A 41,288-nucleotide genomic window follows, 5' to 3' on the forward strand; every position below is an offset into this window, starting at 1 on the left:
GGCCTTCGGGGCCGGGCCAGCCAAGGTGGCTGATGGGAAAGCCGCGCTCGCCCAGGCGGAGGTGGCGCTGCTGGTAGGCGGGCTCGAAGTCCAGGGCCTGAAAGAGGGGCAGCAGCCAGCGCCGGCGCAGCTCGCCGTTTTCGAGCCGGCCCTGTTTGAGCTCGTTCGCCACGCTCCGGTAACGCGCGCGCAGCCCGTCGAAGATACCGGCCACGCGGGCGAGGAAGGCGTCTTCGCTTTTGTGGCCAAAGGTTTCGTAACCGTAGGGCTTGTCGCGCCGGGAGGGTCCGGCCAGCTCTTGCAGGAACTCGTCGGTCAGCAGGCCACCCTGGACACGAAAGAAGTTGAGGCTCACGACCTACCTCCCACGAAGACGGTCAAGGCCAGCCACTCGGGACTGCCCAGAGGTTCGAGCATGGTCAGCTCCTGCACGAAGGCGACCCCCGGTCCGTAGACCCGACTCAGTTTTTCGGTTAGCTTGCTGCGCTCGGCGAGCAGCCTGTCCAGGGCGCGCCTGCGTCCCGCCTCTCCGCTCGGCGCCAGCTGAACGGCCTGGTGAAGGAGATGTTCGTGATTCCCGTCCGGCTGTACGAGTTCGCCGGCCAGGAGGGCGGCGAGCAGCTGCTCGGTCCGCCCACCATCCAGCTCTTCGCCGGCGGGCGTACGAGCCTCGTAGTAGAGGGTCTCGGCCAATTCGTGAGGCCCGCGGAAGCGGGCGCGGAAGAGGTAGAGGAAGACGGGCCCGGCCACGTCGGCCAGGAAAAGCCCGGTGCGGGCGGGGGCCCGATCGGACCAGGCCCGGGCCCGCAGGCGCTCCATCAGTTCCTCGACGGCCGGATGGGCCAGGTCGAGCTTGAGCAGGTCGCTCTCGGGAAGCCAGGGGTCGAAACTGACGGCCTGACCCACCGGGGGGTCGAAACCGGCCAGCGGCCTGCCGCGCTGAACAACGGTTAGTTTGGCGCCCGCGGATTTGAAGCCCCAACCCCACTGTGCGGCGGCGCGGGCGAAGAAGCCGTTGAGGCGTTCGGGCGTGGTCAGGTGTCCGTAGGTTTGGTGCAGGGCCCGTTCCACGTCGGGCAACTGAAACTCGTTGTGTCCGTAAAAGCCTTCCTGCCGGGCGCGGCGGGCAAGCTCGGCGTCGTCGGCCTCTTCCTGCTCGAACAGGCCCGCTTGCTGGCTGTGCGGCAGGAAACCTTCCTTCTGGAAGATGCTCTGGACCACGCCCTTGACGTATTCTTCATCACCGAAGTAGTTGGGCACGACGCCAAACTGATCCTTGATGCGCAGGGCCTTGTCGATCAAGCGGCGAAAGATGAGGGCGTCGAGCGAACGTTCGTAAAAAAGCATCCGCACGCGCACTACGGGCTCGGGCTGGCCGAAGCGGTCCACGCGGCCGTTGCGCTGTTCGAGGCGGTTGGGGTTCCAGGGCAGTTCGTAGTGCACCACCTGAGAGGCGTGGTACTGGAGGTTAAGGCCCTCGCTGATGACGTCGGTGGCCACCAGCACCCCCCGCTCGGCGCGGGCGAAGCTGTCGAGCACGTCGTCGCGCTCGGCCTCGGTGTGGCCACCGTGGAGGGTGAAGACCGGAAGGCCTTCCAGACGCCTTGGGAGCAGGCTGCCGAGGTATTCGAGGGTGTCGCGGTAGCGGGTGAAAACGATGGTCTTCTTGCCAGCCAGCTCATCGTTCAGCAGCTCGGCGAGGCGCTTGAACTTGCTGTCGGGGCGCCGTGCGCGAGCCCTCAGGGCTTCCTGCAACCCGGTTAGGTAGCCGAGCTCGGTCTTGATGCGAACCTGCTCGATCCAGGCTACGTCGTACGCGCGGTCGGCGCCTTCTTCGCCGCCGCGTTCGTCGGGGCGGTCGACGAGTGGCCCCAGGTCGGGCTCGGTCGCGTCGGACTCGGCAGGTTCTTGGCTGAGGGCGGTCAGTCGTTCGATGCGGTTCGAAAGGCTTTGGTAAAGGGCGAGGGGCGAAGACGCCGCCCGGCGCATGAAATGCATGGCCAGCCACTGGGCGGGGGCGTTGGGGTTGTTGCCCATGAGCAGGCCGGCGTACTCGGAGAGCAGCGCAAAGAGCTGAGCTTCGTTCTTGCTGGGCTCGACCGGAACAGGTTGGGGGTCGCGCTCGGGAAAGGGCGATCTCTTGCCTTCGGCGCCGTACCACTTGAGCACGTCGTCGCGGGTCCGCTGCACCACGTGCCGCCGGGCACGGGCGCGGTTAACGGCTTCGCCAGCCATCAGACCCAGCTGCCCGTCGGGGTCGAGGTGTCGGATCAGGCTGACGAACGACTCGGGATGGCCGCTGTGGGGGGTGGCGGTAACCAGCAGCAGGTGGCCCGTGCGCTCGGCCAGACCGCGAACGAGGCGGTGGCGTTCGTTGCGACCCTGCACGCGGCTGGCCAGGTGGGCCTCGTCGACGACGACCAGGTCCCAGGGCTGGGCCAGCACCTGGTCGCGGTGCTCGGGGCGTTTGGCAAGATCGATTCCGGCGATCAAGCGTTCGTGGATCTGCCAGGGGTTCTTGCCCGGTGGCAGTTCGCGGAGGAGCTGCGACCCGAAAACATTGAAGCGGAGGTGGAAGAAGCGGCTGAAGGCCTCGGCCCAGTCTTCTTTGAGGTGGGCAGGGGTGAGCACCAGCACGCGGTGGGCGAAGCCCCGCAGCAACAGCTCTTTGACGATCAGACCGGCCTCGATGGTCTTGCCCAGGCCCACGTCGTCGGCGATCAGCAGGCGGACCCGCGCCGGCGATTCCAGCGCCATCAGCAGGGGAACGAGTTGGTAACCGTGGGGCACCACCCGGGAGCGCTGGAGGGCGAGGAAGGGTGCGTCGGCCTGGAGGGTGCGGAGGTGTTCGACTTCGAGGTAGAGGCGGTGCTGCTCGGGGTCGCGTGGAAGAACCGGCCGGGGCTCGGGGGAGGATTCGTGACGAACGGCGCCGTGCTCGCGGGGCAGGTAAAGCAGGGTGTGGTGCGCGCCGTCGAGGCTTTCGACGCTGAGGAACGGGTCGTCGGGCTCCTCCAGCACGCGCCAGAGACGACCTCTGGCCCTGATGACCGCGCCCGGTTTGTACATCATGGCGGCCAAATCTTCTTGCATACGCTCATGTTATAAGTCGGTTGGCCGCTTTGAGGGTCGTTCCGTCGAGTGCGAGGGGAGGGGTTGACTGGTCATACTTTGAGGGTCTATCGACCGGACCGGCCATCCATCTCCGAGGCCAGCCTCTACACCCTGCGCGACACCCCGATGTTCACCTGCCGCAAGAAGCCGGTGCGCGAGCTGCTCGACGACCTGGCCTGAGACCCTAGAAGATCCAGGCCCCGCCGTTCACCTCGATGGCCTCGCCGGTGATGAAGTCGGCGTCGGGACCGGCCAGGAAGGCCACGACCCCGGCGACGTCTTCAGGTCGCTCGAGCCGGCCCAGCGGCGTCTGCCGGAGGTAGTCCTGGGTCACCTCCTCGGGGGTGATTCCCCTCAGCTCGGCTTCCCACTGGACCTCGCGTTCCTGCATCGAGGTCTTGACGAAGCCGGGGTTGACCGCGTTCACGGTGAGCTTATGGGGCGCGAGTTCCTTTGCCGCGGCCTGCACCAGGCCGAGGACGGCGAACTTCGAGGCCGAGTAATGGGCGAGGAGCGGGGCCGCCTGCCGCGCGGCCATGCTGGCGATCGCGATCAGCTTGCCCCGTAGCTCGCTCCCCGCCACCGGGGGCTGGTCCTTCATGCGGCGGGCGAAGGTCTGCAGGGTGTAGAAGGTGCCCTTGGCGTTGACGTGGAAGTTGAAGTCCCAGTCCTCGTCGGTGAGCTCGAGGAAGGGGCGCATCGTGCTCACCCCGGCGTTCGCCACCACGACGTCGGCCCGGCCGGCCTCGGCGTAGATCGCGTCGGCGAGGGCCTCGAGGTCGCCCCGCTGGGTGACGTCGGCGGCGAAGGCCGCCGCCTCGCCCCCCGCCGCGCGGATGGACTCGACGGCGGCCTCGGCGGCCTCGGGCCTCAGGTCGCTCACCCAGACCTTGGCGCCCTCGCGGGCCAGCCGCTTCGCGATGGCGCGGCCGATGCCGCTCCCCGCACCCGTGACCACGGCCACTTTTCCCTTAAGCATCGTGCACCTCCAACCTCGGGTAGAGGACTTTGAGCCGTTCGTAGGTCTCGCGGTAGACCCCGTAGAGGGCGTCGTAGACCCGGGCCCAGGCGGGATCGGGCTCGGTCGTGCCCGCTGGGGTGGCCAGCGCCTTAATACGTTCAAAAGACCAGAACCCGGCGTTCACCCCCGCGAGGAACGCGGTGCCGAAGGCGCTGCCCGCGTGGCCGCTGGCGAGGTGGACGACGGGACGGCCGAGGACGCTCGCGGTGATCTTGCGCCAGAGCGGGCTCCTGGCGCCCCCGTCCATGACGTAGAACCGCTCGATGGCGTGGCCGTGGGCCTCGAGCACCTCGACGTGGTGGCGGAAGGCGTAGGCGACGCCCTCGAGGATCGCCCGGTAGAGATGGGCGGGGCCGTGGGACAGCGTGAGCCCGAGGACCGTGCCCCGCGCCTTGGGGTCGTGGATCGGTGTCTTCTCCCCCAGGAAGTAGGGCAGGAGCACCACGCCCTCGCTCCCGGCGGGGACGCGCTCGGCCTCGGTGTCGAGCTCGGCGTAGGTTGTGCCGGGGGCGAAGCGGTCACGGAACCACTTGACGAGCGAGCCCGAGGTCGCCATGCAGCCGTTGATCACGTAGCGACCGGGGACGTCGTGGTGGTCGATGAAAAGTTCTTTTAAGGGGGCGAAGGCGCTCGAGACGTAGAGGAAGTCGCCGGCGCCGCCGAACTTGAGGACGGCTTCCCCCTCCGCGAGGAGCCCGGCGGCGAGCGCGGCGGCGATGTGGTCGGCGCTGCCGGCGGCGAGCGGCGTGCCCAGGGGCAGGGGGACCTCGGACGAGGCCACCTCGCCCACGACCTCACCCGGGAAGCGCACGGGGCGGAGCACGCCGGGGTCGAGCTCGAGCGCGTCGAGCAGCTCGACCAGCCAGCGCCGCTCCCGCTCGCTCCAAAGCCCGCTCTCCAGCGCCCAGTTGGCCTCGAGGTACTCCGGGCCGCCGAGCCGCCCGGTGACGTACTCGTAGGAGCCCGCGATCCGGCGGATGCGGGCGAAGGCCTCGGGTTCGTGGCGCTGGATCCAGAGCAGCTTCGGGGGAATGACCTGCTGGTTCCAGGTCGCGCCGGCGTGACCGAAGAGCCAATCCTCGGGGAAGCGTTCCCGGAACCAGGCGATCTCCTCGGTGTGGCGCGCGTCGTTTTGCTGGATCGAGGGCCGGAGCACCCGCCCCGCCTCGTCCAGCAGAACGAGCGCCGGGACCATCCCCGAGACCGCGGCCATCCCTACGTCGGCGAGCGGGGCCTGCCCGGCCAGGGCGCCGAGCGCGGCCTGGACGCCCTTCCACCAGTCTGCGGGGTCCTCCTCGGCCCAGCCCGGCCGCGGGCTCTTCAGGTCGTGGGGGTGGCTCGCCTCGGCGACGACCCGGGCCTCCTCGTCGAGGAGGAGGGCCTTGACCGCGGTGGTGCCGACGTCGATCCCGACTACGCTCACGAACCCCGCACCTCCCGCACCCGCGCCATGAAGGCTCCAGCCCGCTCGGGGTCGACGGGGTTGAAGGTCTGGCCGTCCTCTTTCAGCGCGGTGCCCACGATGCAGCCGTCGGCGATCCCGAGCACCTCGGCGACGTTCTCGTGGTTGACCCCGGTGTTCGCCAGGACCGGGACGTCGGGGAGCGCCGCCTTCACCGCCTCGAGGTGCTCGAGCGGCGCGGGCTCCCCGGTCATCGGGCCGGAGACGAGGACGGCGTCGGCGAGGCTTGAGAACACCGCGCTCCTCGCTCGGTCGGGCAGGCTGCGGGCGTCGAGCGGCGCGGCGAACTCGGCGGAGACGTTGTAGAGCAAGAAGAGGTCGTCGCGACCCAGCCGCCGGCGGTAGCGGAGCGCCTCGGCGGCGCGACCCTGCCAGAGCCCCATGTCCGAGCCGTAGAGCCCGGTGAAGATCTCCCGCGCGAACGCCGCCCCGGTCGCCGCCGCGACGGCCATCGTCCGCATCGGGTCCCAGAGGACGTCGACCCCGAAGGGGACGCGGAGCTCGTCCTTGAGCCGGCCGATCGCGTAGGCCATCGCCGCGGCCGAGGCGGGGTCGACCTCGAGCTCGTAGGGGCGGTCGTTCTCGTTGCCGAACATCACCGCGTCCACGCCCGCGGCCAGAAGGGCCGCGAGGTCCGCCCGCGCGGCTTCGACGACGGCTTCCATGCCGCCCCCGGCGTCGTAGAGCGGGGTGCCCGGGAGGGCCCGGAGGTGGACCATCGCGACGACCGGCTTCTGCGTCTTGAAAAGGGTTTCGTAGCGCTCCATCGAGGTCATGTTCTTCGCCCCTTCCTGCTTGGTCTGTCCGTATTGTAAGGAGGCGTTTCGCTGCGCTGAGGGCAAGGTTTCTTGACAAACCCCCCGGGGAGGCTCAAGATAAACTATGCGGCCAGGGAGGGTTGGCCGAGCGGTTGAAGGCGGCGGTCTTGAAAACCGCTGTGGGCTTCGGCCCACCGGGGGTTCGAATCCCTCACCCTCCGCCAAAACGCAGCGTGGAGAGGTGGCCGAGTGGTTGAAGGCGGCACCCTGCTAAGGTGTTGTACCCCTACCGGGGTACCGCGGGTTCGAATCCCGCCCTCTCCGCCAGACCGCCCCCGCGAATCGCGGGGGCTTTGCTTCGGTCCGGCGCGGCCGGGCTATTTTTCGGCGGTGAGCTCGACCTTGTAGTTGCCGCGGGTGGTGCGGCCGACGACGCGCACCAGCGTGACCTGCCCCAGCCCCTCGGCGATCAGGGTGTCGCCCTCGCGCACCTCGTCCCCGGCTCCGGCGACGCGGCCGCGCAGCCGTACCTTGCCCGCCTTGACCCCCTTGGCGAAGTAGCTGCGGCTGACGCCCAGCCCCTTCGCCCCCACCACGTCCACCCGCAGCGAGGGGACGACCAGGGTGCGGGTCTTGCGGCGCTCCCGGGGGCGGCGTTCTTCGGGCGGCTCCGCGGCGGCGAGGCCGGCCGCGGCCAGGCGCGCCTTCGCGGCGCGGGTGGTCGCGAAGAGGACGCCCTGGGGCGTCGGGCGCACGTCGCCCAGCTCGCCTGCGTCCAGCGTTCGGCGCAGCCGGGCGGCGGCCCGCTCGGGGTCCTCGGCGGCCAGCCAGCCCACCCAGGTGGGGTCGCTGACCTCGGGCACCTCCGGCGGGTGCAGCACCCCCAGCCGCCGCTCGGCGGCGGGCAGACCGCCGAACCAGGCGAGGCCGAGCCCCTCGTGCGCGGCCAGGGTGCGCAGCGCCTCCTGGGCCTCGGGGTCCAGAAAGCCGCTCGCCACCACCCGCCCGCCGCGGGCCTTCTTGACCAGGTCGTCGAGGTTCACGCCCCTAGCTTACCCGCCGGGCGGTCCAGACCATGATGGGCCGGCGGGCTTCGTAGGGCTCGCCCCGAAAGCCGCCCGTGAGGCGGCCGGAAAGGCCCGCGGCCGCGAGCCAGCGCTCGACTTCGTAGCGGGTGAAGTAGCGCTGATCGAGGGTGTGGTGGCGGCGGCGCAGGGCGCCGTCCGGCCCCGTCTCGTCCAGGACGTAGTGGGTCAGCAGGCGCTGGGCCTCCGGCCGGTGTTCCTGTCGGTAGTAGACCTCGGCGGCGCCGTAGCGCCCCTCGAGCCGCAGCGCCCCGTCGGCCCGGATCAAGAGGGGGTTGTAGAGGTCGAAGGCGAAGACCCCGCCCGCCTCCAGGTGGCGGGCCACGCCCGCCAGCGCGGCGTTCTGGTCGGCCAGGGTGTAGAGGTGCATAAGGGCATTGAAGGGGGCGATGACGAGCGGGAAGCGGCGGCCCAGTTCGAAGTCGCGCATGTCGCCCGCGATCCAGCGCATCGCCAGCCCCCGGGTGGCCGCTTCGCCGCGGGCGCGCATGGCGGCGCTGGGCTCGAGCGCCCAGACCTCGACCCCGCGCCGCGCCAGGTGGGCGGCCACCCGCCCCTGCCCCGCGCCCAGCTCGAGCACCGGCCCCCCGTGGCGCTCTGCGAGGCGGGCGTAGAAGTCCAGGTCGTCGGCGTAGTTTTCGTACTGGAGGGCGTAGAGGTCGGCCAATTCGTCGTAGCTCACCCGCCCAGCCTACCGCGCTATCCTGGAGGGGGAAAGGCCGGAAAGGAGGTGAGGCGCGTGATCGGTTCGCCCAAACCGGTGCTCGAGAGCATCCTCGCAGCGGCCGACCTGGCGCAGAAAATTCCCGAGGTCGAGGGGGTGCCCAGCGGCGTGGAGGGGCTCGACGAGCTCTTCTACACGGTGGTGCAGGAACGCGGCAAGCCGGTGGTGCGGCCGCTCGGGGGGCTGCCGCGGCTGGCGGCGGTGCACGTGACGGGCACCTCGGACACCGGCAAGAGCCTCTTCGCCGAGCAGTACGCCCTGGCCCAGGCGGCGCGCGGCGAGGGGGTGGTCTTCGTGACCGTGGAGACGCCCGCCCCCTTCGTGGACGCCGGGCTCGAGCAGCGGCGGCTGGCCATGGGGCTCGCGCGCGGCGTGCTCGAGGGGGTGACCCTGGTCGACGCCGCCAGCCACGGGGTGCTGCGCGAGGACCTGCCTACCCTCTTCGCCACCCTCGACGCCGCCTTCGAGGCCACCGGGGCGCGGCACCTGGTGGTGGACTCGCTCACCGGCCTCTACGAGGCGCGCGAGATGACGGCGCGGCTGATCGTGCGCAAGGTCTACCTCTACGCCAAGGAGAAGCAGGTGACCGCGGTCTTCACCTCGCAGAAGCGCTCGAGCCACGAGGAGCTCTCCGCCGAGGCCGCCGGCGGCTACGCGGTGAGCCACATCCTCGACGCCACCATCGTCCTCGCCAAGCGGCTGGTGATGACCCAGGCGCAGAGCCACCTCTGGGGCGTGCCGCTGGGCGAGGTCGTGCGCTTCCTGCGCATCGACGGCTGCCGCCTCAGCGGCCACGACACCAAGACCCACCACCTCGAGCTGCTGCCCGAGGGGCTGTTGCGGGTGGGCCCGCCGATCGGCGCCTCCTCATCCGGGGCCTGAGTAGAATGGCGCCGTGCGCTCCCGTCTCGCTTGGCTGATCGCCCTCGTTCCCGTCTTCCCGCCGCTCTACCTGGCCGCCTTCGCCGCGCTTCGATACTGGAGGGCGCTGGGTCCGCTGGCGCGCGGGGTGGCGCTCTTCTACCTGGGCACCCAGCTCGCGGCCGCCCTGCTCACGCCCGAACCCCTGGTCTCGGTGCCGCTGGCGCTTTTGCGGGGGTTGTTCGTGCTGGCGCTCGTGCTCGCGGGGGTGCGGCTCGCCGACCCGCGCTGGCTGCACTACCTGCTCGCGGGTCTCGCCGTCGTCTACCTGCTCGCCTTCTGGACGAGCTACGACGCCTTCGGCGCGCAGTTTCTGGCGCGCCGGCTCGTCCACCCCTACTACACCACGGTCTCGATCGGGCTGGCCGGGGCGCTGGGGGTGCTGCTGGCGCTCGACTGGCGCGGGCCGGCGGTCTGGCGCCTGGGGGTGGGGTTGCTGGCCCTGTTGGCCCTGGCGTTCTCGGGGAGCCGGGGGGCGATGGCCGTGCTGGTGGTGGGGGTCGTGATCGGCGCGGTGGTCAAGTCGGGTAGGTTTGCCTGGGGTGCGGCGACTGCTGGGGCGCTGGCGACTGCTGTGTATGTTATTGGCAGTCTAGGCCAACACGTTTCTTCTTTGGCAAGGTTGCTTTCGCTAAACCTTTCCGGACGGGACAGGGTTTGGGAAGGCGCGCTCGAAGCGATCCGTAGCTACCCCTGGGGAGGGGTGGGACCATATCAACTTGGCCCATGGCTCGGGTACCTGTACAAGCAGGGCTGCAACCTCTGGGTCGGGGCCCGCTACCTGGGCCTGGGCTGCCCCGGCTGGCTCGAGCCCTTCTACGGCGCCTGGCTGATCGCCCACAACCTGCTGCTGCACGCCCTGGGCGAGACCGGCGTGGTGGGCACGCTGGGCTTCCTGTCCCTTCTGGCGCTGCTGGGCTACGCCGCGGTGCGTTCGCGCGAGCCCCTCTTGGTGGCCATCTTCTTCGGCTACCTGGTGATGAGCCTGGTCGACAACCCCATGGCCGTGCCCAGCCTGCACCTGGCCGAGGTGTTCTGGGTCGCCGGAGGGATGGCGCTGGCGCGCTCGGGGTTAGCCGTAGCGCTCGAGCAGGGTGGCGCGGTCGATGTAGACGAGCGTCGGCCAGACCCGCTTTAGCGGCGTCCCCCCGTACAACCGGTGCAGGAAGTGCATATAGGCGCCGAGGAAGCGCCGCCGCGCCGGCGGCAGCTCGAGCGAACGAAAGCCGACGGGACCCAGCACCTCGTGGAAGAGCGAGACCCCCCAGAAGACCTCCACGTCGCTCAGGTGCGGCCGCTCGCGCAACGCGCGCGCCAGGTCGGGCACCGACTTCTTGAAAAAGCGAAAGGCGGTCAGCGAGCCGGCCTCGCCGGCGCGGGCCATGCGTTCCGAGTGCAGGTGCAGCTCGGCGGCGGGGGCGCCGGCCTCGATGCGCCCGCCGTCCGCGAGCTCGAGCGCCGGTCCGGGGAAGGGCCCCTTGGCCACCCGGAAGACGCTGTGGGCGCCGTAGTTCAGCTCCTCGACACGGTAGAGCCGGTCGAAGAAGCGGTCCACCGTCGCCGCCCAGGCCTGCCGCGGCAGGTCGCGCAGCCCCCCGCGGCGCAGCCCCCGCAGCGCCTCCAGTGGCCGCGGCTGGAAGCCCCGCGCCCGCAGCTGCGTCAGCAGCTCGGGCAGCGCCTCCGCCGCGGTGCGCCCCCCGGGGCCGGCGTCGTGCATCACCACGATGTCGCCGGGCAGCGCCCCCTCGGCCACGCGGTGAACCACCGCCCCGGCGTCGTGGCCGGGGTGCCAGTCGTGGGCCTCGAGCGTCCACTGCACCGGCGTAAGCCCCAGCCGCCGCACCGCGGCCATCTGCGCCCAGGTCCAGGCGCCGTGGGGCGGGCGGAAGAAGCGCGGCCGCCGTCCGGTCAGGCGCTCGAGCGTCCGCACCCCCCGCACCACGTCGGCGTAGGCCTCCCCGGGGGTGCGCAGCCAGCCGTGGCGGTGCCGCCAGCCGTGCAGGGCCAGCTCGTGCCCCTCGTCGAGCAGCCGCGCCACCAGCCCGGGGTGGGCCTCGGCCCGCTCGGCGAGCACGAAGAAGGTCGCCCGTACGCCGGCTTCGGCCAGGGCGTCGAGCACCCGGGGCGTCGTCCCGGGGTCGGGGCCGTCGTCGAAGGTGAGGCCCAGCTCGGCCCGGGCGCTGCCCAGCCCCCGCTGCACCACCCCCAGCCCCCAGCGTTGCCAGACCAGGTAAGGCAGCCCCCAGTAGAACCCGGCCGCGCCCAGGAGTCCGGTCCAGACGTTCACCGCTCCTCCGCCTGCAGCAGCGTGTGCGCGATCGCCCGGGCGGCGTCGGGCCGCCCCAAAGCGTGCGCCGCCGCGGCCATCTCACGGCGCCGCGCCTCGTCGGGGATGAGGCGCGCGAGCCGCGACCGCAGCTCGCGGCCCCGGCGGATCCAGACGGCGGCGCCCCGCTCCTCGAGGAACTGGGCGTTGCCCTCTTCCTGGCCGGGGATGGGGTCGAAGACGATCATCGGCACCCCCAGCGCCAGCGCCTCCGACGCGGTCAGGCCCCCCGCCTTGCCCACGACCCAGTCGGCGGCGCCCATCCACTCGGGAAAGTCGTCGCGCAGGCCGGTGCGGATCCAGCGCATCGACCCGCGCTCCTCCTCGCGGGTGCCGTTGTGGTGGGGGTTGAAGGTGACGAGCTGCATGGGCAGGTCGAGGCTCAGCAGGGTGCGCAGCACCCGCTCGTAGCTGCGGTAGGCGCCGGCGCCACCGCTGGTGAGCAGCACGACCGGCCGTTCGTCGAAGCCCAGCCGCTCGCGCAGGGCGGCGCGGCCGGGCAGTGCGGCGAAGGCGGGCAGGATGGGGATGCCCGTGACCCGCACACGCTCCGGGTCCACGCCGTGGCGCACCAGGTCCTCGGCGGTTTCGGGGAAGGCCGCGAAGATCAGGTCGGCCTCGGGCCGCGCCCAGTGGCGGTGGGCGCGAAAGTCGGTGACGACGAGGGTGTTCAGGAAGGCCTGCCCCGAGGTGCGGCGGGCGCGGTGCGCCACCGCGGCCACGGTGGCGTAGGAGGCCACCACGGCGTCGGGGCGGGTGCGTCCCAGGAAACGGATCACCCCGGCGAGGCCGGCCTTGCTGAAGGTCTCCGCGATCAGCTTGGGTTCGCTGGGGCGGTTGGACCAGTGGTAGAACCAGCGGTAGGCCGCGGGCCAGTAGCGCAGCCAGAAGGCGTAGGTAAGCGTCACCGGCTCGCGTTCCCAGGCGGGGATGAAGCGCAGGTAGTCGGCCTCGACGCAGTCGCAGCCCCCCGCGTCCTCGAGCGCCTGGCGCAGCGCCCGCGCCGCCTGGCGGTGGCCGCCCCCGAACGAGGCCGAGAGCAGCACCACCTTCACCGGCGGATCAACCTCCAGCCCACGAAGGCGAAGAGCAGGTTGGCCAGCCAGGCCGCGAGCGCCGGCGGCAGCATCCCCAACCCCCCCATCGAGCGGGCGAGCAGGAAGACCAGGTAGTAGCCCACCGCGATCATCACGCTCATTCCCATCGAGAGGCCGGGGCTGCGCCCGTAGTAGACGGCGAAGGGGAGCGAGATGAGCACGAGCACGACGTTGGCCAGCGGCAGCGCCAGCTTCGAGTGGAAGGCGAGCCCGGCGTCGGTGCGGTCCTTGGGGGCGAGGTCGGGGTCGGTGTAGCGCCGCCAGGCCTCGCTCAGGCTCAGGGTGTCGGCCGCGAGCGGGTCGGCGAAGTTGGCCAGCGCCTCGTCGCGGCTGAGGCCGACCTTGATCGTGGTGCTGGCCTCCTCGTTGCGCGGCACGCTGACGTTCTTGAAGACCTGCTGCAGCCGGGCGGGCAGCTGGGCGTCGTCGGCGCTTAGGAGGCCGTCGATGGCCGCGTAGTCCACGGTGTAGATGCGGTAGCCGGTGAGCTTCAGGTCGCGCCCCTGATAGACGCCGCGGTCGGCGAAGATCACCGTGACCTGGCGGCCCTTCCACAGCTGCAGGCGCACGTCCTTCATCGCCCGGTGGGCCCAGTCGTACCCGGAAAAGAAGAGCTCGACGCCGTTCCCCAGGGGCACGGTCTTGCCGCGCAGGCGGATCAGGCCGTGACCCGGGGTGGTGAGCTCGTCGTACCAGTAGCCGCGCACCCGGGCGTTGCTCTCGGGCACCACGCTCTCCGAGAGGTAGAGCGAGAAGCCCGCGAGCAGGAAGCCCACGAGCAGCACCGGCCGCAAAAGCCGCACCAGCGAGACCCCGCCCGCCTGGGTGGCCAGGACGGCCCCTTCGGTGGCCATGCGTCCGAAGGGGATGACCACGGCCGAGACGACGGCCATGGGCAGCACCTGCACGAGCACCCCGGGCACGTGGTAACCCAGCCAGGTCAGCACCTTGAGCAGCGGCGTGCCGTCGAGCCAGCGGCTGCCCACGTAGAAGAAGCCGAACAGGAAGACCGCCACGTAGAGCAGAGCCGAGACCAACAGGACCGGCACCACCTCCCGCAGGATGTAGCGGTCGAGGATCGTGAACATCTAGCGGCTCCGCACGACGAAGGTCAGCTTGGCGCGCGCCACCTCTTCGCCCGCGACCCGGGCGCTCACCTCCGACTTGCCGAGGCCGCGGCGGTAGCGCAGCGTGCCCTCGAGGATCAGGGTGTCCCCGGGGGTGACGGGCTTGAGGAAGCGCGCGTCGTCCACGCCGGCCAGGTAGGCGATCTGACCGGCCGCGAAGTCGGGGCGGGTGGCCAGGCTGGCCACGCTCGCCTGGGCCATGGCCTCGACGATGAGGACGCCGGGCATGACCGGGTGGTCGGGGAAGTGGCCGGGAAAGAAGGGTTCGTTGAAGGTGACGTTCTTGAGCACCTTGAAGCGCTCGGGGTCGGCCTCCAGGATGCGGTCGATGAGCAAGAAGGGGTAGCGGTGGGGCAGCAACTCGAGGATCTCGTGCACGGCGGCCTCCTAGCGGCGCAGGACCGAGTCGGAGGAGATCAGGGTGTCCTTGAGCACCGGGATCATCTCCAGCGCCTTGCCGGTGCCGTAGGCCACCGCGTCGAGGGCGTTCTCGGCGACGATCACGGGCACGTTGGTGGCCTCCTGGAGCATGTGGTCGAGGTTGCGCAAAAGCGCCCCGCCGCCCGAGAGGAGGATGCCGCGGTCGACGATGTCGGAGATCAGCTCGGGGGGCGTGGCCTCGAGCACCCGCCGCACGCCCATGACCAGCTTTTCCAGCGGCTCGGCCAGCGACTCGACGACCTCGTCGGTGGTGACCTCGACGGTCTTGGGCAGGCCGGTGACCACGTCGCGGCCGCGCACCTCGGCGACGAGGCGGTCCTCGTCGGAGAGCACCTTGGCGGCGCCGATCTTGATCTTGACCTCCTCGGCGGTGCGCTCGCCAATGAGCAGGTTGTGGGCGCGGCGCACGTAACGGATGATCGACTGGTCGAACTCGTTGCCGGCGATGCGCAGCGACTCGGACTGGACGATGCCGCCCAGGCTGATCACGGCGATGTCGGAGCTGCCGCCGCCGATGTCGACGACCATGCTGCCCGCGGGCGCGGCGATGTTGATGCCCGCGCCGATGGCCGCGGCCAGGGGCTCCTCGATGAGGAAGGCGCGCTTGGCCCCGGCGTCGACGACCGCGCGCACCACGGCCATCCGCTCCACCTCGGTGACGCCGCTGGGCACGCCGACCATGACCTGCGGCTTGAAGAAGCGCGCCATGGGCGAGAGCACCTTCTTGAGGAACATGGTGAGCATGCGCTCGGTCAGGGTGTAGTCGGCGATCACCCCGTCCTTCAGCGGGCGCACCGCGATGATGTTGCCCGGCGTGCGGCCCAGCATGCGGTACGCCTCGGCGCCGACGGCCTTGACGTCCTTGCTGTCGCGCACCATGGCGATGACGGAGGGCTCGCGCAGGACGATCCCTTTGCCGCGCACGTACACCAGCACGCTGGCGGTGCCCAAGTCGATTCCGATATCCTCGCCCCTAAACATATCGCCTCATTCTAAACGAAGCTGCAGTAGACGCCCATGAGGAGCTAGCCGAGCCAGTCTTGTACGAAGGGGTTGCCCTGCCGCTCGGCGGCCAGGGCGGTGGCCGGGCCGTGGCCGGGGAAGACGCGGGTGGCCCCGGGCAGCTCGAAGAGGCGGCGGATCGAGCGTTTCAGCTCGTCCAGGTCGGCGCCGGGCAGGTCCCAGCGGCCCACGCCCCCGGCGAAGAGCAGGTCGCCCGAAAAGACCGCGCCCGCCTCCGCCTGATAGAAGGCGACGTGCCCCGGACAGTGGCCGGGCAGGTGCAGCACCTCGAATCCGGGGCCCACGGCGAGCACGCCCTCGGCCAGGTCCACCAGCGGCTCGGCGGGCGGCGGATCGATGAACAGGCCCCAGCGCATCGCCGCCGCGGCCGCGCGCTCGTAGACCGGGCGCGCGGCGGGGTGCAGGAACACGGGCAGGTCGTGGGCCTCCACCACCGCCCGCACCGCGCCGACGTGGTCGAAGTGGGCGTGGGTCAGCAGCACGGCTTCGGGCCGTGCTTCGCTTTCCCGCAGCCAGGCGAGCAGCCGTTCGGGTTCGTCGCCGGGATCGACGAGCACCGCCCGTTCAGGGTCGCTCCAGACCAGGTAGGCGCTGGCCTGCAAAGGGCCGAAGGCCCGCGTCTCGATGCGCATCCCCCGCAGCCTAGCACGCCATACTTGACACAATAGGGCTCATATGATATGCTCCGAGATGGAGGAGATAATAGGAGGAGGTGATGGTATGGCTCTGGTGAAGCGCGAGATTCGCCCGACCGCTGAACTCACCCCCTTCCGCACCTGGGGTCCGATGAGCTTGTTCGACGAGTTCAACCGGCTCTTCGAGGAGACCTTGGGCGACCTCGGCCGCGTGACCGCGCCCGGCACCTACGTGGCGCCGGTGGACCTCTACGAGACCGACGACGCGCTGGTGCTGGAGATGGCGGTCCCCGGGCTGACCGCGGAAGAGATCGACATCAGCCTCGAGGGCAACAAGCTGACCATCCGCGGTGAGCACAAGCCGGTCGAGGATCAGGGCGTTCGTCGCTACTACCTGCAGGAGATCCCGCACGGCACCTTCGTCCGCAGCTTCACCCTGCCGGTGGAGATCAGCAGCGACGAGGTGAAGGCCGAATTCAAGAACGGCATGCTCAAGCTGACCATGCCCAAGGTCGAGACCGCGCGCGCCAAGCGGATCCCCATCTCGGTCGCTCAGTAAGCACGGGAGTCGGATCCGCTCGGGCGGCCGGCCCGGCAAAAGCCGGGCCGGTTCGTTTTATCGCGCCGTCCAGCCCAGGTCGATGGGGAGGCAGCTGCCCGTGATCGCCCCAGCATCGTCGGAGACGAGGAAGGCCACCAGCGCGGCCACCTCCTCGGGCTCGATCAGGCGTTTGATGGCGGCGGGCTCGAGCATCACCCGCTGCACCACCTCGCCCTCGTCCAGGCCCAGGTTGGCCGCCTGATCCGCGATCTGGCGTTCGACGAGCGGGGTGCGCACGTAGGCGGGGCAGACGGCGTTCACCGTCACCCCGGCCTCGCCGGCCTCGAGCGCCGCGGCGCGGGTGAGGCCCAGGAGCGCGTGCTTGGCCGTCACGTAGGCGGCCTTGTAGGGGCTCGCCACCAGCGCGTGGATCGAGCCCAGGTTGACGATCCGGCCCCAGCGCCGCTCCTTCATCCCGGGCAGGAACGAGCGGATCAGCTGGAAGGGGGCCGTCACCATCACCTGCTGCATCGCCTGCCAGACGTCCAGGGGAAAGCGCTCGAGCGGTGCGACGTGCTGGAAGCCGGCGTTGTTGACGAGGACGTCCACCCGGCCGTAGGCGCGGCGGGCCTCCACCGCCAGGCGCCAGACCTCTTGGGGATCGGCCAGGTCGGCGGGCACGAAGACGCCGCCGATCGACCCGGCCACCGCCTCACCGCCGGGGTCCCGGTCGCTCAGCACCACCCGCAGCCCCTCCGCGGCCAGCCGTTCGGCCACGGCGCGGCCGATGCCCCCGGCCGCTCCGGTCACCAGTGCGGTTCGCTCGCTTTTCGCCATGCTTCAGGATAGCGCGTGCCAGAATGGGGGCAGGAGGTCCCCGTGAACGAGCCCCGGCTGGCCGAGTTGGTCTCGCTGGACGGCAGGCGCGCGCTGGTGACGGGCGCTGCGGGCGGTATCGGCCGCGCGGTCGCCCTGCGCTTCGCCGAAGCGGGGGCGGAGCTCGTCCTCGTCGACCGCGACCGCGAGGGACTGGAACGCCTGCGCCGCGAGCTGGGCGGGAAGAACGAGGCCTATGCCCTCGACCTGGCCCAGAAGCCGGCGATCGACGCGCTGTGGCGCGACCTCGCAGGGCGGGCGCCCGACCTGCTCGTCAACAACGCCGGCGTCTACGCCTTCCGTGACCTGCTCGAGGTGGACGAGGCCTTCTACCGCCGGCAGATGGCCGTCAACCTCGACGCCGTCTACTGGATGACCCAGGGCTTCCTGGCCGCCCTGCGCGGGCGGCCGGGCGCGCTCGTCAACGTCGGCTCGATCGAGGCCTTCCTGCCCTTCGCCCCGGGGCTGGCCCACTACGACGCCGCCAAGCTGGGGGTCGTCGCCCTCACCCGCGCGGTGGCCCGCGAGTACGGCCCGCGCGTCCGCGCCAACGTGGTGGTCCCCGGCGGCATCGCCACCGAAGGGGTGCGCCGCCTGCGCAAGCAGGCCATCCTGGGCGCCGAGTTCGGGAAGGTCGGCGTGGCCTACAACTTCAACCAGCGGCTGCCCCTGCGCCGTTTCGGCCGGCCCGACGAGGTGGCCCGCGCCGTCCTCTTTCTCGCCTCCGATCTGGCGAGCTACGTGACCGGCGCGGTGCTGGCCGTGGACGGCGGCTTCCTCTCGACCTGAGGGCCGGCTGCGGCGGAGGCGCCGGGACCGCTGCTGCATGCATTTTTCTGCACGGTATGCCCCCGGTATTCATCGGCCGGGTGCTATACTACTGAACGACCGTAAGGTACGAAAGGAGCACATATGAAAAAACACTTGCTGAAGATTCTGGCTCTAGGTCTGGTCGGTTCCATGGCCTTCGCCGCCACCGGCCCCGACACGTACGTCCAGATGACGTTCGGTGAGGTCGACTCCCTCGACCCTGCTCAGGCGTACGACACCGCCTCGGGCGCGATCCTGGAGAACATTTACGAGACGCTCTACACCTACAAAGGCGAGAGCATCACCGAGTACGAGCCGGTGCTGGCCACCGATTACTCGATCAGCGACGACGGCAAGACCTACACCTTCAAGCTGCGCCGCGACGTGCTCTTCCACAGCGGCAACCGCATGACCTGCCGCGACGTGGAGTACTCGATCGAACGTCTCCTGGTCACCAACCCGGGCGACTCGGCGGGCTGGTTCTACGCCGAGAGCCTGATCGGCTACGACGGCGTCAACGCCAAGGACTACTTCGGCGACAACCCCTCCCAGGCCGACCTCGACAAGTACTGGGAAGCCATCGACAACTCGGTCCAGTGCGTGGACGACTACACCGTCCAGTTCCACCTGATCAAGAAGGACCCCTCCTTCTTCGTCAAGCTGATGTACACCGCCTCCTCGATCCTCGACAGCAAGTACGCGATCGAGAACGGCGAGTGGAGCGGCACCAAGAAGGACTGGTACGACTGGGCCGGCAAGGACCTGCGTGACGGCTTCCTGCACACCCACGACGCCGGGACCGGGGCCTACAAGCTGGTCAAGTGGGACGGCAAAGACGTCATCGCCGAGCGCTTCATCGGCTACTGGGACTACGCCAACAAGCCCCAGATGAAGACGGTCATCATCAAGGTCGTCGACGAAGAAGCCACCCGCATCCAGGCGCTCAAGGCCGGCGACGCCGACCGCATCACCGTCAACAACCGCGCCACCCTGGATACCCAGATCCGCGGCATGGCCAACGCCAAGGTGATCGAGTCCGACAAGTGGCTGGGCGCCGCCGCTTCGGCCGTCTTCTTCAACCAGAAGATCGCCGCGCAGGACAACCCGATGATCGGCTCCGGCCAGCTCGACGGCAACGGCATCCCCGCCGACTTCTTCAAGGACGTCAACGTCCGCAAGGCCTTCGCCTACAGCTTCGACCAGGACGCCATCATCAACGACCTCTACCTGGGTAAGGCCGTGCCCCTCACCATGGCGCTGCCGCCCTCCTTCCTCGGCTACGACCCCAACATCCCCATCTACAACCTGGACATGGACAAGGCCGAGGAGCACTTCAAGAAGGCCTACGGCGGCAAGCTCTGGGAGACCGGCTTCACGATGACCATCGCCTACAACTCGGGCAACACCACCCGCCAGACGGTGGCCGAGATCCTCAAGGCGAACATCGAAGCCCTGAACCCGAAGTTCAAGATCAACGTCAAGGCCATGCCCTGGCCGCAGTTCCTGGCCGCCTACAAGAACGGCCAGCTGCCGGCGCTGGTGCTGGGTTGGGGCGCCGACTACGCCGACCCCGACAACTTCATCTACGTCTTCTACCACTCGAACGGCTACTTCGCGAAGAAGGTCGGCTACGCCAACCCCGAGATGGATAAGCTGATCGAGGAAGCCCGCTCCATCACCGATCCTGCCAAGCGCGCCGAGCTCTACAGCAAGGTCGGCTACCTGGCTTACGAGGACGTCCCCGTGTTGCCGCTGCCGCGGCCGACCGGATGGATGGTGCTGGCCAAGAACGTCTACACCAAGGGCGCGCCCGCGGGCATGGACGTCTACAACAACCCCATGCGCTCGGGCTCCTTCCTCTGGAAGGACATCATCAAGAAGTAGCGTGAGCGTCTAGAACCTTTTCCGCGGTAGAGGGTGCCTTCGCACCCTCTACCGTCTGCTGTATAACAGGGAACGTGCGCGCTCGGCGCGCTTTTGAGTCCGGTCTTTTGGAGGCTTACGTTGACCACCTTCATCGTTCGCAGGTTGCTGCAGCTTCCGATCGTGCTGCTCGCGATCTCGCTGCTCATCTTTGGGATGATGCAGTTTTTGACCCCGGAACAGCGGGCGGCGACCTACGCTAAGTCGGAGCAGCAGGCCAAGAACCTCGACCTCATCATCCGCCAGTACAACCTCGATCAGGGTTTCCTGGTGCAGTACTCGACCTGGCTCAAGCAGGTTCTGCGGGGGAACCTGGGGTACTCCAAGCAGTCGCACGAGCCGGTCGTGACCACCATCCGCAAGCGGCTGCCGGTCTCGGCCGAGCTGGCGCTGTACATGTTCTTCCCCACGCTGCTCTTCGGCGTCTGGATGGGCACGATGGCGGCGATCCACCGGGACCGGTTCGTCGATCAGGCGGTACGCGTCTTCGCCATCATCGGCTGGTCGCTGCCCACCTTCGTGCTGGCGATCTGGATGCTGGCCGTCTTCTACGGCTACTTCAAGCTGTTCGGCATCGGGCGCGCCGACGACCGCATCATGGTGGAATTCGCCAAGGGCACCCTCAAGGCCTACACCGGGATGATCACCATTGATGGGATTCTCAACGGCCGCTGGGACGTCACCTTATCGGCGCTGAAGCGTCTGGTGATGCCGGTGGCGACCTACACCATCGTCGCCAGCGCCCAGATCATGCGCGTGCTGCGCTCGAGCATGCTCGACGTGCTCAACTCCGACTACGTGCGCACCGCGCGCGCCAAGGGGCTGCCCGAGCGCGTCGTCAACCTCAAGCACGCGCGCCGCAACGCGATCATCCCGGTGGTCACCATCGCCGGGCTGATGTTCGCCTTCATGCTCGAGGGCGTCTTCTTCATCGAGATCATCTTCAACATCCCCGGCCTGGGGCAGTGGGCCGTTCCCGCGGCGATCCAGCTTGACTTTCCCGCAGTGATCGGCATCGCCCTCCTCACCGGCCTCGTGGTCTCGATCGCCAACCTGGCCGTCGACATCCTCTACGGCATCATCGACCCCCGGATCAGCTTCCAATGAGGAGGACGTGGTGAACCCCCAAGAGATGAAACCTCAGCGCGAAGCCTGGTACCGCTCGAAGACCTTCAAGCGTTTCCGCCGCAACCCGCTGGCGATCGTGGGTTCGGTGCTCCTCCTCGGCTTCGTGATGATCGCCTTCTTCGCGCCCGCCATCACCGCGCCGCAGCTGGCCGAGCTCCGCACCGCCCGCCCCTGCCTGCGCGACCTGGGCATCAAGAAGGAAGAGGCCCTGACCGTGCTGCGCAATCCGCTGAACCCCGTCTTCTGGAAGGCTACGCTGGCCCCGCCCCCCAGCTGCTACGAGATCCCGCGCGCCGGCTACTCGCCCCTGCCCAAGCCGCCCTCGGAGAAGCACCCGCTGGGGGTCTCCGGCGGCAGCTACGACATCCTCTACGGCCTTGCCTGGGGAACGCGGACGGCCTTCTACGTGGGTTTCCTGGTCGTCGGCATCAGCCTGGCCATCGGCATCGTCGTCGGGGGGCTCTCCGGGTTCATCGGCGGGACGGTGGACAACCTGATCATGCGCATCACCGACGTGATGCTTTCCTTTCCCGGCCTGGTCTTCGTGATGATCGTTTCGGTTATCTTCGGCAGCGGCCTTACCACGGTGATGCTGGCGCTGGCGCTGATCCGCTGGGCCGGGTACGCCCGCTTCTTCCGCGGCGACATCCTGCGCACCAAGGCGCAGGAGTTCGTGGACGCCGCCCGCGCCATCGGGGCGAGTCCGCTGCGGGTCTTTCTCAAGCACGTCTTCCCCAACGCCATCGGCACGCTGCTGATCCTGGCCAGCATGGACGTGGGCTCGATCGTGCTCACCGCCGCAGGCTTCTCGTTCCTGGGCCTGGGCGCGCCCGTGGGCTACGCCGACTGGGGTCAGATGATCAGCTTCGCCCGCGGCTACATCCTCGGCACCGCCCAGGGCACCCCCTTCGACTTCTGGTACGTCTGGATCTACCCAAGCGTCATGCTGGTACTCTTCGGGCTCGCCTGGAACCTCCTCGGCGACGCGGTGCGCGACGCCCTGGACCCCAAGAGCTGACCCCGTCGACGCTCCCGCGGACCCGGCGGATCCGCCGGGTCCTTCTATACAACTTCGCGTCTACACGCTCAGGCAAGGACATTTCCAAGAGAACCAATGGATTCCTTGCCTATCGCACATTTTTAGGCCATGTTCTTGCATGAAAAGAAGATGAATGGTAGCATGGGCCCGTATAAATTACGAAAGGAGACGCATGAAAAAGCATCTGTTTGCCGCGATCGTGCTGGCCGCGCTGGGCGGGGCGTTCGCGGCCACCCCCCAGGACACCTACGTCTACATGCAGAACGCCGTCTTCGACTCGCTCGACCCGGTGCAGGCCTACGACGGGGCCTCGATCGGGGTGATCGAGAACATCTACGAGACGCTCTACAGCTTCAAGCGCGACGTTCCCGGCGAGTACGAGCCCACCCTGGCGACGAGCTACGAGGTGAAGAACGACGGCCTTACCTACGTCTACCACCTGCGCAAGGGCGTGAAGTTCCACTCGGGCAACCCGATGACCTGCCGCGACGTGGAGTACTCGATCGAGCGCATCCTGGTGACGATGCCGGGCGACTCCGGCGCCTGGTTCTACGGCGACGCCCTTACCGGCTACGGCAACGACGCGCTGACCGAGGCCAAGAAGGCCCTGGGCGAGAACGCCTCTCAGCAGGAGATCGACAAGTTCCTCGACGCCTACTGGCAGAAGATCGACGACAGCGTGGTCTGCGACGACCTCTACACCGTGCGCTTCAACCTCGCCGGTCCCGACGTGGCCTTCTTCGCCAAGATGCTCTTCACCGCCGCGGGCGTGGTCGACAGCAAGTGGGCCATCGAGCACGGCGCCTGGAGCGGCACCAAGGACGACTGGAAGGACTGGATCGGCGTGGACCTGCGCACCGGCTACCTGCACAACCACGCCTCGGGCACCGGTCCCTACATGCTGGTCAAGTGGGACGACAAGAACATCGTCGCCAAGGCTTTCGACGGTTACTGGGGCGAGGCGCCGGCGATCAAGAACGTGCTGGTGCAGGCGGTGGAGGAAGAGGCCACCCGGCTCGAGGCCCTGCGCCGCGGCGACGCCGACCGCGTGGACGTCAACGACTGGGCCACGGTCAACGCCAAGGTCAAGCAGATGACGGGCGTCAAGGTCTGGTCCGACCCGGCCTGGTCGCTGGCGGGAGCGCACGTCGTCTTCTTCAACTTCAACGTCCAGGGCGAGAACAACCCCTACATCGGCTCGGGCAAGCTCGACGGCAACGGCATCCCGCGCGACTTCTTCGCCGACGTCAACGTCCGCAAGGCCTTCGCCTACAGCCTGGACCAGGACGCGATCTACAACGACATCTACGAGGGCAACGCCGCCTGGTACACCATGGCGCTGCCGCCCACCTGGCCCGGGTACGACCCGGACATCCCGATCCGCAAGCTGGACCTCGACAAGGCCGAGGAGTACTTCAAGAAGGCCTGGGGCGGCAAGGTCTGGGAGAAGGGCTTCCGCCTCACGATCACCCACAACGCCGGGAACACCGTGCGCCAGGCGGTGGCCGAGATGTTGAAGGCCAACATCGAGAGCCTCAACCCCAAGTTCAAGATCGACGTGGTGCCGCTGCAGTGGTCCGACTACCTCAAGGCCGCGCGCGCCAAGTCGCTGCCCATCTGGCCGCTGGGCTGGGGCGCCGACTACGCCGACCCCGACAACTTCATCCATCCCTTCTACCACTCCGAGGGTTCGCTGGCGAAGCGGCAGAACTTCAAGGACCCCGAGTTCGACAAGCTCATCGAGTACGCGCGCACCCTGGTGCGGCCGGACCAGCAGGAGGAGCGCTTCGCCATCTACCGCAAGATCGGGCGCATGGCCTACGACGTGCTGCCCAACGTGCCCTATCCGCGGCAGTCGCCGTTCATCGTGACCCGCGACAACCTGCAGGGGGTCTACTACAACTCGATGATCAGCGGCGCCTTCTACTGGAAGGACCTCAGCAAGAAGTAGCCCCGAACGGATGCCGGGCCGCACGGCCCGGCATCCTCAAAAAAGAGACGCCATGTTCAACTACATCGCCCGTCGCCTGCTGCAGATTCCGGTCGTGCTCTTCGTGCTCTCGCTGATCATCATGGGGCTGATGCAGCTCCTCTCGCCGGAGCAGCGGGCGGCGGCTTTCGTAACCTCGGACAAACAGATCGAAAACCTGGACCTCATCATCGAAAAGTACCACCTGCGGGAGGGGTTCGTCGTCCAGTACAAGCTCTGGGCGGGGGAGGTGCTGCGGGGCAACCTGGGCTTCTCGCGCATCTCCAAGGAGCCGGTGCTGACCACCATCCGCAAGCGCTTTCCCGCCTCGATGGAGCTGGCGCTGGCCGCCTTCGTGCCCATCGTGCTCGTGGGCGTCTGGCTGGGCACCCAGGCAGCCACCCACCGCGACAGCCTGCTCGACCAGGCGCTCAGGGTGGTGGCCATCGTGGGCTGGTCGCTGCCCACCTTCGTGGTGGCCATCTGGCTGGTGGCCTGGATCTACGGGGGGCTGGGCTGGTTCGGTATCGGCCGCCTGCCCAGCTCGCTGCTGATCGAGCTGGCGGCGGGCGACTTTCGCCGCTACACCGGCCTCTTCACCGTCGACGGCCTGCTCAACGGCCGCCCGGACATCACCCTCGAAGCCCTGAAGCGGCTCGTCCTGCCCGCGACGGCGCTGGTCATCGTGGTCAGCGCCGGCATCATGCGGGTGATGCGCTCCTCGATGCTCGACGAGCTGGGCAAGGACTACGTGCGCACCGCGCGCGCCAAGGGGCTGGCGGAGAAGGCCGTGGTCTACAAACACGCGCGCCGTAACGCGCTGATTCCGGTGATCACCATGGCCGGCCCCATGCTGGGGCGGATGATCGGCGGCATCGTGGTGATCGAGCTGATCTTCAACTTCCCCGGTCTGGGCGAGTGGGCGGCCAAGGCGGCGCTGCAGCTCGACGTGACCACGCTGCTGGCCTTCGTGATGCTGATCGGCCTCATCATGGCCACGGCCAACCTGCTCGTGGACGTGGCCTACGTGATCGTCGATCCGAGGATCCGCTATGAGTAGCCCGGTCCCGCACCCACCCAAGCGGGAGCGCTGGTTCGAGGGCAAGCGCTTCCGCCGTTTCCGCCGCAACCCTCTGGCGCTGGCCGGCCTGGTGATCCTGCTCTTCTTCGCGGGCACGGCCATCCTGGCGCCGCTGCTTACCGCGGACCGGCTGCCCCGGGGGTGCATGCGCGAGCTGGGGCTGGGGCGCAGCGAGGCGCGGACGGTGCTGCGCAACCCCGCGCATCCCACCTTCTGGCGGGCCACCTTCGCCCCGCCGGAGAGCTGCTACAAGATCCCCCGCGTCAGCTACTCGCCGGTGCCCAAGCCGCCCAGCGCCAAGTACCCGCTCGGCATCGCCAGCGGCGGCTACGACATCTACTACGGCATCGTCTGGGGGGCACGCACCTCGTTCTACATCGGCGTGCTGGTCGTCGGCATCGTGCTCGTCATCGCCACCGTCGTCGGCGGGCTGGCGGGGCTGTTCGGGGGCTGGCTCGACAACCTGCTCATGCGGCTCGTCGACGTCGTCTACTCGATCCCCGGGCTGGTGCTGGCCATGGTCTTCGCCTCGATCTTCGGGCGCGGGCTGATCAAGACGATGATCGCCATCGCCCTGGTGGCCTGGCCGATCTACGCGCGCATGCTGCGCGGGAACATCCTCCAGGTCAAGGCCCAGGACTACATCTCCGCCGCCCACGCGGTGGGCGCGGGGTCCGGCCGCCTCTTCTTCAAGCACATCCTGCCCAACGCCATCGGGCCGATGATCATCCTGGCCAGCCTCGACATCGGCGCGATCGTGATCACCGCCTCCACGCTCGCCTTCCTGGGGCTGGGGGCCGACGTGGGCTACGCCGACTGGGGGCAGATGATCAGCTTCGCGCGCAGCTGGATCTCCAACCCCGGGGGCGAGCCGCTGAAGTACTGGTTCGTCTGGTTCTGGCCGAGCATGGCCATCGCGCTCTTCGTGCTGGGTTGGAACCTGCTCGGCGACGCGGTGCGCGACGCGCTGGATCCGCGCAGCTAGCCGGAAACGAAGCCGGCGGGGCGGAAGGTTCCGGCCCGCCGGGACCCGGGCGCTTCAGTCGGCCGCGGAGGCGCGACGGCCTGCGGCGGCCTCGGTGAGCAGCCCGAACAGCCCCCAGTGGTCGGGAAGCAGTTCGGGGTGCCACTGGATGAGCAGGAAGAAGGGGTGGTCGGGCAGGTCGGCGGCCTCGACGACGCCGTCGGCCGCGCGCGCCAGGACCCGGAAGGGTCCCGGGTCGCGGATGGCCTGGTGGTGGTAGCTGTTGGTGCGGAAGCGGCGGCCGAAGAGCGGGGCGAGCCAGCGGTCCTCCTCCAGTTCGACGGTGTGCCAGAGCGCCGGGGCGGGGGCCGTCTGGTCGTGGCCGATGCGGGTGAAGCCGGCGCTTTCCAGGTCCTGGTAGAGGCGGCCGCCGAGGGCGACCGCCCCCACCTGGGCCCCGCGGCAGACGCCCAGGGTGGGCAGGTCGTGCTCGGCGGCCCAGCGGGCGGCAAAGATCTCGAGCTCGTCGCGCGCGGGATCCACCGGGCCCAGCCTGGGGTGGGGGTCCTCGCCGAAGTGGCGCGGGTCGAGGTCGGCCCCGCCGGGCAGCAGCAGGCCGTCGAGGCGGGCGAGGACCGCCTCGAGCCGGGGCCCGGGCTGCGGCGGCAGCACCACCACGCTGGCGCCCTGGGCTTCGAGGGCGGCCCGGTAGGGCTCGCGGACGCCCCACAACGGCGTCACGTTCACCCGGCCGGTGCGGCCGGTCTGGCTGGTTACCCCGATGAGCGGCATGGGAACAGGATACAACGGCGGGGTATCGTAGGGCATGCCCTACGAGCCGCCCGAAGACTTCCTGCACGCCCTTCGCGGGTTGCTGGAGCGGGTACCCACCCCCTTCTACGCCTACGACCTGCGCCGCATCGAGGAGCGGACCCGCCGCTACCTGGAGGCCTTTCCCGCGGCCCGCGTCTTCTTTGCCCTCAAGGCCAACCCGCGGCTGCGTCTGCTCGCGCGCCTGCGCGCCGCGGGGCTGGGCGCGGAGGCGGTGAGCCTGGGCGAGGTGCTGCGCGCCTACGTGGCCGGCTACATGCCGGACGAGGTGGTGCTGAACGGCCCGGTCAAGCCGCCGGCGGTGCTCGGGGAGCTGGCGCGCTCGGGGGTGCCCACGCTGGTCGCCGACTCCCGGGCCGACCTGGAGCGGATCGCGCGGCGGCTGCCGGAGGCGCGGGTGTTGCTGCGGCTCAACCCCGACCTGCCGGTGGACACCCACCCCCACCTGGCCACCGGCCGCGGCGACAGCCAGTTCGGGGTGCTTCCCGCCGACTGGCCCGACGTCTTCGCCCGCGGGCGCGAACTCGGCCTGGAGATGCGCGGTCTGCACGTGCACCTGGGTTCGAACCTGAACAACCCCGCGGACTTCGCCGCCCGGCTCGAAGTGCTCCGGCGGCTGCGCGAGCGCGTGGGGCCGCTCGAGGTGCTCGACCTGGGAGGCGGCTTCGGTCTCGATCTGGACCCGCGGGAGCTGGCGCCGAGAATGTTCGCGCTGGCGCGCAGCTACGGTGCGGAGTTGTGGATCGAGCCCGGCCGCGCTCTGGTCGCCGACGCCGGCGTGCTGGTCGCGCGCGTCTGGGCCGAAAAGCAGACCCGCCGACGCTACCTCCTCCTGGACGCCGGGATGACCGCCTTCCTGCGGCCGCTGCTCTACGGCGCCCGCCACCCGGTGCGGGCGCTCTACGACGCGGAGGAGCGGGGCGTTTTCGACCTGGCCGGCCCGGCCTGCGAGTCGGGGGACGTGCTGGCGCGCGCGGTGGAGCTGCCGGTGCCCCGCGAGGGCGACGCCGTGGCCTTCCTGCAGGCGGGCGCCTACGGCGGGGCCATGGCCATGAACTACCTCGACCACCCGCGCCCGGGCGAGTACGCCTGGGACGGGCGGCGCTGGGAGGTGTGGCGCCGGCCCGAGGCCCTGCCGCGGCTCTGGGACGACGAGCCCGACCGTCCCGAGCCGATCTAGCCGTAAAGTTCAAACACGTGGTTCACGCCGCCCCGCCGTCACCGCCTCTCTCGTCACCCCGGCGAACGCCGGGGCCCGGGCCTTGTCCAAAGGCGGGGCCGGGGCGCCGCGACTGCTGCGGAAAGGCGAAAGCGCCCTCCCCTTTGGGGAGGGCCGGGGTGGGGGTTTTGAAAATGGGCTCGTGGGCTGTGGCCTGTAGCTCGTGGTTGGCCCCGTTGCGGGTAGCCCTGGCGTCGGCGTCGTTTGCGGCGTGGGCCCCGGGTCTCGGCCGGCAGGCCGGCCTCGATGCGGGGAAGCGGGGAAAAGCGGTGGGTAGCTTGTGGCCTGTGGCTTGTAGCTTGTGGTTTGTGGCTTGTGGCTTGTGGCCGGTACCCGCGGCCTGCGGAAACCCGCCTTGCGCCGTTCCCACCTCCCACACCCCACGACCTATCCGCCACCTACCACGCACCACGTACCACGTACTACGCACCGCTCCCAACCACCCCCCTCCGGCGGCTGCGCCGCCGCCTCCCCCAAGGGGGCGGCCGGGAGGAGTCCGCGGCTTGCGGTCTGTGGAACAGGGCACCGCGGCCGTCGGCTCTAGGATCCGCGTCTTGGGAGGTTGCATCTAGGGCTCGAGCACCAGGCGGTTCACCGGCTCGCCCGCCCCCATGGGCAGGTACTCGACGTTGGCCCACAGCGGCAGCAGGTCGGCGTAGTGGCGGCTGAGGACGTTGCCCGACTGGCCCATGGGGTGGATCCAGTAGCTACGGTCGGGCTCGCCCAGGGCCACGATCTGGCGGTAGCTGGGGCCGTGGTTCATCCGGAAGGTGGCGAAGTCGTAGGCCCCCATGTTGACGGTGAAGCGGTCGCCGCCGTGGGCGATCTGCCGGTCGAAGAAGCGGCGCAGCTGGGGCTGGTGGGTCATCACCCCGTGGTCGAAGACGGCGGGGTGCAGCTGGCCCCAGGGCACGATCCCGCCCAGCGCGTCCAGGCGCGCCAGCGCCCGCTCGAGCGCTTCGGAGGCGAACTCGCGGCAGCTCACGCCCCGGTCCGCGCAGGCCCGGTCGCCCTCCAGAAGGGCGCGCCGCAGGTAGCGGGGTTCGTTCCAGTAGGGCTCCCCCACCTCGGCCTCGGGCAGCCGCGCCAGCTCGGCGTACCAGGCCTGGAAGACGGTGGCCTCGGTGCTGGAGGCGGTCTCGTTCCCGTCCCAAGCGAGCAGCTTCTTCCGCCACTCGGCGGCGAGCTCGCTGCGGGGCTGGAGGCGCTCGAGCACCGGCCGGAAGCTGCGGGCCATCAGGCTGACCTCGTCGCCCTGGATGCGCGCGAAGTCCTCGGGGCTCAGCCGCGGCTTGGCGCGGATGAGCTCCTCGATGCGCGTCGCCCGGAAGCCTGCGGCCCAGTCGTAGGTGAAGGCGTAGGGCCACCCCTCGGGGGTCGAGCGGTTGTTGGCGGTGACGATGTAGCCTTCGGGCGGGTTGTAGGCCCGGGGCAGGGCGCCCTCAGGCACGAAGCCCACCCAGTCCCATTCCCCGGTGCCGGGCACCGGGTACTTGCCCGAGTGGCCGGGTTTACGCACCGGGATCTTGCCGGGGGCGAGGTAGCCGATGTTGCCGTCCACGTCGGCGTAGACGAAGTTCTGGCTCGGCGCCTTCAGGCGCAGCAGCGCGGCGGTGAACGCCTCCCAGTCCTCCGCCTTGCCGATGCCGTAGAAGGCGGCCATCGTCTCGTCGCTGGGCTCGAGGCTGACCCAGGCCAGCGCCAGCGCCTGCCCCTCGGGAGCGTTCACCACGTCCGAGATCACCGGGCCGTAGACGGTCTCGCGCACCCCGAGCACCACCGGATCGGCGTCCTTGACCGCGATGGTCTCGCGCCGGATGCGGTAGGGGCGCACCTCCCCCCGGTAGCGGTAGCCGCCTTCGGCCTCGTCGAGCACGTAGAGGTCCTGCACGTCGGCGGCGTGGTTGGTGACCCCCCAGGCGATGCGGTCGTTCCTGCCGATGACGACGGTGGGCAGCCCCGGGAAGGTGGCCCCGGTGGCGCGGTAGGTGGGGGCGTCGAGCTCCATCAGCATCCAGATCGAGGGGGCCGAGAGGCCCAGGTGGGGGTCGTTGGCCAGCATCGGCTTGCCGGTGGTGCTGCGCTGGGGCCCCACCACCCAGTTGTTCGAGGCCTCGAGGCTGCTGGGGAGGGTGCGCGCCAGCCCCAGCAGCTCGTCCACCCAGGCCCCGCCCTGGGGCGCGGGGGCCGGGGCCTCCTCGGGCGCCGCGGGCGGGGGGCGCAGCCGCTCGGGCACGCGGCGCACGATCGTGGGCGCGTCCTCGGGGTAGCCGGGGATCAGCGCCTCGACGCGCGCCTTGCTGAGCCCCCGCGCCAGCAGCCGGTAGCGCAGCAGCTCCTCCTCGTAGTTGCCGCTGAGGTCGTAGCTCATCATCTTCTGCCACACCAGCACGTCGGCCGGCGTCCAGGGTTCGGGTGTGAAGCCGAGCAGCTTGAACTCGAGCGGCAGCGGCGGGTTGGTGGCCAGGTAGGCGTTGACCCCGTCCACGTAGGCGTCGACGATGGCCTTCAGGTCGTCCGGTAGGTTCTGGTAGGCCTCGGCGGCGGCGCGGTAGACCCCGAGGGTGCGCAGGAACTTGTCGGTGGGGAGCGCCGCCTCCCCCAGCACCTCGGCGAGGCGTCCGGCGCCGATGCGCCGCTGGAACTCCATCTGCCACAGCCGGTCCTGGGCGTGGGCCACCGCCTGACCGAAGAAGAGGTCGTGTTCGTTGGCGGCCTTGACGCGGACGACGCCGTTCTTGTCGCGCAGGATCTCCACCGGCGCCGAGAGGCCGGGGGTGACGAACCGGCCGCTGGTCTGGGGCAGGGTGGTGTTCTTCAGGTAGTAGTAGCCGCCGAGGAGCAGCAGCAGGGCCAGCACCACGAGCCCCGCGGCCAAGCGTCCCAGGATGGTCAGAATGCGCATGCAGCCTCCTTTGCTTGGCGTTATTGTACCGGGTCATAAAAAAGGCGGGCCGCGGCCCGCCTGCGGCGCCGCCGGTGGCTAGAGCTTTTCCCAGCGGCTGATGGCCAGCCCCTGGAGCACCACGTGGGTGCCGTCTTCGGCGATGAGGTCGAAGTAGGTGTCGAGCATGCCGTGGTCGTAGTCATCGTAGATGCGGATGCCGTAGATCAGGTAGCCCTTGTGGGCCTGGGGGTCGAAGAGGCGGTCGCCGGGCCTGAGGTCCAAGACGGCGTCGCCGAGGGGTTGGGGTCGGGTCGTGCTCACGTGTTCTCCTTTGCCGCAGCGGGGAAGGCCCCGAGCGCAAGCTGCAGTTTACCCGCAGGCAGCCGGCCCTGTATGTGACCGCGGCCACCGCCCCTGGCGCCCAGGGGCTCGAGCCGCTCCTTCCACAGCGCTCGCAGCTCGGCCTCGCGGCTTTGGTGGGCCACCAGCAGCAGCCGCGCGTGTTCGCCTCCGGGCTCGAGCGCGGCCAGCAGCGCCAGCGCCCCCGGCCACTCGGCCACCCGCCGCCCCGTCTCCGCGAGCGCCGCCAGCGGCACCTGCCGCGCCGCCGGGAAGCCCGAGCGGGCCAGCTCGCGGGCGTAGCCTTCGGCCAGCTCCGCCGCCAGCGCCTGCGCCTCGCCGCGGGCGGCGTAGAGCTCCTCCTCCAGCTTTTTCACCCGCTCGGGTACGTCGAAGACCCCGGACGAGAAGCGCGCGGCCAGCGTCTTCAGGGTGCGGTGCTTGGCGGCGTAGTCCTCGAGCGCCTCCCAGCCGCTGCGGGCGTAGACCCGGATCGTCTTCTTCTTGCCCTTCTCGAAGCCCAGCAGCTTGATCGGGCCCGCCTCGGCGGTGCTGCGCAGGTGGGTGCCGCCGCAGGGGGCCAGGTCCCAGTCCTCGATCTCGACCACCCGCACCGTCCCCCGCACTTTGGGCATGCGCCTGAGCGGCAAGAGCGGCACCTGCGCCTCGGGCACCTCGCGCGCGCTCACCGCCAGGTTGGCGTAGACGGCCCAGTTCGCCAGCGCCTCGGCCTGCTCGAGCACCTCGCCCGCCGCCTCGGGGCCGGGCCAGACGTCGAAGTCGATGTGGATCTCCGGCCCCGCCAGGCTCACCGCGATGGTGTTCCACTGCGCCGCGCGCAGGAAGGCCTGGCTGAGGACGTGCTGGCCGGTGTGGCGCTGCATGTGGCGGTAGCGGCGGCTCCAGTCGATCTCTCCTTCTACCCGGGCCCCCTCCTCGAGCGGGGCCTCCAGCGCGTGGACGATGCGCGTGCCGTGCTTCTCCGGTTCGAAGACGTCCAGCACCCGCACCCCGCCCAGGGTGCCGGTGTCGTGGGGCTGGCCGCCCGAGGTGGGGTAGAAGAGGGTGCGGTCCAGCTCGACCAAAAAGCGGCCCTCCTCTTCCCAGGCGCGCGTGACCGTGGCCTCGAAGCGGGTGGCGTAGGGGTCCTGCCAGAAGAGTCGTTCGCTCACATATATAAGTCTAGTGCTTGGGATGTGGACTCGGGTTCTGGAACCGCCGGCTCGCAGTTCTCATCAATCAGGCTAGGCATATGGTATAAATAAAGTTGAAATCCAGCCCTCGCGAGTACGCCGTCCACGCTATACAGGACGTGCCGAAAGCGGGGGACCTTTTATGATATGTTTTCAATATGAAGACAGCCGTGCTCATCGATGGCGATTTCTATCTTAGACGCCATAGAAAGTTGCGGAAAAAGTACCATACCCCGGAACTTGCTGCTAAGGACGTATTAACGCTAGCTCTAGCCCACATGGACGACAAAGCGTGCAAGCGCGAAAGCGAACTGTACCGAATTCTCGTGTATGACGCGCCACCGTTAGACAAGCGTGCCCATCAACCCATTAGTAAGAAGTCTTTGAATTTTCAGGATACCGACACCTTCAAGTTTCGCTCAGAATTTCATAGATACCTTAAGCACACGCGCAAAGTGGCCCTCCGTTTGGGTAGATTACGCGATGGAGCACGATGGATCATCAAACCCGATGTCGTAAAGCGGCTACTCAGCGACAAAATGTCCCTAGATGATTTGACCGACAACGATTTCTACTATGAGATTCAGCAAAAGGGCGTAGACATTCGCTTGGGATTAGATGTGGCCTCGCTGGCTTATAAGCAGCTCGTTACCCGGATCATCCTGGTGACCGGCGACAGCGACTTTGTGCCCGCGGCGAAATTGGCCCGCCGCGAGGGTATCGAAATCGTGCTGGATCCTATGTGGGCCGACGTACACGAATACCTATACGAGCACATTGACGGCCTCAGGTCGGTAATAGATGAGAGCGGGAAGTTTATTTGTGAGTCACCCAAGAAATCGACCCGCCAGCGAAAGAAGAAAAAGGCGGGTCCGTAACAGCACATTTGCTAACTTTGCTAACGATATTGCTCCAGCACCCGCTTGGCGATCACCAGCTTGAGGATCTCGCTGGTGCCCTCGCCGATGCGCATCAGCCGCACGTCGCGCCAGTAGCGCTCCACCGGGTAGTCCTTGATGTAGCCGTAGCCGCCCAGGATCTGGATGGCCGCGTCGGCGGCGCGGGTGGCCACCTCGCTGGCGAAGAGCTTGGCCTGGGCCGCGGCCAGGGTGTAGTCGCGCCCGGCGTCCTTCAGCTCGGCCGCCTTCAGGTACAGCATCCGGGCGGCCTCGAGGTCGGTGCTCATCTGGGCGAGCTGGAAGCCCACGCCCTCGAAGCGGCCGATGGGACGGCCGAATTGGCGGCGCTCGCCGGCGTAGCGGGCGGCGAACTCGAGCGCCGCGCGGCCGAGGCCCACGCTCAGCGCCGCGATGCCCACGCGGCCGCCGTCGAGCACCCGCAGCACGGTGTAGAACCCCCGGCCCCGCTGGCCCACCAGGGCGTCCGCGGGCAGGCGCAGGTCCTCGAAGATCAGCTGTGCGGTGTCCGAGCTGCGCAGCCCCAGCTTGTCCTCCTTGCGGCCGATCGTGAGCCCCGGCGTGCCCGCGGGGAAGACGAAGGTGCTGATGCCGCGGTGGGGCTTGCCCTCGGGCGCGGGGTCGGTGCGGGCGTTGATCACGTAGACCCCGGCCACCGAACCCTGGGTGATGAACTGCTTGGTCCCGTTCAGCACCCAGCCGCCCTCCGCCTCCTCGGCGCGGGTCTTGAGCGCCGCGGCGTCGGAGCCGGCGCCGGGTTCGGTCAGCCCCCAGGCGCCCAGCCACTCGCCGCTCGCCATCTTCGGCAGGTACCGCTGCTTCTGCTCCTCGCTGGCGTCGAGGAGCAGGTGGCCGGTGGCCAGCGAGTTGTGGCTGGCCACCGTAAGTCCCAGGCTGCCGTCGGCCCAGCCGATCTCCTCGAGGATGCGGGCGGCGGTGCGGGTGGGCAGGCCCAGCCCGCCGTAGGCCTCGGGCACCTGCAGGCCGAAGACGCCCAGCTCGCCCAGCTCGCGGACGAGGTCGTGGGGAAAGGCGCCCGCGGCGTCGCGCTCGGTGGCGGTGGGCACCACGCGGTCGGTCAGGAAGCTTCCCAGCGCGCCCAGCAGCGCGCGTTCGTCGGGGGTTGGTTCGAACCACAACTCGGACACGGCGACCTCCGTACCGCCAATATATCACTTCAGAGACTGCCGCATAAAAAGCGTTATATAGAAAGGCTTGCCTGCCGGGGGCGATGTGCTATAGTGGCCCCATCGTGAGCGCGAAAAGCCTTGCCTTAGGTCCCTGCCGCCAGCGTGCGGGTCGCGCCCCATGGAGGAAGAACTGAATGAAGTACGAAGCAGGCAGCATCGTGGAAGGCCGCGTTACGCGGGTCATGGACTTCGGCGCCTTTGTGGAGCTTCCCGGAGGCGAATCGGGACTCGTGCACATCTCCGAGATCGCGCACGAGTTCGTCAAGAACGTGCGCGATTTCCTGAACGAGGGCGACATCGTCGAGGTCTTCGTCCTCGGACGCGACGACAAGGGGCGGCTCGACCTCTCCATCAAGGAGCTCATGGAGAAGCCCGTCGATCCCCCCAAGCCCCGGAGGCTGCCGCGGCAGGCCCCCGAGTTCGAGCACAAGCTCAAGAGTTTCATGCGCGGCTCCGACTCCGGGGGGGACGCCGGAGGCGGCAAGAAGCGAGGCCGCGGCCGCAAGAAGCGCTAACCGCACCCGCCGCTCCACGCCCCGCCGCAAGGCGGGGCGTTTGCCGGGGGCGCGGGCGCTAGAATGGGGGTGTTGCAACGTCGTGCAATACGGAGGTGACCGGTGAAGAAGCTCTTTGCGTTAGGTCTGCTCCTGGGGGCGGCGCTGGCGGCCGCGCCGCTGCGGCTCGCCACCACGACCAGCGTCAACGACTCGGGCCTGCTCGAGGCCATCCTCCCCGGCTTCACCCGCGAGACCGGGATTGCGGTGCAGGTGATCGCGGTGGGCACCGGCCAGGCGCTGGCCATCGCCGGCCGCGGCGACGCCGACGCCGTGCTGGTGCACGCCCCCGACCTGGAGGCCCGGTTCCTGCGCGAGGGCAAGGGCGTGGCCCACGCCTGCATCGCCTACAACAACTTCGTGATCGCGGGGCCGGCCGCCGACCCCGCGCGCGTCGGCGCGGCCGCGGACGCCCTGGACGCGATGCGGCGCATCTACGCGGCGGGGGCGACCTTCGTAAGCCGTGGCGACAACTCGGGTACCTACCACCGCGAACGGGCGCTTTGGCGGGCGGCGGGGCTGGACCCCACCGGCCGCCCCTGGTACCTGGAGTCGGGCAGCGGCATGGGGGCGACGCTCACCCTGGCCGCCGAAAAGCGCGCCTACACGCTCACCGACCTGGGCACCTTCCTCTTCATGCAGGACAAGGTGGACCTCGCCGCTCTGTTCGACCGCCCCGACCCGCGGATGCTCAACCAGTACGGCTACATGGTGGTGAACCCCGAGCGTTTTCCCGGGGCGAACCGCGAGGCGGCCTACCGGTTGCGGGCCTACCTGCTGCGGGAGGACGTGCAGCGGGCCATCGGCGCGTACCTCAAAGATCGCTTCGGACGCAGCCTCTTCACCCCCCTCTACGGCCGCTGCAAGGTGGAGGTGAGCCCTTAGGTGACCCTCGCCTGGGCCGAGGTCGGGGAGATCGCCGCCCGCAGCCTGGGGGTGGCGGGCGCCGCCACGCTGCTCGCCGCACTCTTCGGCCTTCCCCTGGGGGTGTGGCTGGGGTCGCGGCCGCGGCGCGGGCGCATGGGGGCCCAGGTCGTCCTCTACGCGGGGATGGGGCTGCCGCCGGTGGTGGTGGGGCTGCTCTTCTACTTCCTGCTCTCCCGCAGCGGCCCCCTGGGCGGGCTGGGGCTGCTCTTCACCCCGCTGGCCATGGTGCTGGCCGAGGCGGTGCTGGCCTTCCCCATGATCGCCGGCTTCACCCTGGCGGCGGTGCGGGTGCGCGCCGAGGGGGTGCGGCGGCTGGTGCGGGGCCTCGGCGGCAGCGAGCGGCAGGTGCTCGCCACTCTGCTCTGGGAGAGCCGCCGGCCCATCGTGGCCGCGCTCGCCGCCGGCTTCGGCGCGGCGATCAGCGAGGTGGGGGCGGCCACGATCGTCGGCGGGGACATCCGCTTTCACACCCGGGTGCTCACCACCGCGGTCGTGCTGGAGACGCGCAAGGGCGAACTGGAGAGTGCGCTGGCGCTGGGGGCGGTGCTGCTGGGGGTGACCCTGATCGTTACCGCGATCTTGGTCGTCTGGGGGGAGCGGCGGTGATCCGCAGCGAGGGGTTGCTGCGGCGCTATCCGGGCTTCGAGCTGGTAGTGGATGCGCTCGAGGTGCCCCCGGGGCGGTTCGTGACCGTGATCGGGCCCAGCGGCGCGGGGAAGAGTACGCTGCTGCGGCTGCTCGCGGGGCTCGAGCGCCCCGACCGCGGCCGCGTGGAGCTCGGGGGGCGGGCGGTCTTCCTCGATCAGGACCGGACGGTGCTCGAGCGCAGCGTCCTCGCCAACGCCACCTTCGGGCTCGAGCTCATGGGCGTGCGCCGGAACGAGGCGGCGCGGCGGGTGCGCCCCTGGCTCGAACGGGTGGGCCTGGCGGAAAAGCTGACCCAGCCGGCCGTCTCGCTGTCGGGAGGCGAGCGCGCCCGCCTGGCGCTCGTGCGGGCGCTCGCCACCGAGCCCGACGTCCTCTTTCTGGACGAGCCCACCCAGGCCCTCGATCCCGGCAACGTCGACCGCGTCGAGGGGCTGCTGCGCGAGGCCCACGGGCAGGGCCGCACGATCGTCCTGGTGACCCATAACCTCTACCAGGCGCGGCGGCTGGGGCAGGAGACCTGGTTCCTGCTGGGGGGGCGGCTGGTGGAGCGGGCCCCCAGCGAGCGGCTCTTCGACCGCCCCCGGGAGGCGCTGACCCGCGCCTACGTGGCCGGCGAGATGGTTTACTGAGGTGACCATGCGACCGCGCGCCAAGTTCTGGCTGGAAACCGAGACGGGCGAGTACCTGATGGGTCCGCGCACCCTGCGGCTTCTGGAGGCGGTGCACAAAAGCGGCAGCCTCAAGGCCGGAGCTCGGGCCGCCGGTTTCAGTTACCGGGCCGCCTGGGCCAGGGTGCGAAGGGTCGAGGCGGCGCTGGGGTACAAGCTGATCGAATCGCACTCCGGCGGCGAGGGGGGCGGCCAGAGCCGCCTCACCCCGAGGGCCCTGGACTTCGTGCGCCGCTACCGCGCCTTTCTGGAGCGCAGCGAGGCGCTCCTCGAGCAGGCCTTCCGCGCAAGTTTCGACTAACCGGCCGCGCCGGCGGGTGCGGTGCCGTTTCCCCTTCGCCGGGTCGCTCCGCGCCGGCTGCACCTTTTTCCGCTTTTCTGGTGGTTCTGTAACCATCCCGGCCGGTTCGCAGGCGGTGGAAGCCGCCACCGGCCCGTGGAGCCGCGCCCTGGAGGCCGCCGCTGCTGTTAAAGCGGTATAAAAACGCTTTTACTTATACTAAGAACGCTGCAGTATAGTTACCCCCAAATAGGGGTACTGGACAGCCAAAGGGATATGCTACGTTTTGATCTACGGGAACGCGAGGAACCCCGCCGCCGGAACATGGGCGCCAGCCGGGTGGGGCGAGCGAGTGGCGCAACCGATCCCAAACCACAAGCTTGACTTGGAGACGCGATATGAAATCAGCGTTGGTTGGTCTTGCCATGTTTGCTCACGGGAACGAGCGGACGGACACGCAAACAAAGCCTTGGGTTTGGAGATTTCTATGAAGCGATCGCGAAACGGATGGGGATCGTTCCTTGGCCTGCTGGGAGTGATCCTCCTCACCATCGGACTGGGTTCGGCCGCACGGGCGGTGAGCGTCGAACTCGACAGCATCGTCAGCGAGCCTGCGGGAGGCAACTGCAGCACGGGCACCTTCCGCATCAGCACCAACAGCTCGTACCAGGGAACGGCGCTCGACGTGCTGCTCGAGGTCACCGCGGCGGACAACGAGTATTCGGGTCCCTGCATCGCCGTCAACAACGGCGTTCTGGAAGTGAACCTCAAGGATGAGGACGCCACGGGTACCGACGCGTGGGTCGAGATGAGGCTGCAGCTCGTGCAGCAGGGGACCAGCACCCTCGTCGTCGTCGACCGCCTGCAGATTTCGTCGTTCGACCTCGATGCCAATCCCTCATACACCAACAGCGACGACGTCTACCTCTACAATCCCTCCGGCAGCGCCGTTTACGTCTCGGGCAGTTCCAACGTGACCTACCACAGCGTGAGCCTTGCCTCGGTTGGCACACCGGGCCTCGTCTACAACACACAGCTGGAGGGGTGGAATGGGGGCAATTGCAACGACTCCGCCACCAATCCCGACGCTACCTGCCGGGCGGGGGCCGTTTTTACCGGCACCTCCAGCATCGACCTGCGCGTGCAAAACGATGATGCCTATGGAGATCCGGGCGAAAACTCCTGGCGCCTTTTCTTCGTCTCGCTCAAAGTGAGCGACCTCGAGCCCATCTTCACCGACAACGACTACGGCGACGCCCCAAACAGCTACGGCCAGGCCGGCTTCGAGCGCACGGCTTACCGCTCGCTGGGCGGCGGGTTGATCCCCGACGAGGAAGCGGCCTACCAGGCGAGCGCGGGTGCCGACAGCGACGACACCAACGCCGGCGCTCTCGTTTTCGACGACGAGGAGGCCGTAACCCTGAACGGGGCCGACTTCCAGGGGCAGAGCCTCGAACTGGGCTCGAGCGCCACGCTGGACGTGGCCACCTACAACGAGCCTGGAAACCCGTCCTACCTGAGCATCTGGGTCGACTGGAACCGCGACGGCGATTTCGACGACGCGGGTGAGCGGGTGCTGGCCAACCAGTCCGTTACCTCGTCGGGCCAGGGTACCGTTCCCGTAACCCTGACCGTGCCCGCGAACGCCACGCCGGGTACCACGTACCTGCGGGTGGTGTACAGCGAAAACCAGGTCAGCAGCCCCGACGCCGCGGGCGGGGGCACCGGCGAGGTGGAGGACTACGCCTTCACCCTCTTTGCGCTCCCCACCGCCAGCGACGACACCGCCACCACCTACGAGAACACGCCTGTCCTGATCGACGTCCTGGCCAACGACGACTTCGGCGGCGACGGCCCCGGCACCGGCGCCATCAGCGTCGTCAGCGGTCCCAGCCACGGCACCGCCACCGTCGACGACAACGGCACCCCGGGCGACCCCACCGACGACACCATCGTCTACACCCCCGACGCCAACTACAGCGGTCCCGACAGCTTCACCTACCGGATCTGCGACGCCGACGGCGACTGCGATACGGCCACGGTTACCGTCACGATCAACAGCGTTCCGGACAGCCTAGGTCCGCCTCCTCCCCTCGATCTGGACACGGACGACGACACCATCCCGGACGCCAACGAGATGTTCTGCGGTGCGCAGAGCGACGGGAACTCCGTTGCCGGTCTGCAGGGACAGTACCCCGGACGCATTTTCTGGTTTAACTGGGGCGCCGTGTTTGACGACGGTCCGCAGGCGGGCGATTCGCAGACCTTCATCCTGTCCGACGGGACCCAGATCACCGTTACCGTGGTGTCCGCCACCGCGGGTGATGGAAGCCTGTCCGACTTCGTCCCCACCGACATGAACACCTGGCCGGGTGCTTTGCTGCAGGACTATTACGACACGCCCGACGACCGCGAGGTTCTTTACAACGCACAGATAAGCAACGTTGACCTCGACATCACCCTCTCCTTCAGCGCCGTATCCCCCGACGGCACGCCCTTCGTTCCGGACATCATCGTTTCCGATGGAGAGAGCACCGACGAGCCCGCGGAGTGGATGAGCTTCTACACATCCGGCTACGCCTTCGAGAAGCTGGAAGAAATTCCGGCGACGAACACGGCAACCAAGGTCGTGGAAGGTACTGCACTCCTGCGCGCGGTCAACGATCCGGTGGTCGATGCCAGCTTCGAGCAGGGGCGTTTCTACCTCTACCGCACCGTGGACAGCGACCTGATCCGCGTCGTCATCGTCAACGGAGCCCTGCCCAATTCCAGCACCAAGCAGGGCTTTGCCATGGGGGTATGGCTCACCTGTACCCCTCGCGATACGGACCAGGACGGCATCCCTGATCACAAAGATATCGACGCCGACAACGACGGCATCTTTGACATCGTCGAAGTGGGGCACGCTGACGCGGATACCGACCACGACGGACGCACCAACGGCCCGGTCGGCAACAACGGCCTCGACGACAACTACGAGACCGACGACACCGCAAGCGCCCAAGCAAACTACACGGTTCCCGATACCGACGGCGACGGACTGCCCGATTACCTCGACATCGATGCCGACAACGACGGAATCAACGACAACATCGAGGGCCAGACCACGGCGGGTTATGTCGCGCCCGCCGGCAGCGACGCCAACGGCAACGGGATGGACGATGCCTACGACAACAGCGGTGGCTACTGGGTCAACCCCACGGACACCGACGGCGACGGCGCACCCGACTACCTTGACCTCGATGCCGACAACGACGGGGATCCGGACAGCCTGGAGGGTTGGGACACCGACAACGACGGCACCGCCGACGTCACCCCGGCAGGCACGGATACGGACAACGACGGTTTGGACGATGCCTACGACACCGTCGTCCGCGACGCCGCGAACACCTACATCCAGGCGGCCAACGGCCAGACGCCAGCAAGCTTCCCCGACCTGGACAATCCGGGGAACGACCGTGATTGGCGTGAGCCCGTCAACGACGCCCCCACCGCCACCGACGACACCTTCACCACCCCGGAGGACACCACCCTTTCCGGCGTCAACGTGATCACCGGCGACAACGGCGG

At 69.0% G+C, this 41,288-nt stretch carries 38 protein-coding genes and 2 tRNA genes (1 of these 40 only partly in view); 21 read left to right on the forward strand and 19 right to left on the reverse strand.

Going from position 1 to position 41,288, the window contains the following annotated elements:
- Together HNQ05_RS09615 and HNQ05_RS09620 are read right to left on the reverse strand one after the other, a co-directional pair.
- Positions 1–355, reverse strand: partial view of an Eco57I restriction-modification methylase domain-containing protein gene (locus HNQ05_RS09615; protein ID WP_147147444.1) — the 5' portion only. The gene continues 3,947 nt to the left of window position 1, outside the view; the window shows 355 of its 4,302 coding nt (coding positions 1–355); its start codon is at positions 353–355; its stop codon lies off the left edge, out of view.
- Entirely contained in the window at positions 352–3,093 is a 2,742-nt protein-coding gene (locus HNQ05_RS09620) for a helicase-related protein (RefSeq protein ID WP_147147442.1), read from the reverse strand. Before HNQ05_RS09620 ends, HNQ05_RS09615 begins: the two co-directional genes overlap by 4 nt.
- Positions 3,094–3,171: 78 nt before the next feature.
- Between HNQ05_RS09620 and HNQ05_RS09625 the strand changes: the two genes are divergently transcribed.
- A complete protein-coding gene (locus tag HNQ05_RS09625) occupies positions 3,172–3,294 on the forward strand; it encodes a hypothetical protein (RefSeq protein ID WP_260147970.1) in 123 nt (40 codons plus the stop codon).
- A gap of 4 nt (positions 3,295–3,298) precedes the next feature.
- Here the strand turns inward: HNQ05_RS09625 and HNQ05_RS09630 are convergent, their stop codons facing one another.
- The 3 genes from HNQ05_RS09630 to HNQ05_RS09640 are packed head-to-tail and all read right to left on the reverse strand — an operon-like array spanning position 3,299 to position 6,364.
- Complete coding sequence (locus HNQ05_RS09630; protein WP_147147440.1) at positions 3,299–4,093, reverse strand: SDR family NAD(P)-dependent oxidoreductase; 795 nt, start codon at positions 4,091–4,093, stop codon at positions 3,299–3,301.
- A complete protein-coding gene (locus tag HNQ05_RS09635) occupies positions 4,086–5,558 on the reverse strand; it encodes an FGGY-family carbohydrate kinase (protein ID WP_147147438.1) in 1,473 nt (490 codons plus the stop codon). Before HNQ05_RS09635 ends, HNQ05_RS09630 begins: the two co-directional genes overlap by 8 nt.
- Positions 5,555–6,364 carry a BtpA/SgcQ family protein gene (locus HNQ05_RS09640; RefSeq protein ID WP_147147436.1) on the reverse strand — a complete coding sequence of 270 codons (810 nt, stop codon included), beginning with the start codon at positions 6,362–6,364 and terminating at the stop codon, positions 5,555–5,557. Before HNQ05_RS09640 ends, HNQ05_RS09635 begins: the two co-directional genes overlap by 4 nt.
- Positions 6,365–6,489: 125 nt before the next feature.
- Between HNQ05_RS09640 and HNQ05_RS09645 the strand changes: the two genes are divergently transcribed.
- Together HNQ05_RS09645 and HNQ05_RS09650 are read left to right on the forward strand one after the other, a co-directional pair.
- Positions 6,490–6,579 (forward strand) — tRNA-Ser (locus tag HNQ05_RS09645).
- A gap of 11 nt (positions 6,580–6,590) precedes the next feature.
- Positions 6,591–6,682 (forward strand) — tRNA-Ser (locus HNQ05_RS09650).
- 50 nt (positions 6,683–6,732) lie between these two features.
- Here the strand turns inward: HNQ05_RS09650 and HNQ05_RS09655 are convergent.
- Both HNQ05_RS09655 and HNQ05_RS09660 read right to left on the reverse strand, forming a co-directional pair.
- A complete protein-coding gene (locus tag HNQ05_RS09655; RefSeq protein ID WP_147147434.1) occupies positions 6,733–7,398 on the reverse strand; it encodes a S4 domain-containing protein in 666 nt (221 codons plus the stop codon).
- Between the two features lie 4 nt (positions 7,399–7,402).
- A complete protein-coding gene (locus HNQ05_RS09660) occupies positions 7,403–8,122 on the reverse strand; it encodes a class I SAM-dependent DNA methyltransferase (protein ID WP_147147432.1) in 720 nt (239 codons plus the stop codon).
- 57 nt (positions 8,123–8,179) lie between these two features.
- Here HNQ05_RS09660 and HNQ05_RS09665 point away from each other — a divergent pair, with 57 nt between their 5' ends.
- Together HNQ05_RS09665 and HNQ05_RS12360 are read left to right on the forward strand one after the other, a co-directional pair.
- Complete coding sequence (locus tag HNQ05_RS09665; protein WP_147147430.1) at positions 8,180–9,046, forward strand: KaiC domain-containing protein; 867 nt, start codon at positions 8,180–8,182, stop codon at positions 9,044–9,046.
- 13 nt (positions 9,047–9,059) lie between these two features.
- Positions 9,060–10,223, forward strand: coding sequence for an O-antigen ligase family protein (locus tag HNQ05_RS12360; RefSeq protein ID WP_147147428.1), 1,164 nt, complete (start codon positions 9,060–9,062; stop codon positions 10,221–10,223).
- Here HNQ05_RS12360 and HNQ05_RS09675 read toward each other — a convergent pair.
- From HNQ05_RS09675 to HNQ05_RS09700, 6 genes are read right to left on the reverse strand one after another with little or no spacing between them, the layout of a single operon-like run.
- Complete coding sequence (locus tag HNQ05_RS09675) at positions 10,158–11,372, reverse strand: polysaccharide deacetylase family protein (protein WP_147147427.1); 1,215 nt, start codon at positions 11,370–11,372, stop codon at positions 10,158–10,160. The genes HNQ05_RS12360 and HNQ05_RS09675 overlap by 66 nt on opposite strands.
- Positions 11,369–12,466, reverse strand: a complete 1,098-nt coding sequence (locus HNQ05_RS09680; protein WP_183677783.1) for an MGDG synthase family glycosyltransferase — start codon at positions 12,464–12,466, stop codon at positions 11,369–11,371. The genes HNQ05_RS09675 and HNQ05_RS09680 overlap by 4 nt, the downstream gene beginning before the upstream one ends.
- On the reverse strand, positions 12,463–13,596 hold the full coding sequence (locus HNQ05_RS09685; RefSeq protein ID WP_147147423.1) for an LptF/LptG family permease: 1,134 nt from the start codon (positions 13,594–13,596) through the stop codon (positions 12,463–12,465). Before HNQ05_RS09685 ends, HNQ05_RS09680 begins: the two co-directional genes overlap by 4 nt.
- A complete protein-coding gene (gene fabZ / locus HNQ05_RS09690) occupies positions 13,597–14,013 on the reverse strand; it encodes a 3-hydroxyacyl-ACP dehydratase FabZ (RefSeq protein WP_147147421.1) in 417 nt (138 codons plus the stop codon).
- Positions 14,014–14,022: 9 nt separating this feature from the next.
- Entirely contained in the window at positions 14,023–15,057 is a 1,035-nt protein-coding gene (locus tag HNQ05_RS09695; protein ID WP_013458708.1) for a rod shape-determining protein, read from the reverse strand.
- A 44-nt stretch (positions 15,058–15,101) separates the two neighbouring features.
- Positions 15,102–15,731: an MBL fold metallo-hydrolase gene (locus HNQ05_RS09700; RefSeq protein WP_147147418.1), complete on the reverse strand. Its 630-nt coding sequence runs from the start codon at positions 15,729–15,731 to the stop codon at positions 15,102–15,104.
- A gap of 88 nt (positions 15,732–15,819) precedes the next feature.
- On the opposite strand from HNQ05_RS09700, the gene HNQ05_RS09705 reads away from it, so the two are divergent.
- On the forward strand, positions 15,820–16,293 hold the full coding sequence (locus tag HNQ05_RS09705; protein WP_147147416.1) for an Hsp20/alpha crystallin family protein: 474 nt from the start codon (positions 15,820–15,822) through the stop codon (positions 16,291–16,293).
- A 57-nt stretch (positions 16,294–16,350) separates the two neighbouring features.
- Here the strand turns inward: HNQ05_RS09705 and HNQ05_RS09710 are convergent, their stop codons facing one another.
- Complete coding sequence (locus tag HNQ05_RS09710) at positions 16,351–17,112, reverse strand: 3-hydroxybutyrate dehydrogenase (RefSeq protein ID WP_147147414.1); 762 nt, start codon at positions 17,110–17,112, stop codon at positions 16,351–16,353.
- A 42-nt stretch (positions 17,113–17,154) separates the two neighbouring features.
- Between HNQ05_RS09710 and HNQ05_RS09715 the strand changes: the two genes are divergently transcribed.
- From HNQ05_RS09715 to HNQ05_RS09745, 7 genes are all read left to right on the forward strand, one after another.
- The gene (locus HNQ05_RS09715) at positions 17,155–17,940 is read left to right on the forward strand and encodes an SDR family NAD(P)-dependent oxidoreductase (RefSeq protein ID WP_147147412.1); all 786 of its coding nucleotides are present in this window, start codon (positions 17,155–17,157) and stop codon (positions 17,938–17,940) included.
- Positions 17,941–18,063: 123 nt separating this feature from the next.
- Entirely contained in the window at positions 18,064–19,845 is a 1,782-nt protein-coding gene (locus HNQ05_RS09720) for an ABC transporter substrate-binding protein (RefSeq protein ID WP_147147409.1), read from the forward strand.
- Positions 19,846–19,965: 120 nt separating this feature from the next.
- A complete protein-coding gene (locus HNQ05_RS09725; RefSeq protein ID WP_147147407.1) occupies positions 19,966–20,991 on the forward strand; it encodes an ABC transporter permease in 1,026 nt (341 codons plus the stop codon).
- Between the two features lie 10 nt (positions 20,992–21,001).
- Positions 21,002–22,030, forward strand: coding sequence for an ABC transporter permease (locus HNQ05_RS09730; RefSeq protein WP_147147406.1), 1,029 nt, complete (start codon positions 21,002–21,004; stop codon positions 22,028–22,030).
- Between the two features lie 193 nt (positions 22,031–22,223).
- Positions 22,224–24,002, forward strand: a complete 1,779-nt coding sequence (locus HNQ05_RS09735; protein ID WP_147147403.1) for an ABC transporter substrate-binding protein — start codon at positions 22,224–22,226, stop codon at positions 24,000–24,002.
- A 52-nt stretch (positions 24,003–24,054) separates the two neighbouring features.
- The gene (locus HNQ05_RS09740) at positions 24,055–25,080 is read left to right on the forward strand and encodes an ABC transporter permease (RefSeq protein WP_147147401.1); all 1,026 of its coding nucleotides are present in this window, start codon (positions 24,055–24,057) and stop codon (positions 25,078–25,080) included.
- The gene (locus HNQ05_RS09745; protein WP_147147399.1) at positions 25,073–26,086 is read left to right on the forward strand and encodes an ABC transporter permease; all 1,014 of its coding nucleotides are present in this window, start codon (positions 25,073–25,075) and stop codon (positions 26,084–26,086) included. Before HNQ05_RS09740 ends, HNQ05_RS09745 begins: the two co-directional genes overlap by 8 nt.
- Before the next feature lie 54 nt (positions 26,087–26,140).
- Here HNQ05_RS09745 and HNQ05_RS09750 read toward each other — a convergent pair whose 3' ends face one another.
- A complete protein-coding gene (locus tag HNQ05_RS09750) occupies positions 26,141–26,857 on the reverse strand; it encodes a gamma-glutamyl-gamma-aminobutyrate hydrolase family protein (protein ID WP_147147397.1) in 717 nt (238 codons plus the stop codon).
- A gap of 34 nt (positions 26,858–26,891) precedes the next feature.
- On the opposite strand from HNQ05_RS09750, the gene lysA reads away from it, so the two are divergent.
- Positions 26,892–28,076, forward strand: coding sequence for a diaminopimelate decarboxylase (gene lysA, locus HNQ05_RS09755; RefSeq protein WP_147147395.1), 1,185 nt, complete (start codon positions 26,892–26,894; stop codon positions 28,074–28,076).
- Between the two features lie 607 nt (positions 28,077–28,683).
- Here lysA and HNQ05_RS09760 read toward each other — a convergent pair.
- The 3 genes from HNQ05_RS09760 to HNQ05_RS09770 form a co-directional block, all read right to left on the reverse strand.
- The gene (locus HNQ05_RS09760) at positions 28,684–31,020 is read right to left on the reverse strand and encodes a penicillin acylase family protein (protein WP_147149099.1); all 2,337 of its coding nucleotides are present in this window, start codon (positions 31,018–31,020) and stop codon (positions 28,684–28,686) included.
- A 78-nt stretch (positions 31,021–31,098) separates the two neighbouring features.
- Positions 31,099–31,323, reverse strand: a complete 225-nt coding sequence (locus tag HNQ05_RS09765) for a hypothetical protein (RefSeq protein ID WP_147149097.1) — start codon at positions 31,321–31,323, stop codon at positions 31,099–31,101.
- Entirely contained in the window at positions 31,320–32,513 is a 1,194-nt protein-coding gene (locus HNQ05_RS09770) for an alanyl-tRNA editing protein (protein WP_147149096.1), read from the reverse strand. Before HNQ05_RS09770 ends, HNQ05_RS09765 begins: the two co-directional genes overlap by 4 nt.
- A 179-nt stretch (positions 32,514–32,692) precedes the next feature.
- On the opposite strand from HNQ05_RS09770, the gene HNQ05_RS09775 reads away from it, so the two are divergent.
- The gene (locus HNQ05_RS09775) at positions 32,693–33,412 is read left to right on the forward strand and encodes an NYN domain-containing protein (RefSeq protein ID WP_147149094.1); all 720 of its coding nucleotides are present in this window, start codon (positions 32,693–32,695) and stop codon (positions 33,410–33,412) included.
- Between the two features lie 20 nt (positions 33,413–33,432).
- Here HNQ05_RS09775 and HNQ05_RS09780 read toward each other — a convergent pair whose 3' ends face one another.
- A complete protein-coding gene (locus HNQ05_RS09780) occupies positions 33,433–34,599 on the reverse strand; it encodes an acyl-CoA dehydrogenase family protein (RefSeq protein ID WP_147149092.1) in 1,167 nt (388 codons plus the stop codon).
- A 176-nt stretch (positions 34,600–34,775) separates the two neighbouring features.
- Here HNQ05_RS09780 and HNQ05_RS09785 point away from each other — a divergent pair, with 176 nt between their 5' ends.
- From HNQ05_RS09785 to HNQ05_RS09810, 6 genes are all read left to right on the forward strand, one after another.
- A complete protein-coding gene (locus HNQ05_RS09785; RefSeq protein WP_013458690.1) occupies positions 34,776–35,156 on the forward strand; it encodes a S1 RNA-binding domain-containing protein in 381 nt (126 codons plus the stop codon).
- A gap of 102 nt (positions 35,157–35,258) precedes the next feature.
- On the forward strand, positions 35,259–36,080 hold the full coding sequence (locus tag HNQ05_RS09790) for an ABC transporter substrate-binding protein (RefSeq protein WP_147149090.1): 822 nt from the start codon (positions 35,259–35,261) through the stop codon (positions 36,078–36,080).
- Complete coding sequence (locus HNQ05_RS09795; RefSeq protein ID WP_147149088.1) at positions 36,081–36,728, forward strand: ABC transporter permease; 648 nt, start codon at positions 36,081–36,083, stop codon at positions 36,726–36,728.
- Entirely contained in the window at positions 36,725–37,399 is a 675-nt protein-coding gene (locus tag HNQ05_RS09800) for an ATP-binding cassette domain-containing protein (RefSeq protein WP_147149086.1), read from the forward strand. The genes HNQ05_RS09795 and HNQ05_RS09800 overlap by 4 nt, the downstream gene beginning before the upstream one ends.
- A gap of 7 nt (positions 37,400–37,406) precedes the next feature.
- Complete coding sequence (locus HNQ05_RS09805) at positions 37,407–37,739, forward strand: winged helix-turn-helix domain-containing protein (RefSeq protein ID WP_147149084.1); 333 nt, start codon at positions 37,407–37,409, stop codon at positions 37,737–37,739.
- Between the two features lie 466 nt (positions 37,740–38,205).
- On the forward strand, positions 38,206–41,288 hold a 3,083-nt coding region (locus tag HNQ05_RS09810), incomplete at its 3' end, for an Ig-like domain-containing protein (RefSeq protein WP_183677785.1).

The organism is Oceanithermus desulfurans (genome assembly GCF_014201675.1).
GTDB lineage: Bacteria > Deinococcota > Deinococci > Deinococcales > Marinithermaceae > Oceanithermus > Oceanithermus desulfurans.

Bases quoted from the DNA above. Each gene is read 5' to 3' on its own strand.
- HNQ05_RS09745 (WP_147147399.1), top strand. From the start codon at position 25,073: ATGAGTAGCCCGGTCCCGCACCCACCCAAGCGGGAGCGCTGGTTCGAG.
- HNQ05_RS09760 (WP_147149099.1), bottom strand. From the start codon at position 31,020: ATGCGCATTCTGACCATCCTGGGACGCTTGGCCGCGGGGCTCGTGGTG.
- lysA (WP_147147395.1), top strand. From the start codon at position 26,892: ATGCCCTACGAGCCGCCCGAAGACTTCCTGCACGCCCTTCGCGGGTTG.
- HNQ05_RS09630 (WP_147147440.1), bottom strand. From the start codon at position 4,093: ATGCTTAAGGGAAAAGTGGCCGTGGTCACGGGTGCGGGGAGCGGCATC.
- HNQ05_RS09720 (WP_147147409.1), top strand. From the start codon at position 18,064: ATGAAAAAACACTTGCTGAAGATTCTGGCTCTAGGTCTGGTCGGTTCC.
- HNQ05_RS09735 (WP_147147403.1), top strand. From the start codon at position 22,224: ATGAAAAAGCATCTGTTTGCCGCGATCGTGCTGGCCGCGCTGGGCGGG.
- HNQ05_RS09705 (WP_147147416.1), top strand. From the start codon at position 15,820: ATGGCTCTGGTGAAGCGCGAGATTCGCCCGACCGCTGAACTCACCCCC.
- HNQ05_RS09750 (WP_147147397.1), bottom strand. From the start codon at position 26,857: ATGCCGCTCATCGGGGTAACCAGCCAGACCGGCCGCACCGGCCGGGTG.
- HNQ05_RS09785 (WP_013458690.1), top strand. From the start codon at position 34,776: ATGAAGTACGAAGCAGGCAGCATCGTGGAAGGCCGCGTTACGCGGGTC.
- HNQ05_RS09620 (WP_147147442.1), bottom strand. From the start codon at position 3,093: ATGCAAGAAGATTTGGCCGCCATGATGTACAAACCGGGCGCGGTCATC.
- HNQ05_RS09640 (WP_147147436.1), bottom strand. From the start codon at position 6,364: ATGGAGCGCTACGAAACCCTTTTCAAGACGCAGAAGCCGGTCGTCGCG.
- HNQ05_RS09710 (WP_147147414.1), bottom strand. From the start codon at position 17,112: ATGGCGAAAAGCGAGCGAACCGCACTGGTGACCGGAGCGGCCGGGGGC.
- HNQ05_RS09685 (WP_147147423.1), bottom strand. From the start codon at position 13,596: ATGTTCACGATCCTCGACCGCTACATCCTGCGGGAGGTGGTGCCGGTC.
- HNQ05_RS09740 (WP_147147401.1), top strand. From the start codon at position 24,055: ATGTTCAACTACATCGCCCGTCGCCTGCTGCAGATTCCGGTCGTGCTC.
- HNQ05_RS09805 (WP_147149084.1), top strand. From the start codon at position 37,407: ATGCGACCGCGCGCCAAGTTCTGGCTGGAAACCGAGACGGGCGAGTAC.
- HNQ05_RS09700 (WP_147147418.1), bottom strand. From the start codon at position 15,731: ATGCGCATCGAGACGCGGGCCTTCGGCCCTTTGCAGGCCAGCGCCTAC.
- HNQ05_RS09695 (WP_013458708.1), bottom strand. From the start codon at position 15,057: ATGTTTAGGGGCGAGGATATCGGAATCGACTTGGGCACCGCCAGCGTG.
- HNQ05_RS09775 (WP_147149094.1), top strand. From the start codon at position 32,693: ATGAAGACAGCCGTGCTCATCGATGGCGATTTCTATCTTAGACGCCAT.